General features: G+C 71.1%; 44 protein-coding genes and 4 pseudogenes (2 of these 48 only partly in view). 19 read left to right on the top strand and 29 right to left on the bottom strand.

All coding sequences use genetic code 11. From position 1 onward, the window contains the following. From AB4039_RS00485 to AB4039_RS00465, 5 genes are all read right to left on the bottom strand, one after another. Window positions 1–265, bottom strand: the start of a protein-coding gene (locus AB4039_RS00485) for an endo-1,4-beta-xylanase (protein ID WP_442269692.1). 794 nt of this gene lie to the left of the window's left edge; only the first 265 of its 1,059 coding nucleotides appear in the window; its start codon is at window positions 263–265; its stop codon lies beyond the left edge, outside the window. A 29-nt stretch (window positions 266–294) separates the two neighbouring features. Further along, window positions 295–1,542 carry a glycoside hydrolase family 30 protein gene (locus tag AB4039_RS00480; RefSeq protein ID WP_442269691.1) on the bottom strand — a complete coding sequence of 416 codons (1,248 nt, stop codon included), beginning with the start codon at window positions 1,540–1,542 and terminating at the stop codon, window positions 295–297. A gap of 195 nt (window positions 1,543–1,737) precedes the next feature. Then, window positions 1,738–2,568 carry a carbohydrate ABC transporter permease gene (locus AB4039_RS00475; protein ID WP_442269690.1) on the bottom strand — a complete coding sequence of 277 codons (831 nt, stop codon included), beginning with the start codon at window positions 2,566–2,568 and terminating at the stop codon, window positions 1,738–1,740. Continuing rightward, window positions 2,565–3,557, bottom strand: coding sequence for a carbohydrate ABC transporter permease (locus AB4039_RS00470; protein ID WP_442269689.1), 993 nt, complete (start codon window positions 3,555–3,557; stop codon window positions 2,565–2,567). Before AB4039_RS00470 ends, AB4039_RS00475 begins: the two co-directional genes overlap by 4 nt. Then, a complete protein-coding gene (locus AB4039_RS00465; RefSeq protein ID WP_442269688.1) occupies window positions 3,550–4,842 on the bottom strand; it encodes an extracellular solute-binding protein in 1,293 nt (430 codons plus the stop codon). The genes AB4039_RS00470 and AB4039_RS00465 overlap by 8 nt, the downstream gene beginning before the upstream one ends. A gap of 229 nt (window positions 4,843–5,071) precedes the next feature. Between AB4039_RS00465 and AB4039_RS00460 the strand changes: the two genes are divergently transcribed. The 4 genes from AB4039_RS00460 to AB4039_RS00445 all read left to right on the top strand — a co-directional run bounded on the left by AB4039_RS00460 (window position 5,072) and on the right by AB4039_RS00445 (window position 12,755). Beyond that, a complete protein-coding gene (locus tag AB4039_RS00460; protein WP_442269687.1) occupies window positions 5,072–6,085 on the top strand; it encodes a LacI family DNA-binding transcriptional regulator in 1,014 nt (337 codons plus the stop codon). Window positions 6,086–6,094: 9 nt separating this feature from the next. After that, complete coding sequence (locus tag AB4039_RS00455; RefSeq protein ID WP_442269686.1) at window positions 6,095–8,314, top strand: glycoside hydrolase family 3 N-terminal domain-containing protein; 2,220 nt, start codon at window positions 6,095–6,097, stop codon at window positions 8,312–8,314. Next, complete coding sequence (locus AB4039_RS00450) at window positions 8,311–9,819, top strand: glycoside hydrolase family 43 protein (protein WP_442269685.1); 1,509 nt, start codon at window positions 8,311–8,313, stop codon at window positions 9,817–9,819. Before AB4039_RS00455 ends, AB4039_RS00450 begins: the two co-directional genes overlap by 4 nt. A gap of 197 nt (window positions 9,820–10,016) precedes the next feature. Further along, window positions 10,017–12,755 (top strand): beta-L-arabinofuranosidase domain-containing protein, encoded by a 2,739-nt coding sequence (locus AB4039_RS00445; RefSeq protein WP_442269684.1) that lies wholly within the window; start codon window positions 10,017–10,019, stop codon window positions 12,753–12,755. Window positions 12,756–12,807: 52 nt separating this feature from the next. Here AB4039_RS00445 and AB4039_RS00440 read toward each other — a convergent pair whose 3' ends face one another. Beyond that, window positions 12,808–13,839: a LacI family DNA-binding transcriptional regulator gene (locus tag AB4039_RS00440; RefSeq protein ID WP_442269683.1), complete on the bottom strand. Its 1,032-nt coding sequence runs from the start codon at window positions 13,837–13,839 to the stop codon at window positions 12,808–12,810. A 270-nt stretch (window positions 13,840–14,109) separates the two neighbouring features. Here AB4039_RS00440 and AB4039_RS00435 point away from each other — a divergent pair, with 270 nt between their 5' ends. The 5 genes and pseudogenes from AB4039_RS00435 (at window position 14,110) to AB4039_RS00415 (ending at window position 18,137) form a co-directional block, all read left to right on the top strand. Further along, window positions 14,110–15,081: a glycoside hydrolase family 6 protein gene (locus AB4039_RS00435; RefSeq protein WP_442269682.1), complete on the top strand. Its 972-nt coding sequence runs from the start codon at window positions 14,110–14,112 to the stop codon at window positions 15,079–15,081. A 318-nt stretch (window positions 15,082–15,399) separates the two neighbouring features. Then, a complete protein-coding gene (locus AB4039_RS00430; RefSeq protein WP_442269681.1) occupies window positions 15,400–15,837 on the top strand; it encodes a glycoside hydrolase family 6 protein in 438 nt (145 codons plus the stop codon). Between the two features lie 315 nt (window positions 15,838–16,152). Next, window positions 16,153–17,595: an endo-1,4-beta-xylanase gene (locus AB4039_RS00425; RefSeq protein WP_442269680.1), complete on the top strand. Its 1,443-nt coding sequence runs from the start codon at window positions 16,153–16,155 to the stop codon at window positions 17,593–17,595. 32 nt (window positions 17,596–17,627) lie between these two features. Further along, window positions 17,628–17,827 (top strand): annotated as a pseudogene (locus tag AB4039_RS00420) (RICIN domain-containing protein); the annotation flags it as partial. A gap of 61 nt (window positions 17,828–17,888) precedes the next feature. Further along, window positions 17,889–18,137 carry a sugar-binding domain-containing protein gene (locus tag AB4039_RS00415; RefSeq protein ID WP_442269679.1) on the top strand — a complete coding sequence of 83 codons (249 nt, stop codon included), beginning with the start codon at window positions 17,889–17,891 and terminating at the stop codon, window positions 18,135–18,137. 417 nt (window positions 18,138–18,554) lie between these two features. Here the strand turns inward: AB4039_RS00415 and AB4039_RS00410 are convergent, their stop codons facing one another. Next, window positions 18,555–21,026: a glycoside hydrolase family 9 protein gene (locus tag AB4039_RS00410; protein WP_442269678.1), complete on the bottom strand. Its 2,472-nt coding sequence runs from the start codon at window positions 21,024–21,026 to the stop codon at window positions 18,555–18,557. 143 nt (window positions 21,027–21,169) lie between these two features. Then, window positions 21,170–24,094: a glycoside hydrolase family 48 protein gene (locus AB4039_RS00405; RefSeq protein ID WP_442269677.1), complete on the bottom strand. Its 2,925-nt coding sequence runs from the start codon at window positions 24,092–24,094 to the stop codon at window positions 21,170–21,172. A 670-nt stretch (window positions 24,095–24,764) separates the two neighbouring features. Here AB4039_RS00405 and AB4039_RS00400 point away from each other — a divergent pair. Then, window positions 24,765–26,525, top strand: coding sequence for a glycoside hydrolase family 6 protein (locus tag AB4039_RS00400; protein ID WP_442269676.1), 1,761 nt, complete (start codon window positions 24,765–24,767; stop codon window positions 26,523–26,525). Between the two features lie 105 nt (window positions 26,526–26,630). Here the strand turns inward: AB4039_RS00400 and AB4039_RS00395 are convergent, their stop codons facing one another. Then, window positions 26,631–27,686, bottom strand: a complete 1,056-nt coding sequence (locus AB4039_RS00395; RefSeq protein ID WP_442269675.1) for a LacI family DNA-binding transcriptional regulator — start codon at window positions 27,684–27,686, stop codon at window positions 26,631–26,633. 426 nt (window positions 27,687–28,112) lie between these two features. On the opposite strand from AB4039_RS00395, the gene AB4039_RS00390 reads away from it, so the two are divergent. From AB4039_RS00390 to AB4039_RS00375, 4 genes are all read left to right on the top strand, one after another. Further along, window positions 28,113–29,474 carry an ABC transporter substrate-binding protein gene (locus AB4039_RS00390; protein ID WP_442269674.1) on the top strand — a complete coding sequence of 454 codons (1,362 nt, stop codon included), beginning with the start codon at window positions 28,113–28,115 and terminating at the stop codon, window positions 29,472–29,474. A 117-nt stretch (window positions 29,475–29,591) separates the two neighbouring features. Beyond that, a complete protein-coding gene (locus AB4039_RS00385; RefSeq protein WP_442269673.1) occupies window positions 29,592–30,632 on the top strand; it encodes a carbohydrate ABC transporter permease in 1,041 nt (346 codons plus the stop codon). A 4-nt stretch (window positions 30,633–30,636) separates the two neighbouring features. Continuing rightward, a complete protein-coding gene (locus AB4039_RS00380; RefSeq protein WP_266845918.1) occupies window positions 30,637–31,530 on the top strand; it encodes a carbohydrate ABC transporter permease in 894 nt (297 codons plus the stop codon). Window positions 31,531–31,653: 123 nt separating this feature from the next. After that, a complete protein-coding gene (locus AB4039_RS00375; RefSeq protein ID WP_442269672.1) occupies window positions 31,654–33,096 on the top strand; it encodes a GH1 family beta-glucosidase in 1,443 nt (480 codons plus the stop codon). Window positions 33,097–33,328: 232 nt separating this feature from the next. Here AB4039_RS00375 and AB4039_RS00370 read toward each other — a convergent pair whose 3' ends face one another. Both AB4039_RS00370 and xylB read right to left on the bottom strand, forming a co-directional pair. Then, complete coding sequence (locus tag AB4039_RS00370) at window positions 33,329–34,540, bottom strand: ROK family protein (RefSeq protein ID WP_266845916.1); 1,212 nt, start codon at window positions 34,538–34,540, stop codon at window positions 33,329–33,331. 13 nt (window positions 34,541–34,553) lie between these two features. Then, complete coding sequence (xylB, locus tag AB4039_RS00365) at window positions 34,554–35,984, bottom strand: xylulokinase (protein WP_442269671.1); 1,431 nt, start codon at window positions 35,982–35,984, stop codon at window positions 34,554–34,556. A gap of 92 nt (window positions 35,985–36,076) precedes the next feature. Here xylB and xylA point away from each other — a divergent pair, with 92 nt between their 5' ends. Further along, the gene (gene xylA, locus AB4039_RS00360) at window positions 36,077–37,249 is read left to right on the top strand and encodes a xylose isomerase (RefSeq protein ID WP_266845914.1); all 1,173 of its coding nucleotides are present in this window, start codon (window positions 36,077–36,079) and stop codon (window positions 37,247–37,249) included. 828 nt (window positions 37,250–38,077) lie between these two features. Here the strand turns inward: xylA and AB4039_RS00355 are convergent. From AB4039_RS00355 to AB4039_RS00340, 4 genes are all read right to left on the bottom strand, one after another. Further along, window positions 38,078–38,380 carry a hypothetical protein gene (locus tag AB4039_RS00355; RefSeq protein ID WP_442269670.1) on the bottom strand — a complete coding sequence of 101 codons (303 nt, stop codon included), beginning with the start codon at window positions 38,378–38,380 and terminating at the stop codon, window positions 38,078–38,080. Between the two features lie 136 nt (window positions 38,381–38,516). Continuing rightward, window positions 38,517–39,122 carry a GOLPH3/VPS74 family protein gene (locus AB4039_RS00350; protein ID WP_442269669.1) on the bottom strand — a complete coding sequence of 202 codons (606 nt, stop codon included), beginning with the start codon at window positions 39,120–39,122 and terminating at the stop codon, window positions 38,517–38,519. Window positions 39,123–39,286: 164 nt separating this feature from the next. Then, entirely contained in the window at window positions 39,287–40,222 is a 936-nt protein-coding gene (locus tag AB4039_RS00345) for an NADP-dependent oxidoreductase (protein ID WP_266845911.1), read from the bottom strand. 231 nt (window positions 40,223–40,453) lie between these two features. Next, on the bottom strand, window positions 40,454–40,954 hold the full coding sequence (locus AB4039_RS00340) for a MarR family transcriptional regulator (protein ID WP_266845910.1): 501 nt from the start codon (window positions 40,952–40,954) through the stop codon (window positions 40,454–40,456). Between the two features lie 69 nt (window positions 40,955–41,023). Here AB4039_RS00340 and AB4039_RS00335 point away from each other — a divergent pair, with 69 nt between their 5' ends. Continuing rightward, on the top strand, window positions 41,024–41,740 hold the full coding sequence (locus AB4039_RS00335; protein ID WP_266845909.1) for a hypothetical protein: 717 nt from the start codon (window positions 41,024–41,026) through the stop codon (window positions 41,738–41,740). Between the two features lie 5 nt (window positions 41,741–41,745). Then, a complete protein-coding gene (locus AB4039_RS00330; RefSeq protein ID WP_442269668.1) occupies window positions 41,746–42,564 on the top strand; it encodes an SGNH/GDSL hydrolase family protein in 819 nt (272 codons plus the stop codon). Window positions 42,565–42,577: 13 nt separating this feature from the next. Here the strand turns inward: AB4039_RS00330 and AB4039_RS00325 are convergent. The 14 genes and pseudogenes from AB4039_RS00325 to AB4039_RS00260 all read right to left on the bottom strand — a co-directional run. Next, window positions 42,578–42,766 (bottom strand): annotated as a pseudogene (locus AB4039_RS00325) (endoglycoceramidase); the annotation flags it as partial. 22 nt (window positions 42,767–42,788) lie between these two features. Beyond that, entirely contained in the window at window positions 42,789–43,685 is an 897-nt protein-coding gene (locus AB4039_RS00320) for a hypothetical protein (protein WP_266845907.1), read from the bottom strand. Next, window positions 43,682–44,695, bottom strand: a complete 1,014-nt coding sequence (locus tag AB4039_RS00315) for an SPFH domain-containing protein (protein ID WP_266845906.1) — start codon at window positions 44,693–44,695, stop codon at window positions 43,682–43,684. The genes AB4039_RS00320 and AB4039_RS00315 overlap by 4 nt, the downstream gene beginning before the upstream one ends. Before the next feature lie 56 nt (window positions 44,696–44,751). Further along, window positions 44,752–45,219, bottom strand: a pseudogene (locus AB4039_RS00310) (MFS transporter); the annotation flags it as partial. Next, window positions 45,192–45,659 (bottom strand): phosphopantetheine-binding protein, encoded by a 468-nt coding sequence (locus tag AB4039_RS00305; protein WP_442269748.1) that lies wholly within the window; start codon window positions 45,657–45,659, stop codon window positions 45,192–45,194. The pseudogene AB4039_RS00310 and the gene AB4039_RS00305, both read right to left, overlap by 28 nt. Beyond that, window positions 45,654–45,827: pseudogene (locus AB4039_RS00300) on the bottom strand (AMP-binding enzyme); the annotation flags it as partial. The pseudogene AB4039_RS00300 and the gene AB4039_RS00305, both read right to left, overlap by 6 nt. Before the next feature lie 1,401 nt (window positions 45,828–47,228). Beyond that, window positions 47,229–47,384, bottom strand: coding sequence for a maleylpyruvate isomerase N-terminal domain-containing protein (locus AB4039_RS00295; protein ID WP_243879321.1), 156 nt, complete (start codon window positions 47,382–47,384; stop codon window positions 47,229–47,231). A 420-nt stretch (window positions 47,385–47,804) separates the two neighbouring features. Beyond that, window positions 47,805–48,839, bottom strand: coding sequence for a helix-turn-helix domain-containing protein (locus AB4039_RS00290; protein WP_442269667.1), 1,035 nt, complete (start codon window positions 48,837–48,839; stop codon window positions 47,805–47,807). A 611-nt stretch (window positions 48,840–49,450) separates the two neighbouring features. After that, complete coding sequence (locus tag AB4039_RS00285) at window positions 49,451–50,047, bottom strand: NAD(P)-binding domain-containing protein (protein WP_266845903.1); 597 nt, start codon at window positions 50,045–50,047, stop codon at window positions 49,451–49,453. 43 nt (window positions 50,048–50,090) lie between these two features. Then, window positions 50,091–50,909 (bottom strand): inositol monophosphatase family protein, encoded by an 819-nt coding sequence (locus tag AB4039_RS00280; protein ID WP_442269666.1) that lies wholly within the window; start codon window positions 50,907–50,909, stop codon window positions 50,091–50,093. 109 nt (window positions 50,910–51,018) lie between these two features. Continuing rightward, a complete protein-coding gene (locus AB4039_RS00275) occupies window positions 51,019–52,524 on the bottom strand; it encodes a GMC family oxidoreductase (RefSeq protein ID WP_442269747.1) in 1,506 nt (501 codons plus the stop codon). A gap of 144 nt (window positions 52,525–52,668) precedes the next feature. Then, complete coding sequence (locus AB4039_RS00270; RefSeq protein ID WP_442269665.1) at window positions 52,669–52,890, bottom strand: hypothetical protein; 222 nt, start codon at window positions 52,888–52,890, stop codon at window positions 52,669–52,671. Between the two features lie 733 nt (window positions 52,891–53,623). Continuing rightward, window positions 53,624–54,646: a hypothetical protein gene (locus tag AB4039_RS00265; protein ID WP_442269664.1), complete on the bottom strand. Its 1,023-nt coding sequence runs from the start codon at window positions 54,644–54,646 to the stop codon at window positions 53,624–53,626. Then, on the bottom strand, window positions 54,643–55,272 hold the full coding sequence (locus AB4039_RS00260) for a hypothetical protein (protein ID WP_442269663.1): 630 nt from the start codon (window positions 55,270–55,272) through the stop codon (window positions 54,643–54,645). Before AB4039_RS00260 ends, AB4039_RS00265 begins: the two co-directional genes overlap by 4 nt. 502 nt (window positions 55,273–55,774) lie before the next feature. On the opposite strand from AB4039_RS00260, the gene AB4039_RS00255 reads away from it, so the two are divergent. After that, window positions 55,775–57,184: an MFS transporter gene (locus AB4039_RS00255; protein WP_266841425.1), complete on the top strand. Its 1,410-nt coding sequence runs from the start codon at window positions 55,775–55,777 to the stop codon at window positions 57,182–57,184. A gap of 34 nt (window positions 57,185–57,218) precedes the next feature. Then, window positions 57,219–57,671, top strand: partial view of a helix-turn-helix domain-containing protein gene (locus tag AB4039_RS00250; RefSeq protein WP_442269662.1) — the beginning only. 1,476 nt of this gene lie beyond the right edge of the window; 453 of the gene's 1,929 nt are visible here — the first part of the coding sequence; the start codon lies at window positions 57,219–57,221; the stop codon falls past the right edge of the window.

Raw genomic sequence — 57,671 nt, 5'->3', positions numbered from 1 at the left:
GCTCGGTGGCGTACCACTTCATGGCGTTGCCGGGGGTGGTCTGGCCGAATTCGCTGCCGAGGAGCTTCAGGTAGGCGGCGTCGGTGAACTCGGGGTTGTCGGTGGCGGAGCCGAAGTACTTGTGGTGCTTCGCGGCCAGTTCGCCAAGCGTCCTGGGACGGGGCTCGGCGGCTGCGGGCGCTGCGGCGAGACCGGCCGAGAGGCAGATGGCGGCGGACAGGGCGGTGAGGATCCGGGACATGGGTGCGGACATGGGTATGGACATGGCGGGTTGCTCCTCGGGGTGCGGGCGGTTCAGTCGAGGACGATCGTGGTCAGCGCGCGCGGGGCGAGAGTCGCCGTGAGGGTGGTGCCGTGCGTGGAGACGATGTCGGCCGGGGTGATCGAGCGGGTCCCGTCGGTGACGTAGCCGTCGGGGTGCCGGTCGTGCCCGCCGCGAAGGGAGAACTCGGTGGAGCTTTCGGTGGTCGCGGTGTTGAGGATTTCGATCACGCGGCTGCCGTCGGCGTTGCGGAAGGCCGTGATCTGCAGTGCCGGGTCGGCTTTCGTGACCGGTACGCGGACGGCGCCGGGCCGGATGAAGCGGCTGAAGGCGGCCAGGGCCCAGTACCGCTTGGATACCCGGTAGTCGTCTCCGGGGTTGGCGAGCTGGATGAGCCCCCGGGTCGCGCCGAGGGACGCGCCGGTCCAGTAGACGTAGGCACTGGCGTTGCCGGTGGTCAGGGTGTTCTGGATGTCGGCGGCGACGGCGAGACCGTCGTAGCCGCTGCCGTCGTCCCAGTTCTCGTTCCAGGTGGCACCGTCCGGAGACCATTCCGACATCCACACGGGCTTGTCCGTCGGCTGCGCGACCGCGGTCGGACCGCTGTAGCGGTGGCCGGTGACGGTCCGCACGGACGTGCCGGCGGCGGGGTCCGCCTCGATGGCCTCGGTGTAGGCGACCTGCCGGTCCCAGCCGGCGGCGTCGCAGCAGATCAGCTCGGCCCTCAGTCCGGATGCGCGGACGGTCGGCCCGAGCACCTTGAGGAAGTCCGCGGCCTGCTGCGGGGTGAACCGCATCGAGGCGTAGGTCGCCGTCCAGTCGGGTTCGTTGGTGAATCCCAGGTCGGTGATCCCGATGCCTTCCTGACGGTAGAACTTCGCGTACTGGACTAGGTAGTTCGCGTAGGCCCGACGCCATTCGGGCCGCAGCTCACCGCCGTTGTTCTCGCTCCCATTGGTCTTCATGAAGGCCGGGGCGCTCCAGGCGTCGGCGTAGAACCGTTTGACGCCGTAGGCCTTGGCCTCCTTGGCCAGCCAGACCTGGCCGCCGTCCCAGCCGTCCCAGACGTACTTCGGTGGGGCGTCCGGGCCGCCGGGGTCGGCCGGCAGGATCGTCGGCATGTGGTCGTAGACCCTGTCGGTCGACGACCCGATGCCCAGGCGCAGGATCGACAGGCCCGCGCCCTTGTCCTTGTTGAGCAGCAGGTCGAGCACCTCGCGCTGCTTGGCCGGGCTGAGGCCGCGCGCGCCGTGCAGCAGGTCGGCCCGCTGGAAGGCCATCGAGAAGCCGAATCCGTCGATGGGCTGGAGCGCTGTGCGGAAGTCGATGCTGGTTCGCGCGGGGGCGGGGGCGGGCGCGGGCGTTTGGACGGGGGCGGCAACGGCCTGTGATGTTAGCGCTAACAAATATGGGACTGCCAGGGCGATCAGACGTTTCACAAGGTCTCCTCGGGGGTGGAGGTCGCGCGGGACGGGTCAGCCCTTGGTGGCGCCCGCCGTGAGGCCGCCGATCAACTGCCGCTCGGCGACGGCGTAGAACGCGAGGGCGGGGACCATGGCGAGCACGATGTAGGCGAGGACGAGTGCGTAGTCGGTCGAGTACTGGCCCTGGAACTGCTGGACTCCGACCGGGATGGTCTGCCATTTCGGGTCGTTGAACACCAGCAGCGGCAGGAAGAAGTTGTTCCAGCTCGCGACGATCGCCAGCACCGACACCGTGCCGAGCGCCGGACGCGCCATCGGCAGCAGGATCTTCCAGAAGAAGCGGAACTTGCCGCAGCCGTCCATGATGGCCGCCTCCTCGACCTCCGCCGGGATGGTCCGGAAGAAGCCGCGCAGGATGGTGATCGTCATGGGGAGCCCGAAGGCCGCCTGCGGGAGGACCACTCCGAGCGGGTTGTCGAGCAGGTCGAAATTGCGCAGCAGCAGGAACAACGGCAGGACGGCCACGGCGAACGGGAACATGAGCCCGATCGTGAACAGCGTGTAGAACAGCTCCCTGCCCCGGAAGGCGTAGCGGGCCAGCGCGAACGCCGCCATCGCGGAGGCCGCCACCGTGCAGCAGGTCGTGCCGATCGCGATGCCCGCGCTGTTGGCGATCTGCCGCCAGAACGTTCCGTCGCCGAGGATGCCGGTGTAGTTGCCGGCCTTCCAGTGTTCGGGCAGCCCGAACGGGTTGGTCGTCAGCTCGCCGGTGCTCTTGAACCCGGAGAGCACCGCGTAGACCAGCGGCACGACGACGAACGCGCCGATCAGCCAGACCACGGCGTGCAGCGACAGGCCTCGTGCCGTCCTGCGTGCGTTCATCGGCCACCTCCCGAGGTGACGGCCCCGCTCAGGTCACGGCGGAGCACATAGCGCTGGTAGAAGAGGGAGAAGACCAGGCTGATCATGAACAGCACCACGCTGATCGCACTGGCATAGCCGACCTGGTAGCGCTTGAACCCGAACTGGAACATCGAGATCGCCATGGTCTCGGACGAGTGGTTGGGCCCGCCCGCCGTCATGACCCACACCAGGTCGAAGAGTTGGATGGCCCCGATGATCGAAAGGAAGGCGCTGATCCGGATCGTCGGGCCGAGCAACGGCAGCGTCACGTGCCGGAAGCGCTGCCATGCGCCCGCGCCGTCGATGGAGGCGGCCTCCAGGATCTCGCTCGGGATGCTCTGCAGTCCGGCGAGGAAGAGCATCATGTGGAAGCCGAAGTACTTCCAGGTCATGACCACGAACAGGGTCGGCATGACCGTCGAGGGATCGGCGAACCACTTCCCCTGCAGCCCCTCCAGGCCGAGGGCGCCGACGAGATGGTCGGCCATGCCCGCACCGGGAAGAAAGATCATCGTGAAGAGGACCGCCGTGACCACCTCGGACAGGACGTACGGCGCGAAGAACAGCATCCGGTAGACGGCCCGGCCGCGCAGCCGCTGGTTGAGCAGGACCGCGGTGAACAGCGCGAACGGCAACTGCACTGTGATCGACAGGGCGATCAGGTACAGCCCGCGCCTCAGATCGCCCAGGAAGACCTGATCGCGGAAGAGCGTGGCGTAGTTCTCGAAGCCGATGAAGTCGTCCAGGGGGCCGGTCCCGCCCCACTTGAAGAAGCCCGTGTAGACGGCGACGACGATCGGTGCCAGGACGAAGACGAGGAAGAGGACCAGAGCCGGAACGAGGAACCAGGCGACCGACGCCCAGCTTCCCCACCCGCGCAGGAGCGACCGCGGCGGCCGGGCGGGCGGGTGCGCCGGCACGGCGTCCTTCCTCCGCTCCTTGGTCAGGGTGGACACGGAGCTAGGCACCCTTCGCAGCCTCGGTGATCGACTTGGTGACCTGCTCGGGCGTCTTCTTGCCCGCGATGAGGTCGGCGACGCTGTCGTTGACCTCCTGGCCCACCGCGGGCGGGTAGGCCTGGTCGAGGAAGAGCTGGAAGCCCGTCGCCTTGACCAGGCTGTCGGCCACCACCTTTCTGTTGGGCTCGGTGAGCCGGCTCTCCGCGCCCTTGACCACCGGCAGGTAGCCGTTGGAGGCCAGCAGCTTGGACTCGTTCTCCAGCACGAAGAACTTCAGGAAGTCCAGCGCCTCCTTCGGGGCCCCCTTGCGCAGTGCGAAGCCACCGCCACCGCCGAACACCTCGGTGGCCTGGCCGACGCCGCCGTCGACCGTCGGGAAGGGGAAGAAGCCCAGGTCCGCTCCGAGGTCCGCGCCCGCGTCCTTCTGTACCGACGGCGCCCACTGCCCCATCAGCTCCATGGCGGCCTTGCCGTTGCCCATGGTCGCGGCCTGGCCGCCGGGGGTGGAGTACCCGACGCCAAGGAAGCCCGTCTGGAACGGCTGGAGGTCGACCAGTTCCTTGAGGTGGGTGCCCGCCCGGACGAAGCCGGCGCCGGTGAAGTCCTTGGTGGTCGCGGCCTGCTGCAGCGCGGGGAGGCCCGCGACGCGCATCGCGAGGTAGGCCCAGTAGTAGTGGCCCGGCCACTTCTCCTTGCCCGCGAGGGCGATCGGAGTGACGCCCGCCGCCTTGAGCTTCTTGACGTCTTCGAGGAACTCGGCCCAGGTGGCCGGCGGAGCGGTGATCCCGGCCTGGGCGAAGAGCTTCTTGTTGTACCAGAAGCCGACCATGCCGACGTCGTAGGGCACCCCGTAGGTCCGGCCCTCGAACTGATAGGCCTGCAGTGAGAGCGGTGTGAGGTCGGACGACCAGCCGAACGCCTCGGTGAGGTCCTCGACCAGCCCCGCGTCGACCTGCTGCCGCAGAACACCGCCGCCCCAGGTCTGGAAGACATCGGGGAGCTTGCCCGATGAAGTGTTGGCCGTCAGCTTGGACTTGAACGCCTCGTTCTCCAACGAGGTCGTCTTGATCGTGATGTTCGGGTGAGCGGTCGTGAACGCCGAGGAGATCTGCGGGAACAGGGATTTGCCCGGCTCCGTCGTGGCAATGTTCCACCACGCGAAGGTCACCTTGCCGTCGGCCGCCGACCCCGAGCCGGAGCCCCCGCCGCCGCAGGCCGCGGTGAGCGAGACGGACAGAGCGGTCAGGCCCGAGAGCGCGAGGAAGCTTCGTCGACTCGGGGGTGTGCTGGCCATGGGACCTCCGGGGTGGTGAATGCCGGTTCGCTTCGAAAATGTTTCGTAACATTCTCGAATTGGTGCTGCCACAAACTAGGAACGTGGAGCCCCCCGGTCAAGCCTTCTTACTGAATTTCCCTTCGCAGCAGCCTACTTATGGCTTGACAACCGGGTCGCGCCGACCGGAAACTCTTCGAAAGTTTGCGATACCTGTCGCTAACCCAAGGCGTCCGCGTGGAGGAGAGAATTGAGCGAGCAGCGCCCGACCCTGGCCGTCATCGCCGCTGAGGCGGGGGTCTCCCAGGCCACCGTGTCCAAGGTGGTCAACGGCCGCTCCGACGTCGCACCCGCGACACGCGAACGGATCGAGAGCCTGCTGCGCTCCCACAACTACCTCCACCCCGGCGCGCAGGCCAGGGCCCGCAGGTCCGGCCTGGTCGACCTGATCATCGGCGGTCTGGACAGCGCGTGGGCAGTGGAGATACTGCGCGGCGTCGAAGCCGAGTGCGCCCGGCGCAGCGTCGGCACCGTCGTATCGCTCGTCCCGCCGGGCGAGGCCACGCCTTCGAGTTGGGCCGCACTGCCGGTCCTGCACCACAGCGACGGCGTCATCCTCGTCACCGCCTCGGTCACCCAGGCCCAGCGCGCCCAAGTCGAACAGGCCGGGGTGGCACTCGTCGTCATCGACCCGATCGACCTGCCGGGCAACGGTGTGCCGAGCATCGGCGCGACCAACTGGGCGGGCGGACTCGCCGCCACGGAACACCTGCTGGAGCTGGGGCACCGCCGGATCGCCGCGATCGGCGGGCGCAAGGAGATGCTCTGCAGTCAGGCCCGCATCGACGGGTACCGCGCCGCGCTGGAGCGGGCCGGGATCGAGGTCGACCGCGACCTGATCCGGTTCGGCGACTTCCAGCACGAGGGCGGGTTCCAGCGCGCCCGGGAACTGCTCGCCCTCCCCGAGCCGCCGACCGCCGTCTTCGCCGGCAGCGACCAGCAGGCCATGGGCGTCTACGAAGCCGCCCGGCAGGGCGGACTGAGCATCCCGCAGGACCTCAGCGTGGTCGGCTTCGACGACCTGCCGATGTGCGAATGGCTGTCGCCGCCGCTGACGACGGTGCGTCAGCCGCTGGAGGAGATGGGCCGGCTCGCCGCCCGCACACTCTTCCAGCTCCTGGACGGCCAGCCCCTGGTCAGCCCCCGGATGGAGCTCTCGACCGAGCTCAAGGTCCGGCTCTCCACCGCCCCGCCCCGTTCCTAGGAGAACTCCTTGACCGAGCCCTGGCGTGACCCCCTCGTGCCCGCGTCCATACGAGTCGCCGATCTGCTGAAGCGGATGACGCTGGAGGAGAAGGCGGGTCAGCTCGCCGGCTTCTGGGCGCTGCCCTCGGATCCGGGCGCACCCGTCGCGCCGATGGAGGACGACTCCGGCGAGCCCGCGGCCGGCCTCGACGACATCGTCGCCCACGGCCTCGGCCAGCTCACCCGGGTGTACGGAACCGCGCCGATCACCGCGGAAGCCGGGATGGAGCGGCTCGCCTCGCTCCAGCGGCAGGTGACCGGAGCCGGCCGGTTCGGGATACCGGCGGTCGCTCACGAGGAGTGTCTGACCGGATTCATGACGTTCGGAGCGACGGTCTTCCCCGGGCCACTGGCCTGGGGCGCCTCCTTCGACCCCGGACTCGTGCGCCGGATGGCCGCCGCCATCGGCGCGGGGATGCGGCGGGTCGGCGTCCACCAGGGGCTGGCTCCGGTCCTCGACGTGGTCCGCGACTACCGGTGGGGCAGGACCGAGGAGTGCATCGGCGAGGACCCCTACCTCGTCGGAGCCATCGGCACCGCCTATGTGCAGGGCTTGGAGGGCTCCGGGATCGTGGCGACGCTCAAGCACTTCGCCGGGTACTCGGCCTCGCGCGGCGGCCGGAACATGGCCCCCGTCGCCTCGGGACCGCGCGAGTTCGCCGACGTACTGGTCGAGCCCTTCGTACGGGCACTGCGCGAGGGGGGAGCCCGGTCGGTGATGAACAGCTACACCGACGTGGACGGCGTTCCGGGGGCCGCCGACGAACGGCTGCTGACCGAACTGCTCAGGGGCGAGCTGGGGTTCGGCGGTGTCGTCGTCGCCGACTACTACGCCGTCTCCTTCCTGGAGACCCGGCACGGTGTCACCGGCTCGCGGGGCGCAGCCGGCGCGCTGGCGCTGACCGCCGGAATCGACGTCGAGCTGCCCACGGCCCGGTGCTACGGCGAGCCGCTGACCGCACTCGTACGGGCGGGAAGCGTGCCCGAGGAGCTCATCGACCGGGCCGCGGAACGGGTCCTGCTCCAGAAGGCCGAGCTCGGCCTGCTCGACCCCGACTGGGAACCCGTCAAGCCCGAGCCGGTCGACCTCGACCCGCCGGAGAACCGGGCACTGGCCAGGCTCCTGGCCGAACGGTCCACCGTGCTGCTCGCCAACGACGGCATCCTGCCGCTGCGGCCGTGCCGGGTCGCGATCAGCGGGCCCTACGCCGACGACCCCCAGTCCTTCCTCGGCTGCTACTCCTTCCCCAACCACGTCGCGCTGCCCGGCGACCTCGGCCTGGAGATCCCAACGCTCGGCGAGGCGCTCACCGCTGCCGGGTTCACGGTCACCGAGGAGGATCCAGACGTGAACCTGCTCGTGCTCGGGGACCGGGCCGGCATGTTCGGCCGGGGCACCTCCGGAGAGGGCTGCGACGCCGAGACCCTCGACCTGCCCGGCGACCAGGCCGCACTCGCCTCCGCCGTGCTGGACTCGCAGGTGCCGACCGTCCTGGTCCTCGTCTCCGGACGGCCCTACGCGCTCGGCGCGCTCGCCGAGCGCGCATCGGCCGTGGTGCAGGCCTTCTTCCCCGGCGAGGAGGGCGGAACGGCGCTGGCCCGGATCATCAGCGGCGCCGCGGAACCGTCCGGGCGGCTGCCCGTCTCCATCCCCCGCCAGGCCGGCGGCCAGCCCGGCACCTACCTGCACGCCAGGCTCGGCGGGCACACCGACTGGAGCTCGGTGGACCCGACCCCGCTGTTCCCGTTCGGCCACGGGCTGAGCTGGACCAGCTTCACCTGCTCGGAGCTCTCCGTGGATCCCGTCGCCGCGACGGACGGGGCCGTCGCCGTTTCGGTCACCGTACGCAACGTCGGCGAGGTGGCCGGGACCGAAGTGGTCCAGCTGTACCTCTCCGACCCCGTGGCGTCCGTCGTCCGGCCGCAGCGGTGGCTCGCCGGATTCGCCAGGGTCGAACTGCGGCCGGGCGCGGCCTCCCGGATCACCTTCTCGGTCCATGCCGACCGGACCTCCTTCACCGGGCTCGACCTGCGCAGAAGAGTGGAGCCCGGGGAGATCGGCGTGGCCGTCGGACGGTCCAGCGGCGATCTTCCGCTCCAGGGCTCCTTCACCCTGGAGGGGCCCGTACGTCACCCTGCGGCCGACCGGGTGCTGTCCGTGCCGGTCGAGATCGTCCCGGCTCCGTGACCGGTTACTTCGGTGATCCCGTGCTGCCCGGGTTCCGGCCCGACCCGTCCGTCTGCCGGGTGGGAGCGGACTACTACCTGGTGACGTCCAGCTTCGAGTGGTTCCCGGGCCTTCCCGTGTTCCACAGCCGCGACCTCGTGAACTGGCGGCGCATCGGCTCCGCGCTCGACCGGGCGTCCCAGCTCGACCTCGACGGGTGCGAGCCCTCCCGGGGTCTGTTCGCGCCGACGATCCGGCACCATGACGGGGTCTTCCACCTCGTCTGCACGTTGATGGACGGCCCCGGTCATTTCGTCGTCACCGCGACCGACCCGGCGGGGCCGTGGTCGGAGCCCCACTGGTTGGAGGGCGAGGGCTTCGATCCGTCGCTGTTCTTCGACGACGGACCGGACGACGGCGAGGGGCACGGGCACGGGGACGGCGAGGGCGACGGCGGCGAGAGCGACGGCGGCGAGAGCGACGGGGACGGCCGGGCCTGGTTCACGGCCGCACGCGTCGTGGACGAAGCCGCGGGGCGCACCGAGATCTGGATGCGCGAATACCTTCCCCGGGAACGACGGCTGACGGGACCCGAGCACGTCCTGTGGTCGGGGAGCCGCCCCGGCGCCCGATGGTCGGAAGCCCCGCACCTCTACAAGACCGCCGGCGCCTATCTACTGCTCACCGCCGAGGGCGGCACCGATGTGGACCACAGCGTGGTGGCCGCCCGCGCCGACCGCGTGACCGGCCCCTACGAGGGCGCCCCCGGCAATCCGGTGCTACCGCCCGCCAAGGGTCCGGTCACCTGTACCGGGCACGCCGACCTCGTCCAAACCCCGAACGGCGACTGGCGGGCCGTCCTCCTGGGCGTCCGCCCCGGCTCCGCCCTCGGCCGCGAGACCTTCCTCAGCCGGATCACCTGGGACGCGGGCTGGCCGGTCTTCTCCCCCGTCGTCCACACCGACCTCCGCCGCCCCGTCCACGACCACTTCGCCACGCTCCGCGCGGACTGGAACATCCTGCGCACGCCGCGGGAGCGGTTCTGGACCACCGGCGAAGGGCTCCGCCTCCAGCTCCGCCCCGAACGCCTCGGTGAACGCACCACCCCGTCCCTCCTGGCCCGCCCCCTGGAGCAGCCCGCCTGCGACGTCTCCACCGAGCTGTACTTCACCCCCACCGCACCGGAGGAACAGGCGGGCCTCGCCGTAGTCCTGGACGACGACACCCACCTCCTCTTCCTCCGCACCGCGGAAGGACTCAGCCTGGGTCGCGGGGCCGAGGTCCTGGCCGGCGTTCGCGTCCCTGCGGGCCCCATTCGCCTGGGGGTCCGCATCCGCGGCTTCAGCCACACCTTCGCCCACGCGGCACCCGACGGAGCCTGGCAGGACCTGACCACCGTCGAAGCCACCTTCCTCACCCCGCTGTTCACCAGCATCCAGCTCGGCCTCTACGCCACCTCCAACGGCCGTCCCTCCACCAACCAAGCCCACTTCACGCGGTTCGACATCGCTTACCCGAGCCCATAGGAACCGCCTGGACCGGCTGCGCGCGGTGCGCGGGACGGTCTTGTCGCCGCCGCCCGTCGAAAGTATTGACACGCCAATTGTGAGCGTTAACACTCGTGCCCAGCAGGCGGCCGCCGCGCCGACCTCGCTGCCACCTGTCGAGGCTCGACAGCCCTTGTGCGCGGCGCCCTCACCCCCCACGGACCATGGAGTTCGCCATGCCGGTTCCGCCCTTCAGCCGCCGCTCCATGATCAAGGCGACCGGCGTCGCGGCCTTGGCCGCAGCTGTCGGCCCCGTACTGGACACCGTCTCCGCGGCGGCGCAGACGCCCCCGGTCAGGTCCGACGTCGGAGTGTCGGCGTTCCCGTTCGGTCTGGGCCAGGTCCGGCTCACCAGCAGCCGCTGGCTCGACAATCAGAACCGCACCCTGGCCTATCTCCGCTTCATCGACGTCGACCGCCTGCTGTACAACTTCCGCTCCAACCACCGGCTCTCCACCAACGCCGCGGCCCCGAACGGAGGATGGGACGACCCGGCGTTCCCCTTCCGCACCCACGTGCAGGGCCACTTCCTCACGGCATGGGCCCAGGCCTACGCCGCGGCCGGGGACACCACCTGCCGCGACAAGGCCGACCGTATGGTGGCCGAACTCGCCGAGTGCCAGGCCAACAACTCCACCGCGGGCTTCTCCGCCGGCTACCTGTCGGGCTTCCCCGAGGCCGACTTCACCAACCTCGAAGCGGGCACGCTGAAGAACGGGAACGTCCCGTACTACTGCGTCCACAAGACCATGGCCGGTCTGCTCGACGTATGGCGCCTCATCGGCAACACGCAGGCCCGCGACGTGCTCCTCGCGCTCGCGGACTGGGTCGACCGGCGCACCGCCGCGCTCAGCCGGAGCACGATGCAGTCGTTGATGGGCGTCGAGTTCGGCGGCATGAACGAGGTGCTGGCCGATCTCCACCAACAGACCGGCGACGCACGCTGGTTGACCACCGCGCAGCGGTTCGACCATGCGGCGGTCTTCGACCCCCTCGCCGCGAACCTGGACCAACTGAACGGGCTGCACGCCAACACGCAGGTACCCAAGTGGATCGGAGCCGTCCGCGAGTACAAGGCCACCGGGACGACCCGCTACCGCGACATCGCCGTCAACGCGTGGACGATCTGCACCACCTCGCACACCTACGCCATCGGCGGGAACAGCCAGGCGGAACACTTCCGGGCCCCGAACGTTATCTCCGGCTTCCTCGTCGCCGACACCTGCGAGCTCTGCAACTCGTACAACATGCTCAAGCTGACCCGAGAACTGTGGCAGCTGGACCCCGGCCGGGCGTCGTACTTCGACTTCTACGAGAAGGCCCTGATCAACCACGTCATCGGAGCCCAGAACCCGGCCGACCCGCACGGGCACGTCACCTACTTCACCCCCCTCAACCCGGGCGGCCGCCGCGGCAAGGGCCCGGCGTGGGGCGGCGGCACCTGGAGCACCGACTACGACACGTTCTGGTGCTGCCAGGGAACGGGCATCGAGTCCAACACGAAGCTGATGGACTCCATCTACTTCCACGACGGCAGCACCACCCTCACGGTGAACCTGTTCCTCCCCTCCGTCCTGGAGTGGACCCAGCGAGGCATCACCGTCACCCAGACCACTTCCTACCCGGCCGACGACACCACGACGATCAAGGTCACCGGCGGCGTCGGCGTCGGCGTCGGCGGGACCTGGTCGATGCGCGTCCGCATCCCCGGATGGGCTTCGGGCGCCACCCTCAGCGTCAACGGCGTCGCCCAGACCGTCACGGCCAGTCCGGGCACCTACGCCACGCTCACCCGGTCCTGGGCCTCCGGCGATACCGTCACCGTGAAGCTCCCCATGCGCGCGGCCCTCCAGGCCGCCAACGACAGCCCCGGTGTCGCGGCGATCACCTACGGCCCCGCCGTCCTCGCCGGCAACTACGGCAGCACCAAACTGTCCTCCCTCCCGGCCCTGGACCCCTCCTCGATCACCCGGACCAGCAGCACCGCCCTCGCCTTCACGGCCACCGCCAACGGGACGAAGGTCGACCTCGCCCCCTTCCACGACGCCCAGGGTTTCAACTACACCGTCTACTGGCGGACCGACACCCCCGGCTTCCGTCTCGTCAACGCGGCCAGCGGACTCGTCCTCGGCATCCGTGACATGTCCACCGCCGACGGGGGTCTCGCTCTGCAGTGGACCGACTCCGGCACCGCCGACCACGACTGGCTCCTCCTCGTCGACGGCACCGCACTGCGGCTGCGCAACCTCAACAGCGGCAAGGTCCTCGGCGTGAAGGACATGTCCACCGCCGACAACGCCCCGATCCTCCAGTGGGGCGACACCGGCACCCCCGACCACCGGTGGACCGTCGTCGACGCCGGCAACGGCTACCACAAGCTTCAAAACGTCCACACCGGCAAGCTGCTCGGCATCGAAGGCGGCGCCACCGCCAACGGCGCCGCGGCCGTACAGGTGCCCGACACCGGAGCCGCCGCCGGCCAGTGGCAGTTCGTCCCCGATGGCGCCAGGCGCATCCAGAACGTCGCCAGCGGGCGGGTACTCGGTGTGCGGGACATGTCCATCGCCGACGGCGGCCTCGCCGTCCAGTGGGACGACAACGGCACCGCCGAACACCTCTGGACGGCCGTCGTCGACACCGACGGCCACCTGCGCCTGCGCAACTCCCACAGCGGCAAGGTCCTCGCCGTGGAGAACGGCGGCACCGCCAACGGCGCCCGGATCGTCCAGTGGGCGGACAACGGCACCGCCGACCACCGGTGGCGCCTGCGCCACGGCGGCGGCGACACCTTCAGGATCCAGTGCGCCAACAGCGGCCGCGTCCTCGCCGTCTCCGGCGCCTCCACCGCCCAGGGAGCACAGGCCGTCCTCTGGGACGACAACGGCACCAACGACCACCTGTGGCGATTCATCTGACCCCGCGCCGGGGGTGTCCGATGGGGCCGCCCCTGCCGCAGGCGCCCGCCGGTCAGGCGGACGCGGGCAGATCGGGGGCGGACTCGCGCACGGTCAAGCGGGTCGGGAGGATCAACGGGCTGGGGCGGTGTCCTTCGATGACACTGACCAGCATCCTGGCCATCTCCTGCCCCAGCGCCCGTACCGGCTGATGGACCGTGGTCAGCGGCGGGCTGGTGTGCCGGGCGCTCGCCAGGTCGTTGAAGCCGATCACCGCGACGTCCTCGGGCACCCGGAGCCCCCGTTCCCGCAAGGTGCGCAGAGCGCCGACGGCCATCGCGTCGGAGGCCGCGAACACCGCGTCGGGAGCGGGGTGCGCCCGGAGCAGCCGCTCCATCGCCTCGGCTCCACCCTCCTCGGTGAACTGCCCGGGCTCGACCCCGAGCAGGGGCAGGCCGGACAAGGTCAGACCGTCGGCGAACCCCTGCTCCCGCGCGACCGCGGCCCTGGCGTCCACCTGGCCGGTGATCATGACGGGCCGTCGGCGGCCCGTGCGCGCGAAGTGCTCGGCGGCCAGGCGGGCACCGCCCCGGTTGTCGGCGTCCACGTACCACGTGGGCTCCCCGACGAGCGGGAGTCCGCCGAAGACGACGGGCAGATCGACCTCCTCGCCCAGGCGGCCCAGCGGATCGTCGCCCCGCAGCGCCATCAGCATGACTCCGTCGGCCCGGCGGGAGCGCAACAGCCGCTCGAACCTCTCCCGGCCGCGCGGGGTGTTGGCCAGCAGCAGGATCAGTTCCAGTTCGGTCTGCTCCAGCGCCGCGCTGACGCCGACGATGACCTCCGCGAAGAACGGGTCCGCGAACAGCCCCGGTTCGTCGCTGGAGAGCGCCAGCACCACCGCTCCGACCCTGCGGTTCGCTAGGGCCTGCGCGGACGGATTGGGCACGAAATCCAGCTCGCGCACCGCCCGTTGGACCGCCTCCCGCTTGGCGCGGCTGACGTGCGGGGCGTTGTTGATCACCCGGGAGGCCGCCGTGCGCGACACACCGGCGCGTGCGGCCACCTCGTCGAGGGTCGGCACGCGCTTGGGTGACGGCTCCATGGAAGAACTGCTCCTCGGGCTCATGCGGACGGCGAACAGCGGCCATGATTCCATGCACCGCCCGGCTTCGGACCTGCACTCGGATGCCGTCCTTGGTCTCGATCCGGTAGCGCTTCCAACCAATGACGCCATCCCGGACGACGCCGGTACTCCCGTGTTCAACCACTTGACACACCCCGACGACGGCCCCAATCATCCCCTCAGCGCGATCCGACCCCACGCCACAACTGGAAGCGCTTCCACTTCCCCACCCCCACCGGAGGAAGAACCATGCGCAAGTCCGTCCGAGCCGCGTCCGCCCTGCTGGCCGGTGCCCTCACCGCCGGTCTCGCCCTGATCAACGCCGGCCCGGCGTACGCCGCCGACCCGACCACCATGACCAGCGGCTTCTACACCGACCCCGACAACTCCGCCCTGCGGTGGACCAACGCGAACCCCGGCGACGGTCGGGCGGCGGCGATCCGGACATCCATCGCCAACACCCCGGCGGCCCGCTGGTTCGGCAACTGGAGCGGCGACATCGGCGCCGCCACCGGGGCCTACGTCGGCCGCGCGGACTCCTACGACAAGTTGCCGGTCCTGGTCGCGTACAACATCCCCAACCGGGACATCTGCGCCGGTCAGTCCGGCGGCGGCGCCGGGAGCCGCGCCGCGTACGACGCCTGGATCGCCGCCTTCGCCAGTGGCATCGGCAGYCGCCCGGCCGTCGTCGTCCTGGAACCCGACGCGCTCGGCCACGAAAGCTGCATGACAGCCGCTCAGATCGCCGAGCGCAACGCCATGCTGAAGAACGCGATCGCCCAGTTCAACGCCAAGGCACCCAACACCTGGGTCTACCTCGACGCCGGGAACCCCGGCTGGATCGGCGCGTCGACCATGGCGCAGCAGCTCGCCGCCGCCGGGGTCAGCGGGGCGCGCGGCTTCGTACTGAACGTCTCCAACTACTTCACCACCGACCAGAACACCTCCTACGGCAACGCGGTCAACTCCGCCCTGGCCTCCTACGGCTACACCAAGCCGTTCGTCGTCGACACCAGCCGCAACGGCAACGGCTCCGACGGCCAGTGGTGCAACCCCGCCGGCCGCCGGATCGGTACTCCCACCCAGCGCGGCGGCGGTGCCGAGATGCTGCTGTGGATCAAGGTCCCCGGCGAGTCCGACGGCAACTGCGGCGTCGGGGCCGGCTCCTCGGCCGGACAGTTCCTGCCGGAGGTCGCCTACAAGATGATCTACGGCTACTGACCCGCCCCCACCCCCTTCCCTCCCCGAAGGCCGGGCCCAGGCGCCGGGGCGAGCTCCGCGGTCCGACGCCGGGCGGCCGGCGAGGCGCGGTGGGCCCGGCACCCGAGCACCCCCACCGAAGGCCCGTGCGCATCTCCCTCCGATTAGTCCTGGCAGCGAGCGCGCTCACGCTGCTCCTCGGCGCCCTCGCCCCGGCCTCCGCCCGATCGAGCTCCGCGCCGGCCTCCCACACGCTTCCCGCGAGCACCCGCTTCTACGTCGATCCCGACAGCGACGCGGCCCACCAAGCCGTCACCGACCTCCTCCACCGGGACTTCGATGGCGCCAAGTCCATGGCGAAGCCGGCCAGTTGGCCGGAGGCCGCCTGGTTCACCGACGGCACCCCGGAGCAGGTCGAATCCCGCGTACGCGACCTGGTGCGCCGGGCGGAGCGGACGTCGCCGACGCTGCGCCACCCCGCCCGCAGGCAAGTACAGCGGCGACCCGCAGACCTGGTGCAACGCTCCCGGTCGCGGCATCGGGGCCCGGCCGACCGCGAACACCCGCGTCCCGCTCGTGGACGCCTACCTGTGGATCAAGACCGTCGGCCAGTCCGACGGCCAGTGCAACCGCAGCATCCCGGGCGGCACCATCGACCCGGAGTACGGCGTCGTCGATCCCGCAGCCGGTGTGTGGTGGCCGGAGCAGGCCAAGTCCCTCGTTCGGAACGCCGCCCCCGCACTGGAGTTCAACACGGCCCGCGCTGATTTCGCCTGAGTTTCAGCAGCAGCCCAGTCGAGCGATCCTCATCGAAATATTTTCGATGAGGATCGCTCTATGAAAAGCGGCCATTGAGCTATTCAGAGGGGCCAAATTCTCGAAAGCCTTTCGAAAGTCTTGACATGTTTCTGTCGTGTTTCCAGACTGAAGCCCGAGGCGATACCCCCCGTCTGTGTCCGGGTGCCGGGTTCCGGCCTTGGATCTTTACGCCCCGACGGTGAGCGTCCTTTCCCCATGGACGCGGAGTCGTTCACACGGATTCCCCCTGCCGCGTTCCCATCCTTCCGTGATTTCTGTCCTGGAGGCTCTTTCATGGGCTCGAATGCCATTCCCCCATCCACCGCCCGCCGGAAGATCGGCGTTCTTCGTACGGCGCTGGTCGCCGGCGCCCTCGCTTCGGCCGCCATCCTGGTGGCTCCGCTCACCTCGCACGCCGCCGAGAGCACGCTCGGTGGCGCGGCCGCGCAGAGCGGCCGTTACTTCGGCACCGCCGTCGCCTCGGGCAGGCTGGGCGACTCGGCGTACACGACGATCGCGGGCCGCGAGTTCAACATGGTGACGCCCGAGAACGAGATGAAGATCGATGCCACCGAACCCCAGCAGGGCCAGTTCAACTTCGCCGCAGGTGACCGCGTCTACAACTGGGCGGTGCAGAACGGCAAGCGGGTACGCGGCCACACCCTGGCCTGGCACTCGCAGCAGCCCGGCTGGATGCAGAACCTCAGCGGCAGCGCGTTGCGCCAGGCGATGACCAACCACATCAACGGCGTGATGGCCCACTACAAGGGCAAGATCGTCCAGTGGGACGTCGTGAACGAGGCCTTCGCCGACGGCAGTTCGGGGGCCAGGCGCGACTCCAACCTGCAGCGCAGCGGCAACGACTGGATCGAGGTCGCCTTCCGCACCGCGCGCGCCGCCGACCCGGCCGCCAAGCTCTGCTACAACGACTACAACGTCGAGAACTGGACCTGGGCGAAGACCCAGGCCGTGTACGCCATGGTCCGGGACTTCAAGCAGCGCGGAGTGCCGATCGACTGCGTCGGCTTCCAGTCCCACTTCAACAACGACAGCCCGTACAACAGCAACTTCCGCACCACCCTGCAGAGCTTCGCCGCCCTCGGCGTCGACGTGGCCGTCACCGAACTCGACATCCAGGGCGCCTCGGCCACGACCTACGCCAACGTGACCAACGACTGCCTGGCCGTCCCGCGCTGCCTCGGCATCACCGTCTGGGGTGTGCGCGACACCGACTCCTGGCGGTCGGAGCAGTCGCCGCTGCTGTTCGACGGCAACGGCAACAAGAAGCCGGCCTACACCTCCGTGCTCAACGTGCTCAACGCCGGCTCCTCCACCCCCACTCCGACCCCCACGCCCGGTTCCGGACAGGTCAAGGGCGTCGGTTCGGGCCGCTGCCTGGACGTGCCCGGTGCCGGCACCACCGACGGCACCCAGCTCAACCTGTGGGACTGCAACAACCGCACCAACCAGCAGTGGTCCTACACCGCCGGGGGCGAGCTCAAGGTCTACGGCGACAAGTGCCTGGACGCCGCCGGCACCGGCAACGGCACCAAGGTCCAGATCTACAGCTGCTGGGGCGGCGACAACCAGAAGTGGCGCCTCAACTCCGACGGATCCATCGTCGGAGTCCAGTCCGGCCTCTGCCTGGACGCCGCCGGCAACGCCGCCGCCAACGGCACCCGGATCCAGCTCTACTCCTGCTCCGGGGGCAGCAACCAGCGCTGGACCCGCACCTGACGACCTGCGACGGCGAAAGGGTGTGACCTGTGAAGAGCCCGCGCGAGCCCGCGCCGGGCAGCCGGACGCACCTCACCACCACCTGCTCGGACTGCCGTACCGGGTACCCGGTCCAATGGGCCGCGTACGACGGAGGCCACTTGCCCGGTCCGGTCGACGGCTCCCCCACGAGAGCGGCGTCACCACCTGGGCGAAGGGCGAGATCTGGAGGTTCTTCGCACAGTACCAGTGACACGCCCGCACCATGGAGTGGAGCCGGGATCATCCTGGCTCCACTCCGTCGTCGTCCACCGATGGCAGCGCTTCCCGCAAGACACCTTCGATGGTACGGTCGCGCGCGCTCATGGGACGCCCTTCGCGTCCCCTCGCACTGGCAGCTGCACGGCTACGGCCGGCCCATCCACGTCAACGTCGCCTACCCGATTCCGGTCGACCCGCCCTTCGTCCCGGACGAGAACGAGACCGGGGACTACCGCCGGACCTTCGACCTGCCCGCCACCTGGGCGGGCACGCCGGCCGTCTGCCGGCCGAGTTCGACGTGACCGAGCAGTTGCGGCCCGGCCGCAACGTGCCGGCGGTGCGGGACGTCTACGGGTGGAGGCCGACGCGGACGCGCCGGTGCGGATCGACGTCCCGGCCCTCGGGATCCACGACCGGCCGGTCGGGGCCGAGTTCGTCTTCCGGGTTCCGCAGCGTGGCCGTCGACGAGGCCGGGGTGCTGCGGGTCGGGCCCGGCCCGGAGCCCTGGCAGCGCAACCCCTGCAACCACCCTCGCCGGCACGACGCCTACTCGGCCAGATGTACCGGCCGGTCGGCCCGCCCGGCCCGGCCCGCGTCGAGGGCGAGCACATACTGCTCCGTCCCGGCCGCTTCGACCGGCCGGCAGAGCTGAGCCCACCGGGAGCGGCCCGCCGCACCAGAGATTCCGGTGCGGCGGGCGGGCAGGGCGTGGCGATCGTTCAGGAGCAGAGTGCACCGCCCAGCGTGTAGCGCGCCGGGATGGCGTTGGTGCCCGAATACGTCGCCTGGAAGCCGAAGCCCACGCTGCCGCCGGGCTCCACTGTGCCGTTCCACCCGGCGTCCCGGGCGGTGACCGTGCTGCCCGACTGGGTCACCGTGGCGTTCCAGCCGTTGCTGATCCGCTGATCACCCGCGAAGCTCCAGCCGAGGGTCCAGCCGGAGATCGTCGAGTTTCCGGTGTTCCTCAGGGTCACCGTCGCGGTGAAACCGTTGCCCCAGGCGTTGTCGATCCGGTACGCCACCGTGCAGGCGGCCGCCGACGCGTCGTCGTCCGCCTCCGTCGCCGTGAACGTCGCCGACTGGACGCCAGGACCACGCACCGTGAACGTCGCGCTGTCCGACGACGCGTCGGCGTCCTGTGCGGCGAGGACCGAAACCTGCTGCCCCCTGGCCCAGTCGGCCGGGGTGAACAGCAGGGTCGCGGCTGCCGACAGGTCCTCGTCGCCGGAGTTCCGGGCCACCGTCACGGTGACGTTCTGCGCGGGYGCGGCCGAGAGCCGCACGCCCACCGTCGCCGAGCCGCCCTCCGGGACCGTCACGGCCGCCGGCGCCACCTGGACCACGGGCGCCGCCGGGGCGCCGCGCCGCTCTGCCGCGAAGGCCGCCAGCCAGGCCAGCGAGGCGTTCCAGTTGATGGCCACCTCGTTGGTGGAGTACGAGCCGATGTCGTCCACGTAGCACGCCGCCGGTGCGCAGCCCGCCAGCTTCTCCTTGGCCACCGGGTCCTCCAGCCCGGCGTTCGGCCCGCCCGCGAAGGAACCGGCAGGCGGGTGCGGCAGCGAGGCGTCGTTCTGATGCGCCCAGAACCGGTGGTGCTGGTTCTCGGAATAGCGGTCGCCGTAGCCGGTGACATAGGAGAGGTCGAGCGCGTTACGGCCGAGCAGGTAGTCCAAGGTCTCCAACGCTCCGGCCCGGTACCGCTGTTGCCCGGTGATCTCGTACGCGACGGCCAGCACCATCGCGTTGTTGGTCACGGAACTGTTGGAGCCCCACACGTACCCGGTGGCGGGGAGCGGCACCGCGTAGCCCTGTCCGGACATGGTGGACAGGTGGCCATCGGCGGCCGTGGTCAGCAGGCCGCGCAGCCGCGCCACGTCGTCGGCGGGCAGGCTCACGCCGGGAACGGTGGCGAGGGTGATGCGGCCGAGCGTCGCGGTGCCGCCCCACCAGAACGCGTCGACGGGCTTGGCGTGGTGCGGGGAGGAGGTGACGGCGTCCCGGTACTGGGACTCGCCGGTGGTGGCCAGGAGTTCCGCCGCCGCCCAGTAGAACTCGTCGGAGACGTCGGCGTCCTCGTACGCACCGCCGCCAGTGCTGTCACTCGCCGGGGCGAGCACGTTCGGATTGGCCTTGGCGGCCGTCCAGGCCCGGCGGGCCGCATCCAGGCAGCGCGCGGAGAACGCGGCGTCGTACGGCGCGTAGACCCGGGCACACTGCGCGGCCGTGGCCGCCAGGTTCAGCGTCGCGGCAGTCGACGGCTTGTGCAACTCACGCTGTTCGGCGTCCAGTTCAGGCCGGGTCGGCAAGGCGGTCCACTTGGCGTCGTGCACCTTGTGGAAGGCCATCCCGGCCATCGGCTTCCCGGCCGGGACCTGCATCCGCAGCAGGAACTCCAATTCCCAACGGGCCTCGTCCAGCACGTCCGGCGTCCCGTTGCCGCGCTCCGGCACCCGCAGCGTCGCATCGCCGAGAGCCGCTTCGCCGCCCGAACGGCGCGCCCGCTCGTAGGAGTTGACCATCTCCCAGACCGAGATGCCGCCGCTGACCACGTACTTGCCCTGGTCGCCTGCGTCGTACCAGCCGCCGCGCACGTCCAGTTGGTAGTCGCACCCGCCGGATTGGCAGGGGACGCTGGTGTCGCCCTTGTTCGGGGCGACGCCCAGGTGCCCGGCGGGGCGGGCGTACGCGCTGCCGCCCACCAGGGCGGCGTCGATCGCGATGCCGCTGCGCTGCTGGTAGAAGAACGACATGCCGTCGGCGCGCAGTCCGTCGTACAGCGACGCGGAGATGTCGAAGGAGTGGCTGGTCCGGCCGTCGACGACCAGGGTGAAGCCGGTGCCGGTGCCGGTGTACGCGCCGAAGTCCACCAGGTGCGTGGACTGGCCGGACGCCTGGTCGGCGCCGCGCACCGCGGTGGCGCCCGAAGCGGCCACCGCACCGGAGGCGTCGCGCAGCTGCCAGGCGAGCGGAGCGGTCGCGGAGCTGGCCACGGTGGCCCGCTTGGGGCCGTCGGGCAGGTAGCCGAGCTGGTTGACCCGGACGGGCGAGTCGGCAGCGGCGGCCACGGTGGCGGCAGCTGCGGCCGGAACGGTCAGGGCGGTCGCGGACAGGCCGCCGACCGCCAGCGCGAAGCCGGCGAGCACGGCGGCCGCGCGACGGGGCACGCCGCGGGCGGAGGTGACAGGAGGCACGGTGAAGCCTTCCTCGGTGGATGAGGGGCACAGTGGGAGCGCTCGCAATCGAGCGGGTCGTCGGCAGCCTGCCGCAGGTCGCCGCACCGTGAGGCGGTGCGTGGCCTCGTCGTACGCGGAGCGTCTCCGGGCGGGGCGCTCTGTTATTCGAGCAGCTCCGCGTACGAGCCCATGGCCAGGGCGATGTCCGCCTGTGCCCAGAACCGGTGGTAGGTGAAGACGGGCGCGGCGCCGCCCGCGAGGTAGGCCTCGACCTTCGGCCAGGCCGGGTCGTTCTTGTAGAAGCCACGGATCGAGGCAAAGGTGGACGAGGAGTTCACCGCGTCGCCGTTCGGCATCTTTCCGGTCCACGTGCTGGGCACGTACACCGGGTCGTTGAAGCGCTTGTAGTCGGTGCGGGGCTCCGGGACGGAGAGGCCCAGCGGGTCCTGGTGGTGGGCCCACATGCCGTCGAGCAGGGCCTTGGCGACGCGCTTGGCCTCGGCGTTCCCGGACTTCGCGGCGTAGTAGGTCAGGGTCTTGGCGTATGCGGCGGCCACGCCCACGTCGTCGGTGTAGTCGGCGACGGTGACGTGCAGGCCCGTGTTGGCGCCGGGAGCCGACGCGTTCCAGGTGTCCGGGGCTCCGGACCACTTGAGGGTGGAGGGGATCCGGTAGGTGCCGTCGGGGTTGATCGTGGTCTTCGACAGGGCCCAGCCGACCCACTTGTCGAGCACGGCCTTGGCGCCCGCGTCGCCCGTCTGCTCGTAGAGCTCGGCGACCCGCTCCATGGACCAGGCCTGGAAGCCGAACCACTGGTTGGACGGCGGGTCCTGGTAGACCGGCTTCTCGTCGTAGAAGAGGCCGTGGAAGGTGGGGGTCCCGGCCGGGGGCTGTGCGTAGCGCCCCTGCCAGCTGTTGGTGGCGCCGCCCGCGATGGCGCCCTCGTCGGACTGGAGCCAGCGGTAGAACTCCAGCTGCCGGTCGAGGCTGGTCGCCCAGTCCGTTGCGCCGGTCGGCGACTTGGGCTTCAGCGGGGCGTACGCGCTGAGCGCGAAGGCGGCGAGGGGGTTCTGGTATCCGCTGTGCGCGTGGCTGGAGCCGATCCGCCAGGACCAGCCGGCCGACGTGTCGGCGGCACCGCCCCAGGCGTAGTACCAGGACATCAGGTAGTGCGCGCTGTCCTTGCCGGTGCCGGCGGGGCAGACGGTCGGGCCGACACAGTTCCCGGCCTTCTTGAAGTACTTGTCGAACATGGAGTACCGCAGGTAGTCGCCCATCTTGGCCGCCTTGGAGACGGTCGCGGTGACCTGGGTCCCGTTGCCCTGCTCCTTGGCCCAGATGTCGGCCCAGTACGCGGCTTGGATGGCACGCGCGTCGGCGTCCGGGGCATCGGTGAACTTCCACTGCTTGGCGTAGGAGGCATCCCCGGTGAAGAGGTCGAGATAGCCGTTCTTACCGCCGTAGGCGAACGTGTCGCAGGTGGGGTGCGGAACGGTCTCCCACACCGATTCCTCGGGTCCGCGCTGGAAGGTGTTGATGTACGAGGGCCCGGTCGCGGTCGGTCCGGCGGAGCACTTTCCGGGCTCGTTGCCGTAGCCGTACACGTTGTCGACGTCCTGGAGCCAGTGCATGCCGTAGATGTCGTCCGTGCCGTACGCGCCCTTCAGCTCACCGGCGATCGGGTCCGCGCCGGCGGCGACTCCCCCGTCGAGCTTGGCCGGGTACTGCGAGGGGAGGTCCTGCTCGGGTGCGTAGGTGGCGGGTTCGGAGGCGTTGTAGGAGCCGGTCGTCGGCTGGTCGGCATGGGTGGGGATCATGAACTTCTCCATGGTCTCCCACGCGCCGTTGAACTTGGTCCAGTCCCCGGTGATCTTCCCGTACATCGCCTGCAGCCAGATCAGATAGCTGTAGGCCTCCGAGGTCGTCTCGTGCCCCTGGTCCGGGGCTTCCACGATCAGCGTCTCGACGGAGTGGTACGGGATGCCCTCGGGCGAGAAATAGCCGTTGGCCGGGTTCGTGATCTTCGCGTAGAGGTCGAGGAAGCGGGCGTCGTACGTGGAGTCGGCGGCCAGCTCGGCGACCGTCACCTCGGCCTTCGCGTGGTCGGGGGCGGTCACGGTGAAGACGGCGGACCCGCTGCCGGTGGTCCCGGCGGTGACCGTCACCTTCTGGGCCGTGTTCCAGTTCGCCGGGGTGAACGTGAGCGCGGCAGGTGCTGCGGTGAGGTCGGTGTTGCCCGAGGTGCGGGCCACGCCCACCGTGACGTTCGCGGCCGGCTGCTTGGAGAGCTTCAGGTCGAAGGCGCCCGTCTCCCCACGGCGTACGGAGAGCTGTGCGGGGGTGGCGACGAGCGCGGGGCCCGCGGCGACGGTGATRCCGACGGGGGCCGACTCGGCGGAGGCCCCGAGGCTGTCGTAGGCCTTGGCGTAGAGGGAGTGGGAACCGGCTGCGAGGCCGGTGGCATCCAGGGTGAAGGGTGCCGTGGTGTCCGTGCCCAGGAGCGTGGTGTCGCTGTAGAACTCGACCTTGCCCACGGTGGCGCCGTCGGCCGCGGCGGCGGTGGCGGCCAGCGGGACGGGAGTGCCGGCCGTGTAGACGGCGCCCGCGGTGGGGCTGGTCAGGACGGCGACCGGGGGCTGGTGGGCGCCGGTGCACGGGGTGCCGTTGACGGCGAAGGAAGTGGGGGCGGCGTTGGTCCCGCTGTAGCTGAACTGGGCGCCGACGGTGACGGCCGCACCCGCGGCGACGGTCTTGCTCCAGTCCGGGGCCGAGACGCGGACGCTCTTGCCGGACTGGGTCCAGGTGCCGTTCCAGCCGTTGGTCAGCTGCTGGTTGCCGGAGTGGTCGTAGGTGAGGGTCCAGCCGTCGAGGGCGGTCGCGGACCGGTTGGTGAGGGCGAGCTCGGCGGTGAAGCCCGAACCCCAGTCGTTGGTCCTGTAGTCGACGCTGCACTGCACCGCCGCGGCCGCGGCGGTGGTGGTGCCGACGGCCGTGAGGCCCAGGGGGAGGGAGAGGGCCACGGCCATGGCGGACGCGGTCGGCAGTTTGCGTCGTCCGGCGGATCCGGGTGGGGGATGTGACGGCATGCGGATGGTTCTCCTCGCGGCTCGGGGAGACGGGATGGGAGAAGCGGCTGCGCACGGGCTCCGAACAGTGGGAGCGCTCCCACTGTGCAGACGTGTCGCGACGGCGTCAAGACGCGTGAAGAAGCGACAGCAATCTGCGAGGAATTTACTCAACTCCTCTTTTGCTTGGCGGCTCTTGGCGCTACGGTCTGGCCCCAACCAGTGGGAGCGGTTCCACGCATCGGCGCGCCGTCAGGGCGGCAACTCGCTGCAAGGACTCGCTCATCGATATCCCGCGCCTGTCGGCACTGCTCGGCGAAGCAGCGCCGACCTCGCGCGACGGCGGTACCTGCCGGCCCCGGCCACGGTCGCCGGCACGCAGGACCTGGTGGAGGCCGTGCATGCGACCGGGGCCCGCAGTTTCCTGCCGGTCCCCGGGATCGCCCACAACGGCCCGAGCCAGTGCCTCACCCGTTCCCCGCCCTCGCCCCGGTCGCGGACCGGCCCCCCGGCCGCGGGCGAGAGCGGCGAGCACAGCTGCGGACACGGGCTCATCGACCGCGCCACGGCCCGGTTCCTACGACCGCACCCGCTCCGTACGACGGCACCCTTCCGCACCACGGCACTCGTCCCATTCGACACCGGGTGCGCGACCCGCCTGCGCACCCCGAACTGAAAGGAACCCCGCGAAATGAGCCGCACCATCCCCCGCACCGCCTTACTGGCGGCCCTCAGTCTCGTCACGGTCGCCGGCGCCACCGCCACGGCGTTCGGTACCGGCGCCGGCGCCGCCACCGCCGGCTGCAAGGTCGAGTACCAGATCACGAACCAGTGGAACACCGGCTTCGGCGCCAACGTGATCGTCACCAACACCGGGGATCCGGTCGCCTCCTGGACCGTGGAGTGGTCCTACGCGAACGGCCAGCAGGTCACCCAGGGCTGGAACGCCGACATCACCCAGTCCGGGGCCGCGGTGACCGCGAAGAGCATGTCCTACAACGGATCGCTGGCCACGGGCGGTTCGACCTCCTTCGGGTTCAACGGTTCGCACACCGGCACGAACGCCGTCCCCGCGACCTTCAAGCTCAACGGCGTCACCTGCCACGGCGCCACCGACCCGACCCAACCGCCGACCACACCCCCGACGACCCCACCCACCACCCCGCCCACGACGCCGCCGACCACGCCTCCGCCCACCGGCGGCAAGGTCGACAACCCCTACGCCGGCGCCAAGGTGTACGTGAACCCCGAGTGGTCCGCCCATGCCGCAGCCGAACCGGGCGGCTCCAGGGTGTCCAACCAGCCCACCGCCGTATGGCTGGACCGCATCGCCCTCGTCACGGGCACGAGCGGCACGATGGGTCTGCGCGACCACCTCGACGCGGCCCTGACACAGAAGGGCAGTGGCGAACTCGTCGTCCAGCTGGTGATCTACAACCTGCCCGGACGGGACTGCTCCGCGCTCGCCTCCAACGGCGAACTGGGCCCCACCGAGATCGACAAGTACAAGACGCAGTACATCGACCCGATCGCCGCGATCCTCGCCGAACCCAAGTACTCGGGGCTGCGGATCGTCACCACCGTCGAGATCGACTCCCTGCCGAACCTTGTCACCAACGTCTCCGGCCGCCCCACCGCCACCGCCAACTGCGACGTGATGAAGACCAACGGCAACTACATCAAGGGCGTCGGCTACGCACTGAACAAGCTCGGCTCGATCGCCAACGTCTACAACTACGTGGACGCCGGACATCACGGCTGGCTCGGCTGGGACGACAACTTCGGCGCCTCCGCCGAGATGTTCAAGCAGGCCGCGACCGCCGAGGGCTCCACGCTCTCCCGTGTGCACGGCTTCATCGTCAACACCGCCAATTACAGCGCCCTGAAAGAGGACAACTTCAAGATCGAGGACTCCGTCAACGGCACCTCCGTGCGCCAGTCGAAGTGGGTCGACTGGAACCGGTACACGGACGAGCTGTCGTACGCCCAAGCCATGCGCACCAAGCTGGTCTCCCTGGGCTTCGACACCAACATCGGCATGCTCATCGACACCTCCCGCAACGGCTGGGGCGGCACCGCCCGCCCGACCGGACCCGGCGCGCTGACGAGCGTGGACACCTACGTCAACGGCGGCCGCTACGACCGACGCATCCACCTCGGCAACTGGTGCAACCAGTCCGGCGCCGGCCTCGGCGAACGACCGCAAGCGGCCCCGGCCGCCGGCATCGACGCCTACGTGTGGATCAAGCCCCCGGGCGAGTCCGACGGGGCGAGCAAGGAGATCCCGAACAACGAGGGCAAGGGATTCGACCGGATGTGCGACCCCACCTACACGGGCAACGTACGCAACGGCAACAGCATGTCGGGAGCCCTCCCGAACGCACCGCTCGCCGGCCAGTGGTTCTCCGCCCAGTTCCAGGAGCTCATGAAGAACGCCTACCCGGCGCTGTGAGGCAGGGCAGGTGACGAGCCCGGAGCCTTACGGAAGCATTCCCTTCCGCGGGGCTCCGGGCCTCGGCGCGCTCGGTGCGGGGCGCCCGGCGGCTGCCGGAGCGGGTCAGGAGGAATCCCGCACGACCAGTTCCGTCGGGAGCACCCGGCGCGGCTCCTCCCCCATGCCCCGCCCCGGGGCGGCGCCGGCCCCGAACTCCTCCGCGATCTTCTGGAGCAGGAGCCGGGTCATCGTGCGGCCCATCTCCTCGATGGGCTGGCGCACGCTGGTCAGGGGCGGGTCCATCAGACGGGCCACCGTGGAGTCGTCGACCCCGACGAGGGCCACGTCCTCGGGGACCCGCCGGCCGGCCTCGCGCAGCACGCCGCGCGCGCCGGCCGCCATCACGTCGGAGGCGGCGAAGACGGCGTCCAGGCCGGGGGCGCGTTCCAGGAGGTCGCGCATCGCCAGCCGGCCGCCCGCCTCGGTGAAGTCCGCGGTCGCCACGAGCGACTCGTCGGGCTGGATTCCGGCCTCGGCGAGGCCCGCTCGGTAGCCGCCCAGACGGGCGCGGGCCACGTACATGTCCAGCGGCCCGCTGATGGTCGCGATCCTGGACCGGCCGCGCCCCGCGAGGTGGGCGACGGCCGCCCGGCCCGCACCGATGTTGTCGGAGTCCACATAGGCCACCGGCTCGGCCTCCGAACGCCGCCCGTTCATGACGACCGGCAGGTCCAGCCGCGCGATCCGGTCGGGCAGCGGGTCGTTCCCGTGGACCGATGCCAGCAGCACGCCGTCGACCCGCTGGGCCGCCAGGTAGTGCTCGAACCGCTTCCGCTCGGCCTCGGTCCGGACGAGGGTGAGCAGCAACTGCTTGTCCGCCTCGGCCAGCTCGGCGCTGACCCCGCGGATCAGGTCGAGGAAGTACGGCTCCGAGAACAGCCGGGCCTCGGTCTCCGGAATGACCAGGGCCACCGCGTCGGTCCGACTGCCGGCCAGCGCCCTGGCCGCCTGATTGGGTACGTACCCCAGCTCTGCGACAGCCCGGGCCACGGCGTCCTTGGCCCGCTCGCTCACCCGCGGCGAACCGTTGATGACCCGGGAGACCGTGCCCCGGCCGACACCGGCCAGGGCCGCGACCTCTTCCAGAGTGGGCCTGCCGCCGCTCTGCCGTCCGCTCACGCTCTTGAACTCCCCTCGTGTGCCATCGCACTCCGCGCCGGGCGCGGGCCCGGCCTGCTGATCAGGTAAGCAGGCCGGTGCACCCGCCCCGTAGCCGTGGGACACGTTACGCCGACTAGAAGTGGGAGCGCTCCCACAGTACTCCCCATCCCCTCGTGCCACCACGGTCTTGTTCACAACCTGACACGGGCAGCACACCCGAGTAGGAAGCCCCCGCGCCCGAGGCTCCTGCGTAATGAATTCGCGTTCATCTCTTGACACCCGCACCTGCCAGACAGCAACCTTCCGGCAACGACGTGGGAGCGCTCCCATCCAGGGGTGCGACAACGGCCTTCACATCGGGTCCGGGCGGGCCCCTCGCCGAGCCGCGAACAGCCCCCCGGGCCCCGGCGCACAACGAGCACCACCTTGGACGAGGAGAGTGGAATGCGTACTTCCAGCAGCAGACACGGACGCGGACGCCGCACCGTGATCAACGCGGTCGCCGCGGTCGCCGTCGTAGCGACCGGTACGGCCCTGCTCACCGGCTGCGGCGGTGACAGCGACAAGGGCAAGGGCGACGGCGCGGCCGGGGCCGAGCAGATCACGCTGCGGATCGGTACCTTCGGTTCCTTCGGCTACGACGACGCGACCGGGGCCAAGCTCTACGCCGAGTACACGAGGACCCACCCGAACATCAAGATAGAAGAGTCGAACGTCGCGGACGGCCAGAAGTACTGGGACACCCTCAAGCTGCGCCTCTCCCGCGACAGCGGCCTCGCGGACATCCAGGCCCTGGAGGTCGGCTACATCGCGGAGGCGACCGGCCCGGCCATGGCCGCCAAGTGGGCCGACCTCGGCAAGACGGGCGGCGCGGACCTCGGCGCCTTCCTCGACTGGAAGGTCAAGCAGGCCACCACCGGCGACGGCAAGGTGATCGGCCTCGGCACGGACATCGGCCCGATGGCCATCTGCTACAACAAGGACCTCTTCGCCAAGGCCGGGCTGCCGACCGATCGCGCCGAGGTGGCCAAGCTCTGGGCGGGCGACTGGGCGAAGTTCATCCAGACCGGCGAGACGTACAGGAAGAGCGCCCCCGAGGGGACCTCCTTCCACGACTCGGCGAGCGGTCTGTTCAACGCGGTGATCTCCAGCGAGCCGGTCCAGTACGCCAACGCCAAGGGCGAGTTGGACTACGAGAACAGTCCGGGTGTGAAGAAGGCCTGGGAGACCGCCGTGGCGGCGGCGAAGGGCGACCTGACCGCGAAGCTGCGCCAGTTCGACGAGAAGGGCACCTGGAACGCGTCCTTCAAGAACTCGAAGTTCGCCACCGTTGCCTGCCCGAGCTGGATGACGGGCATCGTCAAGGAGCAGGCGGGCGCGGAGAACCAGGGGAAGTGGGACATCGCGGCGCCGCCCGTGGCCGGGAACTGGGGCGGCTCGTTCCTCGCCGTGCCGAAGTCGGGCAAGCACGTCAAGGAGGCGGCCGAGCTCGCCGCCTGGCTCACCGCTCCGGCTCAGCACGCCAAGGTCTTCGGCGTGAACGGCAACATCCCCTCCTCCAAGGACACCCTCAGCTCTCCGGCGGTGCAGGGCGCGAAGCTGCCGTACTTCGGTGACACTCCGGTCGGCAAGATCTACTCGGAAGCCGCGGCCGGCATCACGCCCGCCCCGATCAGCCGCTGGGACGGACAGGTGAAGACCTTCCTCACCGACAACGGCATCCTCGACATCGAGCAGCGCGGCACCGACCCGGCGAAGGCCTGGGAGAACGTCAAGAAGCTGGTCGCCGACAAGATCGATAAGTAGCGGGGCGCGCGGCGGCCCGCCCTCACCCGCTTCCCACCGCCTCCCCGCGGGTGGCGGCGGGCCGTCGCCGTCCGCACCACCGCACCACCGCACGCATCGATCTGGAAGGACGCCCCCGTGGCCACCTCCGTACGGGCGACCCGTGGCGGCTCCCCGCCGCCCGCCGCACAGCCCCCGGCCCCCAGCGCCGGCTCCCGCAAGCAGCGGCCCTCCGGCCGGCGCGGACTGCGCAGCACGCTCTACCGCCTGGACCTGAAGGCGGTCCCCTACGTCTTCCTCGCCCCCTTCTTCCTCACCTTCGCGGCCTTCGGACTCTTCCCCCTGCTCTACACGGGCTGGCTCTCGCTCCACCGGGTCGAACTCGGCGGCAGCGCCCGGTGGAAGGGGCTGGAGAACTACACCTCCCTGGCGGGCAGCGAGTTCTTCTGGAACGCCCTCGCCAACACCTTCACCATCGGCGTGATCTCCACCGTTCCCCAGCTGCTGATGGCCCTCGGCCTGGCCCACCTGCTCAACTACAAACTCCGTGGCCGCGGTTTCTTCCGCGTGGCGGTGCTCGCCCCGTACGCCACCTCGATCGCGGCGGCCACGCTCGTCTTCGCCCAGCTGTTCAACACCGACTACGGGCTGATCAACACGGCGCTGGGCTGGGCCGGCTTCGAGCCGGTCGCCTGGGAATCCTCCAAGTGGCCGGCTCAGATCGCGATTTCGGTGATCGTGACGTGGCGCTGGACCGGCTACAACGCCCTCATCTACCTGGCCGCGATGCAGGCCGTACCCCAGGACCTCTACGAGGCGGCCGCATTGGACGGGGCTTCGCGCTGGCGCCAGTTCCTCAGCGTGACCGTCCCCTCGATCCGGCCGACGATCCTGTTCACCGTCATCGTCTCGACCATCGGCGCCACCCAGCTCTTCGGCGAGCCGATGCTCTTCGGCGGCAGTGTCGGCATCAGCGGCGGCAGCGGCAACCAGTACCAGACGCTGAGCCTGCTCATGTACGAGAAGGGCTGGGTGACCGGCGCGCTGGGCCAGGCCTCCGCCATCGCCTGGGTCATGCTCCTGCTCCTCCTGCTCATCGGCGGCCTCCAAGCTCTGGTCTCCCGCTCGAACCGCAACCGCAACCGCACCGGCCACATGCGCACGAAGGCGGGGAGCTGAACCCATGAGCCGCACACTCGACACGACCTCCGCCGGGGCGCCGCGCGCCAGGCGCCTTCGCCCGTCGGCCGGCCGCCAGCACCACGCCGGACCGCTGACCTACGTCCTGCTCGGCCTCGCCGCCCTGGTCTCCCTCTTCCCTCTGTACTGGAACCTGGTCGCCGCCTCCCACACGGGCGAGCGCGTGGTCAAGGCTCCGGCCCCGCTCCTGCCCGGCCCCCGGCTGTTCGACAACCTCTCCTTCGCCTGGAACCAGGTCGACATGGGCGAGGCGCTGGTCAACACGACGATCGTGGCCGGGCTCGTGGCCCTGTCCACCGTCCTGTTCTCCACCCTGGCCGGCTTCGCCTTCGCCAAACTGGCCTTCAGGGGCAAGGGCGCGCTGCTGGCGCTCGTGGTGGCCACCATGACGATCCCGCCGCAGCTCAGTGTGATCCCGCTCTACCAGATCATCACCGACCTCGGCTGGGTCGACCAGCTCCAGTCGGTCGTCCTGCCCTCGCTGGTCGCCGCCTTCGGCGTGTTCTTCATGCGCCAGTACCTCATCGAAGCCTTGCCCGTGGAGCTGGTGGAGGCGGCGCGGATGGACGGCGCGCACAGCCTGCGCATCATCTGGCACGTGGTGTTCCCGGTCGCCCGGCCCGCGATGGCGGTCCTGGGAATGCTCGTCTTCGTGCAGGCGTGGAACGACTTCTTCTGGCCGTTCATCGCACTGACCCCCGACGGGAATCCCACCCTCCAGGTCGCCCTGGCGGGCCTCGGCGCGGGAAACCACACCGTCGACCAGGCCGTCGTACTGACCGGCGCGCTCATATCCACCCTGCCGCTGCTGCTGGTCTTCGCCGTCCTCGGCAAGCACATCGTGGGCGGCATCACCGCCGGCGCCGTCAAGAACTGACGGCGTCCGTCGAGACGGCCGACCCGTCGGTCCGTTCGCACGCCCGGCCTTCCGCCACCGCTTCATCCGGCACGACTTCGTCCGGCACCACTTCATCCAAACCTGCGTTGGGAGCGCTCTCCTATGACCGCGTCCGAGACCCGGCCGCTCACGGCCACCCGCACCTTCCCCCCCGACTTCCTGTGGGGCACGGCCACCGCCGCGTACCAGATCGAGGGCGCCGCCCGAGAGGACGGCCGGACCCCGTCCATCTGGGACACCTTCTCCCACACCCCCGGCAAGGTCTTCGAAGGCCATACCGGTGATGTGGCCGTGGACCACTACCACCGCTTCCCCGAGGACGTCCGGCTCATGTCGGAACTCGGCCTGGGCGCCTACCGGTTCTCCGTCTCCTGGTCGCGCGTCCAGCCGACCGGCCGGGGCCCGGCCGTGCAGAAGGGCCTGGACTTCTACCGCCGGCTCGTCGACGAGCTGCTCGCCGCCGGCGTCACGCCCGCCCTCACCCTCTACCACTGGGACCTCCCGCAGGACCTGGAGGACGCGGGCGGCTGGCCGGAGCGCGCCACCGCCGAGCGGTTCGCGGAGTACACGGCCCTGGTGGCCGATGCCCTGGGAGACCGGGTGAAGCACTGGATCACCCTCAACGAGCCCTGGTGCAGCGCGTTCCTCGGCTACGCCTCCGGCGTGCACGCCCCGGGCCGGACCGACCCGGTCGCCGCCCTGCGCGCCGCCCACCACCTCAACCTCGGTCACGGCCTCGCCGTCCAGGCCCTGCGGGCGGCGCTGTCCCGGGACGCTCGGGTCGCGGTCTCCCTCAACCTCCACGAGGTGCGCCCCCTGACCTCCTCGGCCGACGACCGGGAGGCGGCCCGGCGCATCGACGCCGTCGGCAACCGGATCTGGCTCGGCCCGATGCTGGAGGGCGCCTACCCCGAGGACCTCCTCGCGGACACCGCGCACCTGACCGACTGGTCCTTCGTCCGGGACGGCGACGCCGCCACGGTGCACCAGCCCCTGGACCTGCTCGCCGTGAACTACTACACCCCGACGGTCGTCTCGCACGCGGCGGAGGGCGCAGCGGTGCCGCAGGACGACGGGCACGGCAACAGCGAGCACTCGCCGTGGCCCGGAGGGGAGGGCGTGGCCTTCCACCGGGCGCCGGGTGAACGTACGGCGATGGACTGGCCGGTCGACGCCGGCGCCCTGTACGACCTGCTGACCCGGACCGCCGCCCGGTACCCCGGGCTTCCGCTCGTGGTCAGCGAGAACGGCGCGGCGTACGAGGACGAGATCGGCCCCGACGGCACGGTCCACGACCCGGAGCGCGCCGCCTACGTCCACGCCCACCTCGACGCGGTGCACCGGGCGATCACGGACGGGGCGGACGTGCGCGGCTACTTCCTCTGGTCGCTGCTGGACAACTTCGAGTGGGCGTACGGCTACGCCAAGCGGTTCGGCGCCATCCACGTCGACTACGACACCCTGGAGCGCACACCCAAATCGAGCGCGCACTGGTACTCCCGCGTGGCCCGGACGGGAGAGCTGCGCGCTCCCGGCGAGGCGTAGCGGGCGGTGCCGGTGGACTCGGCAGCAGTGCGGGCCCACCGGCACGCCGCCGGCACGAGGAAGGCGCCGCCCACCGGAGGTGGAGCCCTCGGCGCCTCGGCCCCGCAGGGAACCGGCCGCACACCGGCGGGTGACGCTCGCGCCCGGCGAGGTCACGGAGATCGCCTTCAGCCTGCCGATGCCGGCCCGGGGGTGGCGGGCGCTGGGCACGCCACCCGGGGGCGCTGACGGCCTAGCGGGCCGGCAGGCGGCCCGGGTCGGCGATGATCTGTCGGACGGTCGACCATGCCGCGCCCAGCACCGGTCCGCGCCGGCCCAGGGCGGAGGGGCGGACTGCCTCCGGGATCCAGGGCCGGACCGTGATCCGGGCGGCGAGTTCGGCGCGGACGGCCGGCAGGAGCCAGTCGGCGAGTTCGGCGTAGGCGCCGCCCAGAACGAGGCCGTCCGGGTCGATCAGGTTCACCGCAGAGGTGAGGGCGAGGCCCAGGGCCCGTCCCGCACGGTCCAGGGCGCGCAGGGTCGCCGCGTCCCCGGCGCCTGCCCGCTCGGCCAACAGGGCCACCGGGTCGCCGACGTGCGCGAGCCCGGCCTCGCGCAGCACGGCCGCTTCGCCCGCGTACTGCTCCAGGCAGCCGCGTGCCCCGCAGGCGCAGCGGGCTCCCTCCGGGTGGACGGGCAGGTGGCCGAGTTCCCCCGCGAATCCGCGGGCGCCGCGGAACAACTGCCCGCCGACGACCAGTGCGGCACCGATTCCGGCCTCGGCGGAGACGTGCACGAAGGTCCCGGTGGGGTCTCCCTGGTGCCACTGCTCGGCCAGCGCCCCGAGGTTGGCCTCGTTCTCCGGCTCGGGCACGGTGGCGGGGTCGGGCCAGTGGTCGGCGGGGCGGACTGCTTGCCAGCCGAGGTTGGGGGCGTGTCCGACCAGCCCGCCCGGCTCGTTCGGCACCACCCCCGGCACGGCCAGGACGCGGCCCGCGACGCGCAGCCCGAGGGCGGCGGCCTCGGCCTCCGCCTCAGCACCCAGCGCGGCGGCCTCCGCCAGTACCTGCCCGGCCGGCCGGCCCGCGTTGGCCCGCTCCGCCCGGCGCCACACCCGGGGTTCACCGCGCAGGTCCACGACGCACGCGGCGAGATGGGTGACGCCGATCTCCAGGCCGAGGCCCGCGGGACCCCGGTCGTTCAGGGCCAGCGCCCGCCCGGGGCGGCCGACGCGGCCGCTGGGCGCGGTCTCCGTCTCGGTCAGCGCGCCGCGGCCGATGAGCTCGTCGACCAGGGAGGAGACGGCCGGCCTGGTCAGGCCCGTGTGCCCGGCGACGTCCGCACGGGAGAGCGGACCGTGCGCGGCGACCGCGCCGATCACCACCGCGAGGTTCTGCCGACGCATGCCCTGCTGCGAGGCGGGCACGGCCTCCGCGCCCGCGCTCCCCCTGCCGATCCCCGCCATCGGGCCGACCTTCCTATCGTTGTGCCGGCGGGAGCTCCTGCAAGGCCCGCGCCCGCCGCAGCGTACTGGTGATCCGTTCGAGCGTGTCGTCGTCGCGGGGTACGGGGTCCAGGACCCGGCCCCCGGCGGTCCGCCAGCGCCGGGCGACGGCGTCGGCGGGCTCACCGGTGAGCAGTGCGGCGGCCTGGGCGGCGGCCCCGAGCGCGACCGGTTCCCGGGCCTCGGGCACCTGGACGGCTCGGCCGGACAACCGCAGCACGGTCCGCTGCCAGGCGCTGCCTCGGGATCCGCCGCCGATCAGCAGCAGTGGTTCGTCGGGGGCGGGTCCCTCGCCTCCGGCACGCAGTACGTCGTCCAGGGCCACGAGAAGGGCGTGGGCGGCGCCGTCGTAGGCGGCCTGGAGCAGCTGGCCCGGCGTGGTGTCGTGGCGCAGGCCGTGGACCAGGCCGGAAGCGCCAGGGAGGTTCGGGGTGCGCTCGCCGTCGAGGTAGGGAAGGACCACCACCGTGCCGCCCGCCTCGACGTCCTGGCGGCCGCGTCCGACGAGGGCGGCGAAGCGGTCGACGGCGAGGGTGCAGTTGAGCGTGCAGGCGAGCGGCAGCCAGCCGCCCAGGGCATCGGCGAAGCCGGCGACGGTTCCGCTCGGGTCGGCCGGCCGGGTCCGGCCGACGGCGTAGACGGTGCCGGAGGTACCGAGGCTCAGCACGGGACGTCCGGGGGTCAGGCCCAGCCCGAGGGCGGCGGCCATGTTGTCACCGGTCCCGGTGGCCACCAGCGCGCCTTCGCGCAGTGGCATCCCGGCCCGTACGGTGCCCGCGAGGGCGCCCGGCGGGAGGACCCGTGGCAGCAGCCCGGAGTCGAGGCCGATCCGGCCGAGGACGTCCTGGTCGTAGCCGTCCGGGCCCCACCAGCCGGTTCCCGACGCGTCACCGCGGTCCGTCACCGCCTCGCCGGTCAGCCGCTCCGTCAGGAAGTCGTGGGGAAGCCGGACGGCCGCGACGCGGTCGGCCGCGGCACGCTCGTTCGTGTGCAGCCAGGCCCACTTGGCGGCCGTGAAGGCGGCCGTCGGGACGCTGCCGGTGCGGCGCGCGAGCTCTGCCGGGCCGAACGCGGCTGCGAGTTCGGCGGCCTGCGGGGCGGAGCGGACGTCGTTCCACAGCAGCGCCGGGCGCACCGGCCGGCCTGCCGCGTCGAGGGTGACCAGGCCGTGCTGCTGGCCGGCGATCGAGCAGGCGGCCGCGCGGTCCGCCCAGCCGGTGCCCGCCGTGGCCTCGCCGAGCGCCCGCCACCACTGTTCGGGGTCGCTCTCGCGTCCGGCGCCGGCGCTTACGGCGTGCGGGGCGAGGCCCTCGCCCAGGACGGCGCCGGTCTCCAGGTCTACGGCGAGGGCCTTGGTGGACTGGGTCGAGCTGTCGACACCGATCACGACACGCTGAGCAGACATGCGTTCCTCCGGCGGGGTTCCTTCTGGCGTCTCGGCATACTAATTTGTTTTTCGTCATTACAAATAGCCCTCGGCCTGATCCGGAGCGCCTCATGACCAGCGACCCGCTCGTTCCCACCCCCGCGCACAGGTTCACCTTCGGACTGTGGACCGTCGGCTGGCAGGGGCGGGACCCCTTCGGCGACGCCACCCGGCCTGCCCTCGATCCCGTCGAGAGCGTGGAGCGGCTGGCCGGGCTCGGCGCCTACGGCGTCACGTTCCACGACGACGACCTGATCCCCTTCGGCGCCGGCGACGCCGCCCGCGAGCAGGCGGTCAAGCGCTTCCGCACCGCACTCGACACGGCCGGACTGAAGGTGCCGATGGCCACGACGAACCTCTTCACCCACCCGGTGTTCAAGGACGGCGCCTTCACCGCCAACGACCGGGACGTGCGCCGGTACGCGCTGCGCAAGACGATCCGCAACATCGACCTGGCCGTGGAACTCGGCGCCTCGGTCTATGTCGCCTGGGGCGGCCGCGAAGGCGCGGAGTCCGGCGCGGCCAAGGACGTGCGCACCGCCCTCGACCGGCTGAAGGAGGCCTTCGACCTGTTGGGCGAGTACGTCGAGACCCAGGGTTACGACCTGCGCTTCGCGATCGAACCCAAGCCCAACGAGCCGCGCGGTGACATCCTGCTGCCCACCATCGGCCACGCCCTGGCGTTCATCAACGAGCTGGACCGGCCGGACCGGGTCGGCCTCAACCCGGAGGTCGGCCACGAGCAGATGGCCGGACTGAACTTCCCGCACGGCATCGCCCAGGCCCTGTGGCACGGCAAGCTGTTCCACATCGACCTCAACGGCCAGACGGGCATCAAGTACGACCAGGACCTGCGCTTCGGCGCGGGCGACCTGCGCCAGGCCTTCTGGCTGGTCGACCTGCTGGAGTCGGCGGGCTACGACGGCCCCCGCCACTTCGACTTCAAGCCGCCGCGCACCGAGGACTCCGCCGGCGTCTGGGCCTCGGCGGCCGCCTGCATGCGCAACTACCTGCTCCTGGCGGAGCGTTCCCGCGCCTTCCGGTCCGATCCGGCGGTCCGGGCCGCGCTCGCCGCCTCCCGACTGCCCGAGCTCGCCCTGCCCACCGCCGAGGACGGCCTGGCCGGGCTGCTGGCCGACCGGTCCGCCTTCGACGAGTTCGACGTCGATGCCGCCGCCCGCCGCGGCATGGCCTTCGAGCAGCTGGACCAGCTCGCCCTCGAACACCTCCTCGGCGCCCGCTGAGCCGATGCGCGCAAGAGCCGGGCCACGACGATCCACGGCCCGGCTCCGCCACTCCCCAGGGGGCGGTCCGGGGTGGTCATGGGCCGTACCTCACGGGTCGGTCGGGCTCCTCGGCCCCGGGGGCGGGGCTCACTGTCACCCGCGTCGGAGGGCGCCCGCAACGCATGTGCGAGCAGCTGGAAGTGAGCCGGACGATCGTCGCGACGAGCTCGGGGCAGGTACGCCGCGGCGAGCGGGGCTGTCCGGCACGTTCACAGCGGCCAGCGCACTCGGGCTCCGGCTGCGGCTCCGGCTCCGGCTCCGGCTCGACGGGCCGTGGCGGCCGATGCCACGCACGGAACAGAGGTGAGAGGCGAATCGAAATCCCGCTCCCCTACCCGTTCCGTTTTGCGCCACTGCAATTCCGGCAGGCCGCGGGCACCCTCTCCAGGGCGGGTCTGAGGAGATCGGTTCGGGCCGTGTGGTGGTCTGACACACCCGACCGGGGTTGATGGTGATGAGTCGTCATCGCCTGCGTCATTCGCCGAGGCAGCGGAGGCCACAACGGGCCGAGAACTGACTCAGCGTGGCCGTCAACGCCGCGGACACCCCAGATACGGCTTTCGAACGCTCCCATCCGCACTCGGCCCTCTCGCTCCCGTCGTCCCGCCGGTGCGCTTCGGCTTCGGATCGGCTCCCGCGGCGCCGGCGCTGGTACGGGTACTCCCCACCGTCGAACGCGCAGGTCCGGGGAGCGCCGTGGGGCCATGAGGCCCGACGGTGGACCGCGGCCGCGTCGGGCGGGACGACGGCGCACGTTCCCACCCGCCGGGCGTGGGCACCGGCGCGTCAGGCGCAGGTGACGGTCACCTGGCCGCTGCCGCCGTTGCTGGTGAAGCCGATCGTGAACCTGCCGATCGTGAACCTGCCGTTCGCGGGCTGCTGCTCGGTCCGGCCGCCCAGGGTGAGCACCTCGGAGCCGTCGGCGGCCAGGGAGCCACCGCTCCGGCTGACGGTGACTCCTTGGGGCAGCTTGCCGACGGACCGGTCCAGGTGGCCGCTCCTGCTGTTGCGGACCACAAGGGTGTTCGGCCACTCGCCGTTCGCGCAGTACTCCTGGACAGTGCTCGGACGCAGTCCCAGTACGGGCACGGCGGCCGGGGCGGGCGTGCCCGACGGCTTCGGCTGCGCGGGCGGGGCCGACCGGCCGGGCCCGCTTCTGACGCGCCCTGGAACCAGGGTGCCCGGTCCGCGGAGTTTTCCGGCGCCGCCCCCGCGGGGGCGGAACTCAGGGGGCCCGCCAGACGTTGGCGAAGGCCGCGTTCTCGATGGACCGCCGCTGGCGCACCGCTTCCAGTTCCATCACGGCATCGTTGACGGCGGCCAGCACGGTGGTCACCGCTTCGCCGTCCGGGCCGGGAGCGTCCTCGGAGGGTGCGCGGCGGATGCCGACGGCCACGGCGAGGGCCCGGAGAACGGGTTCGTCTTCCTCCCAGCGCCTCCGCGCCCGCTGCCGGGCCGGTGAGTCGACGAGTGCCGGGTGCTCGGCCCCGAACGACAGCCATCCGCGCCGCGCCGGGGACAGCAGGCCGTCCTCCTCGAACGCCCCCCGGTAGGCCGCGGACAGGTCGCGGCCCCTGCGCCACAGCCAGTCGTCGACGCGCTCGTACGGCTCCTGTCGCACGAGCGCCGTCGCTGCGGCCCCGAGCAGCTGGTCGTCCAGCGCCGGCTGCGGGCCGGGCAGGATGAGGTCGTCGTCCAGGGTGACGGCCTCCGCCACGATGAGATCGATCAGTTCGGCACCGGCCAGGGCCAGGGACAGGTCACCCTGTCCCACGGGGCGCTCGGGCGGAGCCTCCAGGGCGACGATGAACAGGTCTTGCGCCGTGGTCATGAAGGGCTCCCTCGTGGTCGGCCGCACCAGCCTCCCGCCGCTGCCGGCGACGGTGCGGGTGCGATGCAGGTGCGGGGCAGGTATCGCCCCTGGGCTGATCGGCCGTCCGGCCACAGACGCGGCCGGCCGAGGCCCCGAGGGTGACCGTACGGCAGCTCCCGACCTCAGGGGACGGTGATGACGACCTTGCCCCGGATGTGCTTGCCGGCGAAGTCGGCCACCGCCTGCACCGCGTCGCCGAACGCGTAGCGGGCACCGATCTCGACGCGCAGACCGCCGTCCGCGGCCCGGCTCGCGAGATCCTCCAGATCGCCCGGTTCCGGGACGAACGAGCCGATGTAGACCGGGGTCACGCCGCGGCCCAGTTCGTCCGGGCCGAACAGCGGGGACACCAGCCTGCCACCGGACCTGGCCGCCCGTGCGCCGGCGGCCAGCCCCTCACCGCGGTTGACCAGGTCGACGACCACGTCGACTCCGTCCGGCACCAGCTCCAGCGTCTCTTCGACCACGTCGGACTGCCGGTAGTCGACGGTGTCCGTGGCACCGAGCTCACGGATGTAGTCCGCGTCCTGGGCGGTGGCCGTGGCGATCACGCGGGCTCCGAGCGCGTGCGCGAGCTGTACGGCGTACAGACCGATTCCACCGGTGGCCCCGATCACCAGCACGCTCTCCCCCTCGGTCAGCCCGACCGCCCGCAGCAGGCACACCGCGGTCATGCCGGACTCGGGAATGGCGGCCGCGTGGACGGCGTCCAGGTTCTGCGGCCGATGGGCCAGCCGCGGACCCGGCGTGGCCACGGTGTACTCCGCCACGGAACCCGCCTGTCCGACGAACCCGAGCACCTGGTCGCCGGGCGCGTACCCGCTGACGCCGGCCCCGGCCTCCACCACGGTTCCGGCGACGTCCATCCCGACGACCAGCGGGTGCTCGGTCGGGAAGAGGTCCTTCGCCGCCCCCGTGACCAGCATGAGATCGAGCGGGTTGAGTGCAGCCGCTTCGACCTTGACCACGACCTCGTCCGGTCCCGCGGCCGGCTTCGGCAGCTCGGCGATGGTCAGGCGGTCGAGCGGGTGGTAGTCGGTTGCGACGAGGGCTTTCACGGGCGATTCCCTGAGCTGAGGCGGTACCGGAGCCGTACCGACGACGCCGCACGGCACGGGCGGAGGCGGTCACTGTCTGCCGACGCCTCAGGACCGTGGGCCTGAAGACGGCACGCTGTCCGTTTCTACGGCGCCGGGCCCGCTCGCGGGTCGAGGCTGTCCGTACCGCCGCCGCGCGCGACACGTTCGGCGCAGTCCTCCACCCCCGCCGCGGTCGGTGCCGGCCGGACTTCAGCCGCGGGTGCGGTAGCCGGGGTGGACTCCGGGGGTCAGTTCCTGTTCGGCCGCGACGCGTTCGAGCAGGCCGAGCAGGTGCGTGCGCTGCTCCGGGTCGAGGGCGGCGAGCAGGGCGTCCTCGTGGGCCGCGGCCGCGCGGGAGACCGCGCCGAGGGTGCGTCTGCCCTCCGCCGTCAGGTGGAGCTCGTGGTTGCGGCGGTCCTCGGCGCTGCGCCGCCGTTCGACGAGGTCCTTGCCCTCCAGGCCGTCGATCAGTGCGACGACACGGCTCGGTACGACGCCCAGGTCCTCGGCGAGGGCCCGCTGGCTGCGTCCCGGCTGCCCGGCGACCATGCGCAGCAGTCCGACGTCCGCCGGGGTCAGTCCCAAGTGGCCGACACGTTCCGCGAAGCGTGCGGCGGCGTGCGCGCCGATCTGGGCGAGAAGGAACGCGGCCCCGCGCGGCCCGGTGGCCGGGGCGGAGCCCGTCGTATGCGGTTGCCGAGAACTGTTCACCGGCCTATCGTAAGCCACGCGAAATGATTCTGCTCAGTGAACGATTAACTTCAGAGAACGGATTCTGCCGTGACCGCCACCCCAGCGACCGCCGCCGCCCGAGAGACGCACAGCCGAAGGGACCCGCAGGCCGGGCCGCCGCCCGGCATCCTCGCCGTGGTCTTCACCGCCCTCTTCCTCGCCGGGCTCGTGCTCAGCACCCTCCTCGCGGACGGGGACACCTTCCCCTCGCCCTTCGGCTCCACCGACACGGTGACCTCCTACTTCCGCGATCACACCGACGCGGTACGCCTGTCCGGAGCCCTGCAGTTCGCGGCATCGGTGCCGCTCGCGATCTACGCCGCGACCGTCTCGGCGCGGCTGCACAAGCTCGGCGTACGCGCCCCCGGCGCCACCATCGCGCTCGCCGGAGGCGTCCTCGCCTCGGCCTTCCTCGCCTGCTCCGGACTGGTCACCTGGGTGCTGTCCCGGCCCGAGGTCGCGGGGCAGGGCGACGTCGTCCGGGCCCTGCAGTACCTGGCCTTCGGGCTCGGCGGACCCGGCCACGTCGTCCTGCTGGGGCTGCTGGTCGCCGGGATCGCCGTACCGGGGCTGCTCGCCGGCCTGCTCCCGCGGGCCCTCGCCGTGGCGGGACTGGCCGTCGCGGCGGTCGCCGAACTGTCCACGCTGGTCCTGCTGGCCGACGGGGCCGCCCTGCTGCTGCCGGTCGCCCGGTTCGCCGGCCTGCTGTGGCTGATCGCGGCCGGGTTCCTGCTGCCGCGCCGCCGCGTCCGTACGGAGGGCTGACCGCCATGACGAGTGCCACCACTGCCGCCGCCCACGACCCGGCGGAACGCATGCTCCGCTTCCACCAGCCCGAGAAGGTCCTGCGCCATCTCGGCCCCGCGCCCGACGAGGCCGCGCTCGGAGCCCTGTTCGGGCTCGACCCGGCCGGCTACCGGACGCGCCTGGACCGCTTCGAGGCGCGGAACCGGGCGGCCGCCGCCGCGCTCGCGGCCGAACCGGGAGCGGCGGCACGCCTGGCCGGCCTGCCGTTCCGGCCGGGCGAGCACGTCGTGGCCGTGGGGGAGAGCACCACGGCCGACCGGCTGTCCTGGTTCGAGATCCTGCGGCACCTGCTTCCGGACGGCGTGCGCTGCACGAACCTGGCCGTGACCGGCAGTACGACGACCCAGGCCCTGGCGAACCTCCCGGCCCTCGCGTTCCAGCGGCCCGACTGGGTGCTGTGCATGCTGGGGGCCAACGACGTCCAGCGGCTGGACGGGGTCCCGCTGATCTCCGCCGCCGAGACCCGCCGCACCCTGCGGGCCCTGCGCGACCTGACGGTCCGGCGAACCGGGGCCCGGTGGGTCTGGCTCACCCCGACCGGCGTCGATCCCGGGCGGGTCGCCGAGTACGTCCACTTCCGGCGGGCCGGTCTCGGCTGGGCCGGGGCGGACCTCGACGCCGTCGCGGAACTCCTGCTCGCCGAGCCCGAGGTCACGGTCGACACCCGGGCCGCCGCGCACGGCCACTGGGAGGAGGACGGCGTCCACCTCACCCCGGCCGGTCAACGGCACGTCGCGGCGGCGGTGCTGGACGCGCTCGCGACGGAACCGGGCCCGCCGTGACCGCGCCGGTGGGCTACCTCGGGCTGATCGCGACCTGGTACGTGGTTCCGCTCCTCCCGTGGGTGCTCACGGTGACGCCGTGGCCGTCCCACTTGGCGTTGCGGCCCTGGACCGTGACGCGGTAGCCGTTCGGGTAGGTGTCCTTCGGCACGGTGATCTCGGTGGGTGCGGCGGCGTTGTCGCGGGTGCGGAAGGTGAGGGTGTAGGTGCGTGCGGCGGGGTGCTCACGCCAGCAGGCGCAGCGCTGTCGCCGCGATGCCCAGTCGCACGCTCTGACCCCAGGTCAGCTGCAGGGCATCCGCCTCCATGCCGTCGCCGAAGACCACGATCCGGTCCGACTCCACCGTCAGCCGCAGTCCCTCGCGCTGGTCCAGATGGCCGCCGACCTTCGAGGTTCCGGTCGCAGGCGACGGCCAGGCTTCGCGGACGAACCACAGGAGCCGGCGGTCCGACGGTGCGGGCAGCTGCGCCGTGCTGCCGCGTTCCAGCCACAGGGAGCGCAGCCAGCCGGTCGCGCCGGTGCCGGTACCGACGAGTACGCCGGAGGACGCCTGGGCCTCGCCCGGACCTTCTTCGCCGTCGGGCCCCAGGCGGTAGCGGGCCGTCTGGTGGCCGGGCGAGCCCAGGTAGATCTCGTTCAGCGCGAGGAGGCGCTGGGTGTCGTCGGCGACGGCCTCGACCATGGTCAGGTCTTCCGTCGGCCCCCCGCCGGCCGCGGCGCGCAGGAGGGCGGCCGTGTCGGTGCAGCGGTGCCGGACCAGGACTCCGGGGTTGCGTCCCGGGTCGGTGTCGATGCCGACCACGGGCTGTCCGGCGAGGTACTTCGCGGTGTTGGCGACCAGGCCGTCCTGCCCGACCACGACCACCACGTCCTCCGGCGCGAACAGGAAGCGGTCCAGGTCCGCCCGTTCCACCTGGGAGCTGCGCCAGGTGAGCGGTACCGCCGCCGCCACCTCGCGCAGCGCCTGCCGGGTCCGGTTGTGGCGGCCGACCACGTCGTCGATCGAGCGGCCCCGGCTGGAGAGGAAGAACGCCGCCTGCCCGTGCGTCCCGTGCCGGTCGATCAGCTCCTCGTACTCGGTCCTGCGGTGCACGAGCACCGCCCGGGGTGCCAGGCTCACGCGTCCGCCCCGGTGTCCGGGCGCCCGAGCCTGCTGAGGAGGCCGGTGAGGACGTCCGGAGTGAGCGTGATGCTCTCGACGCGCGGCAGGTTCTCCGCCAGCCGGGTCGCCGCCAGGGCGTACAGCGTGCCCGCGCCGGCCTCGTCGTGCACCTGCAGCCAGGAAGCCTGGGCCTCGGCCCGTGCCGACCCGGTCTCGCGCGCCGCTGCGGCGTCCGCCCGGGCCAGACGGACCTTGCGCGCCGCCTCGGCCTCGGTCCGTACGCTGTCGGCCGCCGCCTCCTCCTCCGCCTCGCGACGGGAGTTGACGCCCCGCTGCTCGATCAGCTGCTCCTCGCGCCGGGCCAGTTCGATCTGACTGGCCAGCTCGTTCTCGGCGATCGCGCGCTCCCGCTCGACGGCGACGGCCCGCCGTTCGTAGGTGGCCCGGTCCGCCTCCTGCTGGATCTGCTCGCGGGCCGGTGTGCGCAGGGCGCGCTCCACCTCGGCCTCGGGCCGGATCGCGACGACGCGTACGGCCACCACGTCGATGCCGGTGTCCGGGAGCCGGGGCTCGGCGGCGAGACCGGCGGCGACGCTCTGCCGTACGGAGGCGACGCCGTCCACCAGGGCCACGGCCAGCGGGGTCCGGGCCAGCACGTCCAGCGTGTGCTGCTGCGCGGTCTCGGTGAGGAGGGTGGAGATCTGCTCCAGGGGCGCGCCGCGCCAGCTGCCGCTGTCCGGGTCCACGGAGAAATCGAGCCGGTCCGCCGCCGCGGCCGGATCGCTGATCCGGTAGGTGACGGTGGCCTGCACGGTGACGTCCTGGAAGTCGGCCGTACGGGCGTGGAACGCCATGGCCAGCTCCCGGTCGTCGACGGGCACTTCGGACAGCGCTGCCGACAGCGACCGGTACCAGAAGCTGAGCCCCCGACCGTCGTGGACGAGGCGGCCGCGCTTGTGGTGGCGGATGTGGGTGGTGGGCGCGGAGCGCAGGTGACGCCAGCCGAAGCGACGGGTGATGTCGGCCATGGTGAGAACCCCCTTGATTTCGTCATTATGACGATAATCGGCAGGCCTGCATATCGTCAAGAGGACGAAAAGACGCCTTCCCGAACGGGATCCATCGATTCCCGGCGATCCGGATCACCGGCCGGTGCGGGGGCCGGGGCGGCGGCGCGCAGCGCGCCCTCGACCCGGCGGTTGCCGGTCATGGTCGACGTGACGGCGGTCATGGCGAGGAGGAGGCCGGCGGCGGCGCAGAGCGGGGTGCGTACGTCGTAAGCGGTGGCCGGCCACCCGCCGACGAAGGCGCCGAACGGGGCGGCGCACATGGCGAGCATGCGGGAGCTGGAGGCGACCCGGCCCATGCGGTGGGCGGGGACGATCGCCTGCCGCAGCGAGGGCGCCGGCACCATCGCGGCGCCCATGCCCGCTCCGCAGACGGCGAGCGCGAGGCCGGCGACGTACGGTTTCGGAGCGGCGGCCAGGCCCGGGACGGCGAGCCCCTCGACCGCGGCCGTGCAGGTCAGTGCGGTACCGGTGCCGAGTTGGCGCCGTGGAATCCGGTCGCGCCGGTCAGCAGGACGGCGGCGGGCCCGGAAGGTGGAAGCGGCGCGGCCGGTGCGGCAGCCCCGGCGGCGGCCGGGTCGATCCGCAGGTCGGCCGCCAGGTCCCGGTCGCGGTTCTGGGGTGCGGTGGCCGCGCCGAGGGTGAGGGGGGCCGCTCCGGCGCCGGTGGGTGTCTCGAACAGCTGCCGGGGGGTGAGGTCGGCGCCGGTCTCGGTGCGGATCCGGCCGATGAGGCGGACGGCCAGCGGTGAGTGGCCACCCAGGTCGAAGAAGCCGTCGTCGACGTCGACTTCCGGCAGGCCCAGGACCTCGGCGAACACCCGGCACAGGAGTTCCTCCGGCGCGCTCGACGGGGCGCGTCCGACGGTTCCGCAGTGGTCGGCGGCGGGCAGCGCGCGGCGGTCCAGTTTCCCGTTGGCGGACATCGGAAGCCGGTCGAGGGTGACGAACACGGCGGGCACCATGTAGTCGGGCAGCCGCTTACGCAGGAACGCCTTGAGGGAGCCGGCCGGGTCCTCGTCCGCCCCGGGTACCACGTAGCCGACGAGCCGCTTGGATCCGGGAATGTCCTCGCGGCCCGTCACGGCCGCCTGGGCGACGTGGGGGGCTGCTCATCGCAACGGCCGCCCTGCTCGACTCCGACTTCCGACGCCGCCGTCCCGGGAAGTTCCGGCTGCCCTGGCAGAAGACCTGGGAAGAGATCTGCGAGGAAGCCCTCGACACACAGGAACAGGAGAACACGTCCTCAGGCAAGGCCCGCCATGGCTACCAGTACGGATTCGACCGGTGGTGCGAGCGGTGGCTGAACGCCCTCATGGACCTCTCCCCTGCCGAACGGCACAGCCGACACTCGCCTACCGCAGCCCGATGGGCACGTGCCCACAACGCGCTGGAGCGGGCAGTGAAGCGCGACCTGCAGGATGAGCCGTGGGTGACCAGGCTCGTCGACCAACTGCACAACACCGGGCGAGGAATGGTGACCGGCATCGCTGCTTCCACGGCCGATCCGGTGGTCGTGGCCTACGACGGGCGTGAGGCGATCGACCTGCCCTGGCAGGCCCAGTACCTCCTCTGGGTTCAATATCCGGGCGGTGTCCGCAAGGCCAGGCCACAGCCGACACCGCCTGACGGCCCTACCCCGGCTCTTCACGCTCCTCGGTGGTCTCTCACGCCATTCCTTGCGCGTCGTCGCCGACACCGAGTGGCACGATTCACCAGCCGTCTACCAAGAAGCCATCGACAACGTCCCCAAGGCCGCGTTCTCGCCTGAAGCCCACTGCTGGTGGAGCAGCGACGCAGCCGGGCGGCTCCCCCGCCTTCTGTCCATGGCCGCGCAGACGCCAGCGCCGCACAACGACAGGCCCAGCGGACCCAGGCGCCTTGGCGGTAGCCCAAACGCTGACACGAGCCCTTGGAGGGAGCCAGCCCGTCGCCGATGCCGCTGATTAAGTCCCGGAGACCATGCAGCGGCACTCGCTTGCGCCAAGGCAGCCGCCGAGACTTACACACCTTCGCCGTTACGCGCCAGGACGCGGTCTGACCTGGTTGGGCCCAGTCTGCGGCCAGGGTCCGGAACTCCAACACGTGAACCGGAATCAGGGGAATGGGCCCGATGAGCGCCCCGACGACTACACGTTGCTCCTGCGCGTCACGGCTGGCCCTCCCCACTCCCACACCGTCCCATCCCACCCCATCCCCGCCGCCCCAACACCGCGCGCCAAGATCCGGACCATTCCCGGACCAGACCCCTCAACGGAACCGTACGTCCTGCCGTTCTCCCTGGTCAGCGTAGGTGCCGTTGCTGTACCACCAGCAGACCAAAAACGTTTTAGTCAGTTACTCACCCAAGAAGCTTGGGTTCTTCTAGAGAACAGAAATCCGTTGCCTGGAGCGGGCATTGCCTCTCCAGGCAACATTGACTCCAAGCGCAGAAGGTAATCAAACGGCAGCCATACGTGACCTCCGGACCACTTCGGAACCTTCCCCCGGACCAGTCACGGACCAAGAAGTTGGAAATCGCTCAAGGCCGAGTGGGCGAACCTGGTCGGCGGCTGCTGGATGCGCCGGCGAAGCAGCTCACTGAACCACCGGTGCTCGCTGCCGACGTGCCGCGTGAGGTCCCCGAGAGTCCAGCCGGGGCAGGTCGGCAGCGGGGTGGAGGGTCGGCTCCCGTGACCGTGGCGACGAATGCGGCGGTCTCGGCTGCGAAGGCCGCTCCGTGCTGGGCGGGGTTCCTGACTGCGCCCTTCCTCTGATGACGCGGCCCCAGGTGGCGATACTCAAGGCCTCTGCCGTCGTACTCGGCGCCGATGGTGGGCAGGGCTCCGTTGACGTCCCAGGACGAGGTGCGGAGCACTGTGCTGCCCTTGGCAGCCGTGACGCGATAGCCGTCGAAGTCACAGGCGAAGCCGTGACGGTTCGGGCAAGTCATCCCGGCCCTCGTTGTCGGCGGGTCGCGTGCGGTGCAGGTCGTCGAGCCTCCAGCCGGTGCCCAGGCCGCCCACAGCGCCCCGCTGCCTTGCTTGGGACACGAGTCGGCGGCATCCGCTGAACTGCAGCCGTACCTCTGGTCACGCGCTAGCGGCGGACCCGTGGCCCGGCGGGTGCCGGTTCGGCGAGAGCGAGACCGGTCCGGTCGAGCGGGCGCACTCGGTGGGAGTCTGACCGTAGTGCTTCTTGAAGGCTCGGGTGAASTGACTGCCGTCCGCGAACTGCCAGTGTGCGGCGAGTTCCGAAATGCTCAGGCGCCCTGACGGCGAGACAAGGGCGAGCCGGGCCTCATGCAGTCGCCGGTGGCGGATGTAGGTGCTCACCTGCTCTCCCACCGCGGCGAATGCCCGGTGCAGCGTGCGGACGGAGACGTTGAGTTCACGCGCAAGCATCGCCGGAGAAAGTTCGGGATCAGCGAGCCGACGGTCCGCGAGGTCCTTGGCTGCCTGGGTGAGCGCGGGAGCCAACCGGGGCTCTACGTCGTCGAACCGGCCCTTCACCACCGCCTTGGTCAGCTCGATCAGGGTACCTTGGGCAGCTGCCACACCGGCCGGGCCGAGGTCGGCCACGGTCATGTGGATCATGTCTGCAAGGGCCGTCAGCAAGCGCACCTCGGCCGAGTCCGCCGGCCCGGTGACGACCCGGTTCCCGAGCAGGGGTTTGAGCTCGCCGGGGGGCAGGACGAGGAACTTCGCCGTGAGGTGCGCCGTCGTCTCGAAGGCCGTCAGGCGCCCGAGGTGCCGGACGAGGAACTGCCCGGCCGACACGGTCTGGTCGCCGTAGCCGGACGGGCCGCCCAGAGTCCATGCGCCGCTCCGCACGACATACATGGCAACCAGATCCTGATCGCCGCCCGGGACGTCCGCGGTCCGGGTTGCCGACGCGGCGTGGAGATCGGCGATCGCCGCGCCATGCACCTTGGCAACCTTGCCCTTGACCCGGAAGTCACCGATCGTGTCCGGGCTGAAGGCAGGCAGTTGGAAGACATCGTCGCCGACCTGCGTCTGCCACCCGCGCCGGAAAACGTCGAGTCCCCGCGGTGCGGAATCCGGGGCGGTCGAGTCCACTGCGAACACCCCGCGCGCGCCGTCGACCTCCGCTCCAGTACCGTGCATCCCTCTGCGATCCTCTCGGCTTCATTGCTTCAACGCCGTCCTGTGGTGGTCGTGTTCCGCAGGACGCCGCCATGACCCATGTGGACACCGTGCCAATCTTCCTATAGACGGCTCGCATTGCAGCGGCCGGGAGGCAGAGCTGATGTTTCTGATTCGGCGAGATGAACGACGCGACCCCTGACGATCAGGTCGCAGCCTGATCGTCAGGGGTCGCACTCGCGCTCGGCCCTCCCTCATGGGCTCGTGCCGGGGACGTCTTCGCCGCCTCGGTCGGACCTTTCGCCGGAGGTAACGGTTAGTGGCCGGCGCGCAGTTCGCCGTGTGGGCCGATGGCGTCGGCCACGCCCAGGCAGGTGCTGCCCCGGAGGCACCGAGTTCGTAGTGCACAGCCCCGGTGTCGACGGAACGGACCGTGAGCGCGACCTCGTAGTTGCCCGGGTAGGTCACTCACCGAGCCGCAGCCGAATCCGGGCGTCTTCCGGCCTGCGGGCCATGCCGATCGGCCTGCCAAGCCGTGTCGGCCAAGATCATCCTGTCGCGGTCGTGTCCCACCGGGAACCCATCCGTGCCGGTGCCGGCTCCGGTCACCTGCAGGTTGCGGGGCTCGACGGTCAGCGGGCGATCGAGATCGCGAAGGGGGTGAATCCGATGGACCGGATGACGTGCGGTACGAACAGTATCGCGGCCTCCGTGGCGCGAGCGGTCTGGATCCCGCCGAGGTCGGTGATCCATTCCTTGCGCCAGCCGAGGTCGATGAGCAGTTCAAGGACGGCCTGCTTGGCCTCCGGTTCCTCGCCGGAGAGGAAGGCGGTTGGCGTCTGGGTGAGCGTGGCCGGGGCGGTCATCACCGGGAAGAGCATGGTGTTGAGCGTCTTGACGACGTGCGTTTCGGGGAGCGCTGCCTGGAGGTGCTCGGCGAGGCTTGAGCCGGGGTAGATCAGGTCGGCGGGCAGTCCGTCCGGTCCGTCGAGGGTGGCGTTGGAGACGTCCACGAGGATCTTGCCGTGCAGCTCTTCGCGCAGGGCGGCGAGACGTTCCAGGGAGCCGGCGCCCGGGGTGGCGTTGATGACGATCCGGGCCGCCCGGGCGGCATCGGCGGCGGCGCCCGGCTCGCGGTCCACGACGGTCACCTCGTGCCCTGCCAGGGTGAGGGCTTTCGCCAGGTTGCCGCCGACGCGGCCGTTTCCGAGAACTGCGATCGTGGTCATGATGTTCCGTTCCTTGCGTGGGTGCGGGTTGTGGTGTGCGGGGTCAGCGGGAGAGCGTGGCGACGGCTTCGGCGTGGACGCCGGGCGCGGCGGCCAGGAAGCTCGCGCTCTGCGGGGTCCAGGGGCGGCCTTCGGCGTCGGAGATCCGGCCGCCGGCCTCGGTGACGAGCAGCGCCCCGGGCAGCAGGTCCGCGCGGGCGCCGGCGAACTGCCAGAAGGCGTCGATGCGGCCGGCGGCCACGTTCGTCAGGTGCAGGGTCGCGGGCACGGAGGTGCGGACGACGAGCGCGTCGAAGAGCATCGCGGTGATCGAGGAGCCGACGCGCCGTACGACCCTCTCGTCCTCGTCCGGCCGGGCCTGGCTGGTGGCCACGATGCTCAGGCCGAGGTCCGCGGTCTGGGAGACGCGCAGCGGCCGGCCGTCGAGGTAGGCGCCGGCGCCGGTGAGGGCGGTGTAGGTCTCGCCGGTCAACGGCAGGTGGACCACGGTGAGCACCGGCTGGTTCTCCCGCACGAGGGTCGCGGTCACCGCCCACTCCGGCAGCGCGTGCAGGTGGTTGACGTTGCCTTCGGCCGGGTCCACGACCCACCACTCGCCGGGCGGCAGCGCCCCGCCGTCCAGCTCGTCCTCCACCCAGCCGGCCTCCGGGCGCAGGCTCGTGAGGCAGGGGCGCAGGATGTCCAGGGCCGTGTCGTCGTTGACGGCGAGCGCACGCATCAGCTCTTCACGGGTCTCGTAACGGACCACCTCGCCGAAACGCTCGCGCAGCGCCGCACCGGCGGCGCGCACGGCGGTCGCGGTGCGGTCGAGCAGGTCGGCGTCGGAGGTGACGACGTCAGTGGTCTGAAGCGTTTCGGACATGGTGGTACTCCCATTTGAGGGGGGGTGAAGAGGCCGGTCGGGGCCGCGTTCGGCGCACGACGGGGGGGATGAAGCGCGTTGTGGAAGCGCCGTGGGCGCGGAAGAAGGCTCAGTCGAGCAGTTCGGCAGCCCGTTCGGCGATGGCGTAAACGGTCGCGTTGGTGTTGGCCGAGGGGATGGACGGCATCACCGAGGCATCGGCGACACGCAGTCCGGCTATTCCGTGCACGCGAAGGTTCGCAGGGTCGACGACGGCATCGGCGTCGGTTCCCATGCGACAGGTACCGGTGAAGTGGAAGTAGGGGCCGGTAGCCTTGCGAATGAACTCGTCCACAGATTCGCCGCTCGTCCCGGAGCCCGGCACCGCCTCCTGCTTGCGCCAGTCGGCGAACGCGTCGGCCTCGCCGATGCGGCGTGCCACTGCCAGGCCCTTGCGCATGACCTCCAGGTCACGGTCGTCGCTCAGGTAGCCCGGGTCGACGACGGGAACACTGGCGGGATGGGCGTCCGCCAGGCGCACGGTGCCGCTGCTGTGCGGAGCCATCGCGGAGAAGGCTATGGAGTAGCCGTTGGCCGGCGGCCGGCCCCAAGCCGACGGGAGCGGTGCGGCGACGACGTAGACCTGAAGGTCCGGCCGGGCCGCGGCGGGATCGCTGAACAGCAGGCCCATCATTTCGGCCGGCGGGTTGGCAGGAACGAACGGTACGGGCTGGTCGGCCTCGTACACCACGCCCGCCATCGGATGGTCCTGCAGATGGGATCCCACTCCTGGCAGGTCGGCGACGACGTCGATACCGTGTTCCTCAAGGTGTTGGGCCGGGCCGATCCCTGACAGCATCAGGAGGTGCGCGGAACCGATGGCCCCCGCGGTCAATATGACCTCGGCGCTCTCGACGGACAGGTGCTCCCCACCGATGGTGTACTCGACGCCGGTGCAGCGGCCCGCGGTGGTGCGCAGCCGCTGCACGGTCGCGTCCGTGACGACGTCCAGGTTCGGCCGGTCGAGGAACGGACGGATGTAGGCGTCGGCCGCGCTCTGGCGGGCGCCGCCGGGCAGATTCATGTCACTCCACCCGAACCCGGTCTCCAGCCCGCTGCCGATGTCTGCGGCGCGTGCGAACCCAGCCTCCGCTGCGGCGTCGACGCCCGCCGTGGCCAGGGGATGGGGTTCCGGGACCGGGGCGACCGCGACCGGCCCGTCCGTGCCCCGCACGGAGGCATCACGGCTGCGAGTGCTCTCGCTGCGGCGGAAATAAGGCAGCAGATCGTCGAAACCCCAGCCCGGAGCACCGAGGCCGGGCCATTCGTCGTAACCGGAGCGGTGCCCCCGCAGGTGGTAGAGGCCGTTGATGCTCGACGATCCGCCGAGCGCCTTGCCGCGCAGCACGTCAGCGGCCCTGCCTGTACCGGCCTGCACGGTCGAGGCGCCCAGCCAGAGGGATGACGGGTCAAACCCCAGGAACCCCCAAGGAGATGCCATCGCCTCGGTTGCGTCCCGGGCTCCCGCCTCCAGCAACAACACCCGCACGCCCGGGCGTTCCGAAAGCCGGGAGGCAATCACGCACCCCGCCGTCCCCGCTCCCACCACGACATAGTCATAAGGAATCTTGCCCATCATGTCTCCGCTTCCCACGGCAGCACTGTCCGACCACCGGGTTTCAGGAAAAGGCTCCTCGACGATCAAAGAGCTGATTGCTTGCACGAACTAATGGGGCCGAGAAGTCCGAGCTCGGCGCGCAGAAGGTGTGGAACCGACTGATCAGCAGCGAGCGGGCTCCAGTGGAGCGGGGCTGTCCGCGGGCAGGCCGCGCGCGCTGCTGGTGCTGACGGACACCGAGGTGGCCCGGCGGCAAACGATCACCTTGGTCCGACGGGCCTGGGAGCGCCCGGTCCGGCCATTGCCGATCACCCCGTTGGGGATGTCCATGCCGGCGCCGGTGCCTGCGATGACGGCCTTCCGGCTGGACTTCTCTTGTTTCACGCGTTTCTCGTCCTTGGTGTGTACCCGTCCTGGAACAGCCCGGGTTTCCCTTCTGCCGTCGAATCTTAGGAATACGGACACGGCGCGTACTTGAACCTCCGCGACGTTCGTTCGGAACCTCAGCGCCATACGTGTGGCGAGACAGTCGGCGTCACACAGCACTGGGTCAGGCTGCTCGTACACGCCGACCGACTTCTTGCCCTGCCACAGGTGGCCGCCCTTTCCCACCGACGGCCGCGTGAACCTGGGTCGGCAGCAAGGACGTTAGGCGGCCGCAGTTCCGGCCACGGCGGGCCCGTGGCATCGGGGATGGGTGCGGATCCTCACGTCCGTCCACCGGGAGATCGACCTCTGGCAGCAGGTCGACGAGAACCTCGGCCCGGAAGCCACCCTCCGCCTGCTCTCCTGCACGGCTCCCACACCGAGTCGATCGGCGAGTGGGGGGCTCCGGCTGGTACGAGACGATGGTCCGCCGCGCGGTTGTCCGCGCGGCGGACGACGGAAGCCTCCCAGCAATCATTCCCAGAACTTCCCGGCCCACCCCACGCCAGGAGCGCCCGGGCAAAGATCCGGACCAGCTCCGGACCAGCCCAGACAAAGGGGGCGCATCAACTGACGTTTCCGCTGGTCAGCATGGGTGTGCCTCCCGTACCACCAGCAGACCAAGAATTTGCTGGCCTGCAGGCTCAGGACGTGCGGGAGCTGGGGCCGGGGATCGCCAGTGGTGTGGGTGTCAGGGTGGTGAGGTCGGTGGTATCGCCGGGCCGGGCGAGGTAGAACCGGTACGGCTCTCCGTCAGCGGGGCGGAGCGTGACCTTGTGCCCCTCTGCCTGGCCCGCGGCCAGGGCGCGTAGGACCTGTTCAGCGTCTGCCGCCCGGACGTGGGGGTGGTGGGGACGGGACCGAGCGGCAGCTCGCGGTCGGCGAGTGGGAGCGCAAAGGCCGGCAGCAGTGCTCTGTTGGCGGCGCCTTCGCCCATCAGGAGTGCGCGCAGGACTGGGGAGTCCTGACCGTTGAGTTCTATGGTCAGGCTGGCGAGGAAAGGGTTGGCGACGCAGTGTCCCTCGATGAGGAGTCGGGCGATCCGCAGCAGTACGCGATCGGCCGGCCGCAGCTCCCTGGGGACGGAGAAGTAGTGCCTTGCGTGCTGCTGGACCGCGTGCAGGTCTTCCACAGTCAGCCGGAGCCTGGCGAGCCGTTCGATGTCGTCACGGGTGATAGCTGCACCAGGGAATGTGCCTGAAGCCAGCTCCCGGCCATTGAGTCGGAGGCGGAAGGCGCTTCCCTCCATGACCAGGCCGTAGATGTCGAGGGCTTGGAGCGCATCGGAACAGGACAGGCCCGTCAAGTCGACGGCGCAGTTCGCCGCCGTCGGAGCGCCTGCGTCGTCGGCGTGGCAGATCGTGAGCCGGAATCCGGTGAACGCAAGGTCGAGGCTGCTGCCGAGTTGTCCCTTCCCCAGGGCGCGCACAGTCCCCTCGTGCACCGATCGCACTCCCCCGGAATCGTCGAGGAAGAGCAGTTCGACACTTTGGCCCTCGCCTGGCGCGGGTGACAGCGGTGCCATCCGTACCTCGGCGTTCTCTCCGTCGACGTGCAGCCACTCGGGGCCCTGCACGCTGAGCTCCTGGGTGGCTGAAGCGGGGAGGACGAGCTCCTCGGCGGTGCCGTATCCCACGACGCGCCGCACCGCCGCCGCCAAGCCTGGATCGGCGTCCTGCAGGTGGCCGCGGACGGTGAAGTAGATCGGGCTCACCCGCTGCGCACGGGGTGCTTCGGCCGCAGGGTCTTCACCACCGCACCGTTGCGGTAGGCGAGGTCGATGGACCAGTGCAGATCGAGGCGGTCGATCCGCCGGCCCAACGCACCGACCCGTTGACCGATGTCGTCGGTGCCGCCCGCCAGGAAGGCCCGTTCCGCCCTGTAGTCGCGTGCCGCTTCGCGCAGATCATCCCGGATGAACGAGCTCTCCAGGTCGGCGTGGAGGGCCAGCTTGCCGTCCAGCCAGGCCCGGTCCAGGACACGGATACGCGGTCGCTCGGCGCCGCCGCCCAGATCCGTGACGAAGGCGCGCTCCGACGGCGTCAGCGCACAGGGAACGACCAGCACCCAGTCATCAGGGTCGTGCTCCAGCGCCTTCCTGAACGAGCGCTTGATGCCCGCCCTGCGACCTTGGTACGAGCCGGGGAAACCGTCCGGGAAGTACTTCAGCTGGTAGATCCACACGCGCCCGTCCACGGTCACCTTGATGTCGGTACCACCGTCACCGCCACGCCCGTTCATCACCTCCACTTCGGCGTCCACGGCGTAGAGCCGGTGCACCAATGCCTCCACGATGCGGTCGAACCGAGGCTGAGTGAGGTGGTCCCAATCGATCGCCATGTGCGTGCACGCTCCCTATGCCGGCGCTCAGGCGTCTCACCGCGCGCTGACACTCCGCACCGCACCGCACACATCGGCACCGCTTCCAGCGATCCGGCGCTGCTCCCCGAGTTACCTCGCGCTTCCTCTGGCGCACTGTCGGCAGCCCTCAAGCGGCATGCTGCTGACCCGATGCGCGCCGAATGCCGGAGTTCAACGCTGCGTAGTCAGCACCGAACCAGCACGGGAAGGGTGACGAGGTGGGATGACGTGGGCTTTTAGTCAGCACCGAACCAGCACGGGAGTCAGCACCGACTCCCTGAAACGGGCGGAATTCTGCACATCCGACACGATACGGAGGGACTTCCTCCGGGGGTGGAAATGAGCCAGCGGTGGTCGTGTGGCGATGCAGCACACAAGCTGCCCTGTGATTGTGGTGGTTTGCCACATATGCCGCTGACCTGGGGACTCCTACGTTGTGGCCACACCCGACGTCCCCGCAGACCCCCTGGAAGTGGTGCACATGGTCTCCCCAACAGCGAGCAGAACGAGCCCGTCAGGCATACGGAGGATCGTCGCCGCGAGCCTCATCGGGACCACCGTCGAGTGGTACGACTTCTTCCTCTACGGATCCGCCGCCGCGCTCGTGTTCAACACGCTGTTCTTCCCCTCCAGCGACCCCCTGGTGGGCACGCTGCTGGCCTTCCTCACCTACGCCGTCGGCTTCGCCGCGAGGCCGCTCGGCGGGATCGTCTTCGGGCACTATGGCGACCGGATCGGGCGCAAACGGCTGCTGGTGCTCAGCCTGTTGATGATGGGCGGGGCTACCTTCGCGATCGGGCTGCTGCCGACGCACGCGAGCGTCGGGGTCGGGGCGCCCGTGCTGCTGACCGTGCTGCGACTGGTGCAGGGGTTCGCGCTGGGCGGGGAGTGGGGCGGGGCGGTGCTGCTGGTCGCCGAGCACGGGGACGACCGGAGCCGGGGTTTCTGGGCCTCCTGGCCGCAGGCCGGGGCGCCCGGCGGGAACATGCTCGCCACCGGGGTGCTGGCGTTGCTGGCCGCCGTCCAGTCGGACGAGGCGTTCCTCGCCTGGGGCTGGCGGATCCCCTTCCTGCTGTCCGGGGTGCTGGTGGTGATCGGTCTGTGGATCCGCGTGTCGGTCTCCGAGTCGCCCGCCTTCCTGGAGGCGCGGGCCCGGGCCGAGGCCGAGGAGGCCGCGGGGGCGAGGCAGCGGCCGCCGGTGGTCGAGGTGCTGCGCACCGGCCGGCGCGGAGTGCTCACCGCGATCGGGGTCCGGCTCGGCGAGAACGTCTCGTACTACGTCCTCACCGCCTTCCTCCTGGTCTACGTCACCGCCCACCTGCACCTGCCGAAGGCCGACGCCCTGAACGCCGTACTGATCGGCTCGGCCGTCCACTTCGTCGCCATTCCGGCCTGGGGCGCCCTGTCCGACCGGATCGGCCGGCGGGCGGTGACCCTCGTGGGGTCGGTCGGCATGGCGGGCTGGGCGTTCGCCTTCTTCGCCCTGCTGGACTCGCGCTCGTTCCCCGTGATCGCCGTGGCGGTGACCGCGGGGCTGCTGCTGCACGGGGCGATGTACGGTCCGCAGGCGGCCTTCATCTCGGAGATGTTCGACACCCGGGTCCGCTACTCGGGTGCCTCGATGGGCTCGCAGCTCGCCTCCATCGTGGGCGGGGCGCTGGCCCCGATCATCGCCGTCGAACTCCTCAGGGACTACGGGTCCTCCGTCCCGGTCTCCCTCTACGTGTGCGCGACGGCGCTCGTGACCACCGTGACCGTGGTCTTCGCACGGGAGACCAGGGGACGCAGCCTCACCCGGTCCGAGTCCGCGTCCGAGTCCGAGTCCGCGTCCGGACCGGGGCCGGGGTCCGGATCCGCGTCCGCCCCCGTCCGGACCGGCCTCGGCGGCTGACGGCGCCCGGGCCCGCGCACGTAAGCTCACCGGCATGACGGACCCCACCGCCGGACGGACCGCCCTGCGCGACCTGCTCGGGCTGCTGGCCCGGGGCGCGCCGGCGGAGGACTTCGCGCGGCCGGCCGCGGCCGCCCGCTCCGCCGGTGCGTGCGCCGCGGAGGTGGCGGCCGTGGAGGAGGCCACGGCGGTGGCGCTGGAGGTGCACCGGACGCTGCTGCAGCACCGCACGCGCGAGGCGGAGCTGACCGCCCTGTTCGACACGGCGGGCGACCTCGCGGCGCTGCGGGACCTGGACGCGGTGCTGCGGGCGATCACGCACCGGGCCAAGCAGCTGCTGCACACCGACGTCACCTACCTCTCCCTCAACGACGAGGCGGCGGGCGACACCTTCATGCGGGTCACCGACGGTTCGGTGTCGGCCGCCTTCCAGCAACTGCGGCTGGGGATGGGCGAGGGGCTGGGCGGGCTCGTGGCCCAGACCGCC

The sequence above is a fragment of the Streptomyces sp. M-16 genome, assembly GCF_052114405.1.
Lineage (GTDB): Bacteria > Actinomycetota > Actinomycetes > Streptomycetales > Streptomycetaceae > Streptomyces.
The sequence above is the reverse complement of the archived record's forward strand: the minus strand, read 5'-3'. Positions and strand labels throughout refer to the sequence as shown.

Coding starts and splice junctions, on each gene's coding strand:
- AB4039_RS00480 (WP_442269691.1), bottom strand. CDS start 1,542: ATGGCCTTCCAGCGGGCCGACCTGCTGCACGGCGCGCGCGGCCTCAGC.
- AB4039_RS00380 (WP_266845918.1), top strand. CDS start 30,637: ATGAGCCGCACACTCGACACGACCTCCGCCGGGGCGCCGCGCGCCAGG.
- AB4039_RS00370 (WP_266845916.1), bottom strand. CDS start 34,540: ATGGCGGGGATCGGCAGGGGGAGCGCGGGCGCGGAGGCCGTGCCCGCC.
- AB4039_RS00255 (WP_266841425.1), top strand. CDS start 55,775: ATGGTCTCCCCAACAGCGAGCAGAACGAGCCCGTCAGGCATACGGAGG.
- AB4039_RS00390 (WP_442269674.1), top strand. CDS start 28,113: ATGCGTACTTCCAGCAGCAGACACGGACGCGGACGCCGCACCGTGATC.
- AB4039_RS00400 (WP_442269676.1), top strand. CDS start 24,765: ATGAGCCGCACCATCCCCCGCACCGCCTTACTGGCGGCCCTCAGTCTC.
- AB4039_RS00445 (WP_442269684.1), top strand. CDS start 10,017: ATGCCGGTTCCGCCCTTCAGCCGCCGCTCCATGATCAAGGCGACCGGC.
- xylB (WP_442269671.1), bottom strand. CDS start 35,984: ATGTCTGCTCAGCGTGTCGTGATCGGTGTCGACAGCTCGACCCAGTCC.
- AB4039_RS00475 (WP_442269690.1), bottom strand. CDS start 2,568: ATGAACGCACGCAGGACGGCACGAGGCCTGTCGCTGCACGCCGTGGTC.
- AB4039_RS00315 (WP_266845906.1), bottom strand. CDS start 44,695: ATGGCCGACATCACCCGTCGCTTCGGCTGGCGTCACCTGCGCTCCGCG.
- AB4039_RS00330 (WP_442269668.1), top strand. CDS start 41,746: ATGACGAGTGCCACCACTGCCGCCGCCCACGACCCGGCGGAACGCATG.
- AB4039_RS00275 (WP_442269747.1), bottom strand. CDS start 52,524: ATGGGCAAGATTCCTTATGACTATGTCGTGGTGGGAGCGGGGACGGCG.
- AB4039_RS00440 (WP_442269683.1), bottom strand. CDS start 13,839: ATGGAGCCGTCACCCAAGCGCGTGCCGACCCTCGACGAGGTGGCCGCA.
- AB4039_RS00260 (WP_442269663.1), bottom strand. CDS start 55,272: ATGGCGATCGATTGGGACCACCTCACTCAGCCTCGGTTCGACCGCATC.
- xylA (WP_266845914.1), top strand. CDS start 36,077: ATGACCAGCGACCCGCTCGTTCCCACCCCCGCGCACAGGTTCACCTTC.
- AB4039_RS00285 (WP_266845903.1), bottom strand. CDS start 50,047: ATGACCACGATCGCAGTTCTCGGAAACGGCCGCGTCGGCGGCAACCTG.
- AB4039_RS00425 (WP_442269680.1), top strand. CDS start 16,153: ATGGGCTCGAATGCCATTCCCCCATCCACCGCCCGCCGGAAGATCGGC.
- AB4039_RS00280 (WP_442269666.1), bottom strand. CDS start 50,909: ATGTCCGAAACGCTTCAGACCACTGACGTCGTCACCTCCGACGCCGAC.
- AB4039_RS00465 (WP_442269688.1), bottom strand. CDS start 4,842: ATGGCCAGCACACCCCCGAGTCGACGAAGCTTCCTCGCGCTCTCGGGC.
- AB4039_RS00415 (WP_442269679.1), top strand. CDS start 17,889: ATGGCAGCGCTTCCCGCAAGACACCTTCGATGGTACGGTCGCGCGCGC.
- AB4039_RS00305 (WP_442269748.1), bottom strand. CDS start 45,659: ATGTCCGCCAACGGGAAACTGGACCGCCGCGCGCTGCCCGCCGCCGAC.
- AB4039_RS00375 (WP_442269672.1), top strand. CDS start 31,654: ATGACCGCGTCCGAGACCCGGCCGCTCACGGCCACCCGCACCTTCCCC.
- AB4039_RS00430 (WP_442269681.1), top strand. CDS start 15,400: ATGGCGCCAAGTCCATGGCGAAGCCGGCCAGTTGGCCGGAGGCCGCCT.
- AB4039_RS00350 (WP_442269669.1), bottom strand. CDS start 39,122: ATGACCACGGCGCAAGACCTGTTCATCGTCGCCCTGGAGGCTCCGCCC.